Consider the following 52,570-nt stretch of genomic DNA (forward strand, 5'->3'; position numbering starts at 1 on the left):
GTGGCGTCGTCGGGCTTGGCCTGCAGCCGGCGCGCGAGCTGGTCCACCATGGCCTCGATCTGGCCGATCTGGGGCGCGTGCGTGTCGCCGGACAGGTCGTGCGCATCGGCCCGCTGCCAGACCGCCGACGGGTTGCCCAGGTGCAGGTAGATCGCCGCCGCGGCCGGCGGCAGGCACAGGCACAGCGCGGCCGACGTCCAGCGCGCGCCGGCGCGGCGGGGCGGTGGCGGTTCTGCCGGCCGGGGCGGGAGGATCTCGCCCGCCGCCAGCGCGGCCGTCGCCGTGGCCCGCCGGCGCCGCCACAGCATTGCCACGATGCCGGCCAGCAGCACGAACGGGCCGAGCCACAGCGCCCACGTGGCCGGCTTGAACGGCGGATCGTAGAGCACGAAGTCGCCGTAGCGCTGGACCAGGAAATCCTTGATCGCCATATCGCTGGCGCCCTGGGCCATCTGCGCGCGGATCTGCCCGCGCAGGTCCACGGCCAGCGGCGCGTTGGAATCGGCCAGCGTCTGGTTCTGGCAGACCATGCAGCGCAACTGCTGCGCCAGCGCGTGCACGCGCGCGTCCAGGGCGGGGTCGGGCGCGGCGGCGTGCGCCGGGCCCGCCAGCACCGCCAGCAGCACCAGCAACGTGCGCAACGTGTGCAACGTGTGCCAGCGGCGGCTAGGCATGGCCGTCTCCGCGCAACTGGTCGAGCAGCGGCTGGATGCGATGCTCCAGCACGTCGCGCGTGAGCGGGCCCACCTGGCGGTAGCGCACCACGCCCTGGGCGTCGATCACGTAGGTCTCGGGCACGCCATAGACGCCGAAGTCGATACCCGCGCGGCCATCGGCATCGACCAGCGACTGGCGGTAGGGGTCGCCCATCTCGCGCAGCCACGCCAGCGCGGCGGGCGGCGTGTCCTTGTAGTTCAGGCCGTAGACCGGCACCGGCGAGCGCGCCGCAAAGTCGACCAGCAGCGGATGTTCGGACCGGCACGCCGCGCACCACGACGCCCAGACGTTGAGAATCCACACCTTGCCGCGCAGGTCCGCGGTGGTCACCGTCCGGGGCCCGTCCCGCGCGGCCAGCACCGGCAACGCAAATGCCGGGGCGGGTTTGCCGACCAGCGCCGACGGCAGCTCGCGCGGATCGTGGCGCAGGCCGGCGCCCAGCGCCAGGACGATTGCCAGGAACAATGCCAGCGGCAGCAGGAAGCGGGTCATGGCGTGGCTCCCGGCACCGGTTGTCCCGCCTTGGCCTGAGAGAGCGGCGCCAGCCGGCCGTCATCGGCCCCGGCCACGTCCGCAACTTCGGCCACGCGCCGCCGCGCCCGGTAGCGGCGGTCGCCAGCGGCCACCAGTCCGCCCAGCGCCATCAGCCCGCAGCCGGCCCAGATCCATGTCACGAACGGCTTGACGTAGATGCGCACCGCCCAGGTCTTCTCGCCGGCGGCCTCGCCCACGGCCACGTAGAGGTCGCGCGTGAAGCCGGTATCGATGGCGGCCTCGGTGGTGGGCATGTCCTGGCTGCGGTAGATGCGCCGCTCGGTGCCCAGCGTCGTGACGGGCCGGCCGTCCCGCGTCACCGTCAGCACCGCGCGCAGCGCCTCGTAGTTCGGCCCGGCCACGGGCAGCACGCCGTCGAAGCGGAACGCGTAGCCGTTCACTGTCACGCTGTCGCCGGGCCGCATCGGCAGCTCGCGCAGGGTCTCCTGGCTGCCTACCAGCGTCACGCCGACGATGAACACGCCCACGCCCGCGTGGGCCAGCAGCATGCCGCAGTAGCCGGCCGGCAGCTGGCGCAGCGCCGCCAGCCAGCCGGGCCGGTGCCGCAGCCGGTCTGCCAGGCTGGCCAGCGCGCTGGCGATGCACCACAGCGCCAGCGTCAGCCCCAACCCGGTCAGCGCGGAGCGGTGGCGCAGCACCAGCAGCAGGCCCAGCGCGATGACCACGCTGGCCACGGCCGCCCAGCGCAGCCGCCTCGCCACGGGCGGCCAGTCGCCCCGGCGCCAGCGCGCCAGCGGCGCCGCGCCCATCAGCAGCACGGCGGGCGCCATCAGCGGCACGAACACCTGCTCGAAGTAGGCCGGGCCCACCGACACCTTGCCAAGGCCCATCACATCGAGCAGCAGCGGATAGAGCGTGCCGAGCAGCACCGCCGACGCCGCCACGGCCAGCAGCACGTTGTTGGCCAGCAGGAACGTCTCGCGCGACGCCAGGCTGAACGCGGTGCCGCGCCGCAGTTGCGGCGCGCGCCACGCAAAGATCGCCAGCGCCAGGCCCGTGACCAGCGCCAGCAGCGTCAGGATGAATACGCCGCGCCGTGGGTCCACCGCGAATGCGTGGACCGACGTGAGCACGCCCGAGCGCACCAGGAACGTGCCCAGCAGGCTCAGCGAGAACGTGAAGATGGCCAGCAGCGCGGTCCACGCGCGGAACGCGCCGCGTTTTTCGGTAACGGCCAGCGAGTGGATCAGCGCCGTGCCGGCCAGCCACGGCATGAACGACGCGTTCTCGACCGGGTCCCAGAACCACCAGCCGCCCCAGCCCAGCTCGTAGTAGGCCCACAGGCTGCCCAGCGCGATGCCGACGGTCAGGAACGCCCACGCCAGCGTGGTCCACGGCCGCGACCAGCGCACCCACGCCGCGTCCAGCCGGCCTTCCAGCAGCGCCGCCAGCGCGAACGCAAAGGCCACCGCAAAGCCCACGTAGCCCATGTAGAGGAACGGCGGATGGAACACCATGCCGGGGTCCTGCAGCAGCGGGTTGAGGTCGCGGCCTTCCATCGCGCGCGGCAGCAGCCGCACGAACGGGTTCGACGCGAACAGCAGGAACAGCAGCAGCCCGGTGGAGATCGCGCCCATCACGCCCAGCACGCGCGCCACGAACGCCAGCGGCAGGCGCCGGCTGCACAGCGCCACGGCCAGCGACCAGCCCGCGAGCATCAGCGTCCAGAGCAGCATCGACCCCTCGTGCCCGCCCCAGACGGCGGCCAGCCGGTACACCAGCGGCAGCGCGCTGTTCGAGTTGCCGGCCACGTAGCGCACGCTGAAATCGTTGTCGACGAACGCCCACGTGAGCGTCAGGTACGCGGCCAGCACCAGCACGCACTGGATGACCGCCGCCGGGCGCGCCAGCGCCAGCCACGGCACGAAGCCGCGCGGCGCGCCCGCCAGCGGCAGCACGCCCTGCACCAGCGCCGCGAGCAGCGCGCAGATCAGCGCGAAGTGGCCCAGTTCGACGATCATCGCTGCGCCTTCGCGCCGGGGGCGCTGTCGTTGGCGGCCCGCTTCAGGGCCTCGGCGGCCTCCGGCGGCATGTAGTTCTCGTCATGCTTGGCCAGCACCTCGCTGGCCACGAACGTGCCGCTGGCATCGAGCATGCCGCGCGCCACCACGCCCTTGCCTTCGCGGAACAGGTCCGGCAGCAGGCCGCGATAGACCACGGGCACCGTATGCCGCGTATCGGTGACGATGAAGCGGATGGTCAGGCTCTCGCCCTCGCGCCGGATGGAGCCGGGCGCCACCAGCCCGCCCAGCCGGAACGCCCGCGCGGTGGGCGCCTCCTGCGCGGCAATCTGGCTGGGGCTGAAGAAGAACACCAGGTTCGACCGGAACGCATTGAGCACAAGCGCCAGCGCCACGCTGCCGCAGACCAGCGCGGCAAGCAGCAGGCCCAGGCGCCGCTGGCGCGCGGTCATCATGGCGCGTCGCTCCGCCCGTCGGCCGTGCCGCGCCGGCGCCGCCGCGCCAGCCAGCCCAGTTCCAGCACGATGGCGGCCAATGCCACGCCGAACGCGCCGACGATGTACGCCGTATGACCGCTCATGCTCGCAGCCTCCCCACTTCGCCGCGCTCGCGCAGGATGCAGCGCACGCGCACCAGCGCGACGGCAATCGTGTACAGCCAGCAGGCCAGCGTCATCGCCAGCATGCCGGCCAGCATCGTCGCGGCCATGGTCGGCGCGGCCGTCAGGCTCACCGACGCGCCCTGGTGCAGCGTGTTCCACCATTGCACCGAGAAGTAGATGACCGGCAGGTTCACCACGCCCACCACGGCCAGCACCGCGCAGGCCCGCTCGGCGCGGCGCGGCTCGTCGATGGCCGATTCCAGCGCCAGGAAGCCGAGGTAGAGGAACAGCAGGATCAGCTCGGACGTCAGCCGCGCGTCCCAGACCCACCATGTGCCCCACGTCGGCTTGCCCCAGAGCGCGCCGGTCCAGAGCGCCAGGAACGTGAACATGGCGCCCGTGGGCGCCAGCGCCGACGCCATCATCGCGGACAGGCGCGTGCGCAGCACCAGCGACAGCGCGCCGTAGATGGCCATCACCAGGTAGATGAACATCGACATCCACGCAGCCGGCACGTGGATGAAGATGATGCGGTAGACCTCGCCCTGCTGGGCGTCGGTGGGGGCGACGACAAAGCCGAGCCAGAGCCCCACCGCGAGCCACACGGCCGCCAGCGCAAAGCACCAAGGGGCCAGCCGGCCGGCCAGCGGATAGAAGCGCACCGGCGCGGCCAGCGCGGTCCAGCGCAGGCGGGTGGGCGGCAGCGGGCAGGCGGCGGGCGATGGCGAGGCGTCGGGCAGCGAGGCGTGGCGGGTCATCGTGTCACTCCATGGCGATGCGCAGGCCGGCCGCCGCCGCCAGCGGACAGAGCAGCAGCGACAGCGCCAGGCAGGCGCCCAGCAGCGAGAAATGCGGCGCCACGCTGAGCCCCGCGTCGGCGGCCGCGCCGGCGCTGGCGCCAAACACCAGCACCGGGATCGACAGCGGCAGCACCAGGATGCACAGCAGCACCGCGCCGCCGCGCACGCCCAGCGTCAGCGCCGCGCCCACCGCGCCGATCAGGCTCAGCGCGGGCGTGCCGACCAGCAGCGACGCGGTCAGCAGCAACGTGGCCGCGCCGGGCAGGCTGTATTGCTGCGCCAGCAGCGGCGTCAGCACCAGCAGCGGCAGGCCGCTGGTCAGCCAGTGCGCGCAGATCTTGCCCAGCACCAGCAGCGCCAGCGGATGGGGCGAGAGCAGCAGCTGGTCCAGGCTGCCATCGGCGTATTCCTGCGCGAACAGGCGCGACAGCGACAGCATCGACGCCAGCAGCGCCGCTACCCAGAGGATGCCGGGCGCCAGCGCGCGCAGTTGCTGGGGGTCGGGGCCGATGGCCAGCGGAAACAGGCTGCAGACGATCACGAAGAACACCACGCTGGCCAGCAGGCTGGTGCGGCGCCGCCACGCCAGCGACAGGTCGTGCGCGACCACGGCGCCGAGCACCCCCGTGGTGGCGATCATGATGGCCGCCCCTCGGCGCCGCGCAGCGCCAGCACCGCGCCACCGGGTACGTCCAGCGGCTGGTGCGTGGCGACGACCGCCATGCCGCCGTCGGCTAGGTGCGCGCCAAGCATCGCGTGGAAGCGGTCGGCGGCGTCGCGGTCGAGCGACGTCAGCGGCTCGTCCAGCAGCCACAGCCGGCGCGGCGCCAGCGCCAGCCGGGCCAGGCTGACGCGCCGCCGCTGGCCCTGCGACAGCGCCCGCACGGGCGTTTCGGCCACGCGATCGAGCCCGAGCCGCGCCAGCGCCTGCCGCAGCGCGGCCGTATCGGGCCGCAGCCCGGCCATGCGCGCGGCGAAGCGCAGATTGTCGAGCGGGCCCAGGTCGGCGTCGATGCCGTTGGTGTGGCCGACGTAGGCCAGGCTGGCCAGGTAGTCGGCATCGCCCGCGCGCACCGGGCGCCCGAGCCATGCAAGCTGGCCCGCGGCCGGCTGCAGCAGGCTCGACAGCACGCGCAGCAGCGTGGTCTTGCCCGCACCGTTGGGGCCGACGACCTGCAGCAGCCCGCCCGGCGCCAGCGCCACGCCGACGTCGCGGAAGATCGTCCGGCCCATGCGCCGGACGGTCAGCTCGCTGGCCTCCAGCGCGGCGGCCATGGCGCTACGGCTCCTGGGCCTTGGCCACGTCGGGCAGCCGGTGCGCAATGCCCTTGTGGCAGTCGATGCACGTCTTCTCCTTGTTGGCCAGGTAGGTGGAATGCATGGCCTGCGCGCGCGGGCTCTGGCGCGTGAAGTCCATCGACTGGTAGTCGTGGCAGTTGCGGCATTCGAGCGAATCGTTGGCCTTGAAGCGCGCCCATTCGTGCTGCGCCAGCGTCAGGCGGTGGGCCTGGAACTTCTCGCGCGTGTCGACGGTGCCGAAGATCTTGGCCCAGACTTCCTTGGACGCCTGCATCTTGCGCGCCATCTTGCTGGTCCAGTTGTGCGGCACGTGGCAGTCCGAGCATTTGGCGCGCACGCCGCTGCGGTTGGTGAAGTGGATCGTCCCCTGCAGCTCCTGGTACACGTTGTCGCGCATCTCGTGGCAGCCGGTGCAGAACTGCTCGGTGTTGGTCAGCTCCAGCGCCGTGTTGAACGCGCCCCAGAACAGCACGCCGGCGATGAAGCCGCCCACGGTCAGGAAGCCCAGGCTGAAGTACGCGCTGGGCCGGTTGATGGTGCGCCAGTACCGCTTGATGAGATCCCAGAATCTGCCCGTCATCGCTTGCCCCGGTCGGTGCGGCCGTGTGGTTACTTGGTGCTCGTGGTGCCCGCCCGGGCGTTGCCGCCCTTGGCCCCTTTCTCGCCGCCGGCACGCCTCAGCATGGTCTCCACGTCGACGAACGAGTTGCCGACCAGCGGCTTGGCGTCGGCCTGCGGCACGTGGCACTGGGTGCAGAAATAGCGCCGTGGCGACACCTCGGCCAGCACGTTGTTGTCGCGGTCCATGTAGTGCGTGATGCTGACCGGGATGGCACCGGTTTCCTCGGTCTTGGTGCGCGCGTGGCAGAACATGCAGCGGTTGAAGTCCTTGTCGAGCTGGTAGCCGTCGATCTTGTGCGGGATCGTGGGCGGCTGCATGGTGTAGTTGCGCGTGCGGCGGATGTCCTTGTTCTCGGTGGGGTACAGCAGCGGCGCCTTGGCTTCGTCGCCGACCGGGGTGGGGCCGCGCATCGCGTCGACCAGCCCCTGCGCGCCGGCCGGCGGCACCAGCAGCGTGACCAGCGCGACCAGCAGCCAGGCGGCGAACACCAGCCACGTGGCGCGGTGCCGGCTGGCTTTCAGGGCGTCTGCTTCCATGGCGTCTCCTTGGTGGCCGTCGGTCAGACCTTGACGATCTTGACCGCGCACTTCTTGAAGTCGGTCTGCAGCGAGATCGGGCAGGTGGCGTCCAGCGTGACCTTGTTGATGAGCTGGCTGGCATCGAACCACGGCACGAACACCAGGCCGCGCGGCGGCGCGTCGCGGCCCCGGGTCTCGATGCGGGTGCGCATGCGGCCGCGCCGCGACACCACCTCCACCTCCACGCCGCGCCGCAGGCCCATCGCGCGCGCATCTTCCGGATGCATGAAGCACACCGCGTTCGGGAACGCGCGGTACAGCTCCGGCACGCGGCGCGTCATCGAGCCCGAGTGCCAGTGTTCGAGCACGCGGCCCGTGGCCAGCCAGAACGGGTACTCCTTGTCCGGCGCCTCGGCCGGCGGCTCGTAGGGCAGGGCGAAGATCACGGCCTTGCCGTCGGGATTGCCGTAGAACTGATAGCCGGTGCCGGCCTTGACGTACGGGTCGCTGCCCTCGCGGTAGCGCCAGCGCGTTTCCTTGCCGTTGACCACGGGCCAGCGCAGCCCGCGCGCCTCGTGGTAGGCATCGAACGGGGCCAGGTCGTGGCCGTGGCCGCGCCCGAACGCCGCGTATTCCTCGAACAGTCCCTTCTGCACGTAGAAGCCGAAGACCTTGGCCTCGGCGTTGTTGTAGCCGCTGTTGGTCTCCTTGAGCGGGTACTTGTCGACGTTGCCGTTGCGGAACAGGACGTCGAACAGCGTCTTGCCGCGCACGTCGGGCTGCTTGGCGATCAGGTCGGCGGGCCAGACGTCCTCGATCTTGAAGCGCTTGGAAAACTCCATGAGCTGCCACAGGTCGGACTTCGCCTCGCCCGGGGCGTCCACAAGCTGGTGCCAGAACTGCGTGCGGCGCTCGGCGTTGCCGTAGGCGCCTTCCTTTTCCACCCACATGGCGCTGGGCAGGATCAGGTCGGCCGACAGGGCCGTGACCGTGGGGTAGACGTCGGACACGACGATGAAGTTGTCCGGGTTGCGGTAGCCAGGCAGCCCCTCCTGCATCATGTTGGCGGCGGCCTGCATGTTGTTGTTGACCTGCACCCAGTAGGCGTTGAGCTTGCCGTCCTTGAGCATGCGGTTCTGCAGCACGGCGTGGTAGCCCACCTTGTCGGGGATGGTGCCGGCGGGCAGTTTCCAGATGCGCTCGGCTTCCGCGCGGTGCTTGGGGTTGGTCACGACCATGTCGGCCGGCAGCCGGTGGGCGAACGTGCCCACCTCGCGCGCGGTGCCGCACGCCGACGGCTGCCCGGTCAGCGAGAACGGGCTGTTGCCCGGCGTGGCGATCTTGCCGGTCAGCAGGTGGACGTTGTAGACCATGTTGTTGACCCACGTGCCACGCGTGTGCTGGTTGAAGCCCATGGTCCACAGCGACATGACCTTGACGTTCGGGTCCGCGTAGAGCTCGGCCAGTTGTTCGAGCTTGTCCTTGGGCACGCCGGAAAGCTTGCTGACGTAGTTGGCGTCGTACTTCGAGACGAACTTCGCAAATTCGTCAAAGGTGATCGGTTTGGCGTCGGTCGGGTTGCCGGCATTCCTGGCGGCCTTCTGCAGCGGGTTGTCCGGCCGCAGGCCGTAGCCGATGTCGGTCACGCCCTCCTTGAACACCGTGTGCTTGTTGACGAAGTCCTTGTTGACGCGGTTGGTCTGGATGATGTGGTGGGCGATGTAGTTCAGCATCGCCAGGTCCGTCTGCGGCGTGAAGATGATCGGCAGGTCGGCCAGGTCGAACGACCGGTGCGTGAACGTGGACAGCACCGCCACGCGGGTCTTCGGGTGGCTCAGGCGCCGGTCGGTGATGCGGGTCCAGAGGATCGGGTGCATCTCGGCCATGTTCGAGCCCCACAGCACGAAGGCGTCGGCGGCCTCGAAGTCGTCGTAGCAGCCCATCGGCTCGTCCATGCCGAAGGTACGCATGAAGCCGGTCACGGCCGACGCCATGCAGTGGCGCGCGTTCGGGTCGATGTTGTTCGAGCGGAAGCCGGCCTTCATCAGCTTGGACGCGGCGTAGCCCTCCCAGATCGTCCACTGGCCCGATCCGAACATGCCGACCGCCGTCGGGCCCTTGTCCTTGAGCACGCGCTTGAACTGGCGCTCCATCTCGTCGAACGCCTGGTCCCAGCTCACGGGCGCGAATTCGCCGTTCTTGTCGTACTTGCCATTCTTCATGCGCAGCAGCGGGCGGGTCAGCCGGTCCTGGCCGTACATGATCTTCGACAGGAAGTAGCCCTTGACGCAGTTCAGCCCCTTGTTGACCTCGCACTGCGGGTCGCCCTGTGTGGCCACCACCTTGTTGTCGCGCACGGCCACGGTCACGCCGCAGCCGGTGCCGCAGAAGCGGCAGGGCGCCTTCGACCATTTCAGCTTGGTGACTTCGCTGTCGGTGACGAAATTGGCGGCCTCGCCAGGCACCGGGATACCCGCCACGGAGGCGGTTGCCGCGATGGCCGTCTGCTTGATGAAATCACGGCGCGTGACTGACATCGGCAATCTCCTCGTGCATGGCTGCGGCGTCTTCGTTGTGCTGGTAGACCAGCGTGGCGGATATCACGCCTTCCAGTTGGTGCAGGCAGGTGAGCTGGGCGACGATGGCCTGCGAGGTGGGGGCCTCGGCGGTCACCACGAGCTTGCCGGCGTCGCTGACGGCGTGGACTTCGACCCCGGTCATGGCGTCGATGGCATGGCGCACGCGGTCAAGCTGGCCCGGCTGGGCAAAGACCATGATGCCGGCGATATGCCACTCGTCGTCCGGGGCGGCCGGCTGGATAGGGATGGAACGTCTTTCAGGCATGCGTCGACTCCTGACAAGACTGCTTTTGCAGGTTTTCTTCTCGATGGCAATTGGACTTTGGGCCAATTCTGCCGAGGCTGTGCTTTCTGGCGGTCCTGCTAATGCGTGGGCGGGCCGCTGATGAGCTGGCTCATCCAGACGATGAAGCCGTAGCCGGCCACGATGATCACGGACAGCACCGGCACCATCACGGCCGTCAGAAACAGAAAGCTGCGCACCTCTTCCTTCTTGCGCTGGGGATCGTCAACGCTGCGCGGGTCCATGATCTCCTCGGCCTGTGCTCGGGAATGCGTACTCATTAAAGGAATGGCTACGCCGAGTGTCAAGACATGCACCCGGGCCGCAGATGCGGACAAGTTCGGCTCTGACTGGGGTCACGCGCCGCCAGCCTGAATCGCGGCGCGCACCGGTATGGCGCTGCGATGCTGTCACGCCGTGATCTGAATTTCTTCTGGGTCGTCCTGAAAGAAATCGAAGCGCGGGTGGCGTGTGCCGCCCGGTCGACACCGTCGCGCCGCCGCTATTCCTTGGCCAGCCGCTGCGCCACCGCGATAAAGCGCTGGACATGGCGGTCGTCGGCATCCTGCTGCGTGGCTAGCGCGATGCCGATGCGGGCCGCCGGCCGGGGGCTGGACAGTCGCAGAAAGCGCACCCGCCGCGTGGTGTACCGCGCCGTGACGCCCGGCACCAGCGCCACGCCCAGCCCGCTTTCCACCAGGCTGACGATGGTCTGCACCTGCACGGCCTCCTGGGCGATGCGCGGCACGAAGCCGGCCTGCTGGCACAGCAGCATCGCCACGGCCCGCAGGTTCGGCACATCGGCATGGGGATGCATGATGAACGGCTCGGCGGCCAGCGCCTTCAGCGCGATGCTGTCGTGCGCGGCGTACGGGCTGTCGGCCGGCACGGCGGCCATGAAGGTGTCCGATTCCAGCGGCAGTAGTTGAAACGGGCCGCTGTCGAGGATCGGGAACCGCACCAGCCCGGCGTCGAGCTGGCCGCGCCCGATCCGCTCCAGGATCGACGCCGAGGTCGATTCGTGCAGGATCAGCTCGATGCCGGGATGGGCCTCGCGGAAGGCCGGGATCAGCCGCGGCAGCAGCGCGTAGGTGGCCGAGCCGACAAAGCCGATGCGCAGCGCGCCGCGCTCGCCGTGCGCGGCGGACTGCGCGGCGGCCCGCACCTGCGCGGCGTGGAACAGCGCGCGCCGGGCGTCGTCCAGCGCGGCCTCGCCGGCCTGGGTCAGCCGCACGCCGCGCGTGGTCCGCAGGAACAGCGGCGTGCCCAGCGACGCCTCCAGCTTGCGGATCGAGATCGACAGCGGCGGCTGCGCCATGTGGAGCTGCTCGGCCGCCCGGTGGAAGTTGCCGGTCTCGGCGAGCACGACGAATTGCTGGAGCTGGCGCAGGTCCATGGCGATACTGTCTGGATATCGGTTCCTAAAAAAGGAATATTAGACGCAAGCGCCGCGCGGGGCTACGCTGGGGCCCATTCGATTCCAGAAACAAGGAGACCCCCGCGATGCTGCCCCTGACCGGTATCCGCGTCATCGACCTGTCCACGGTCGTGATGGGCCCCTATGCCAGCCAGTGGCTGGCCGACCTTGGCGCCGAGGTGATCAAGGTGGAAACCCCCGAAGGCGATTCCACACGCCGCACCGGCCCGGCCACCGAGGAAGGCATGTCCGCGATCTTCCTGGGCGTCAACCGCAGCAAGAAAAGCGTGGTGCTGAACCTGAAGCAGCCGGCCGCGCAGGCCGCGCTGCACCGGCTGCTGGATACGGCCGACGTGTTCCTGCACAGCATGCGCCCGCAGAAGCTTGGCAAGCTGGACCTGGACCCGGCCAGCGTCATGGCGCGCCATCCGCAACTGGTCTACGTCAGCCTGCTTGGCTTTGCCGAGGACGGCCCGTACGGCGGCCGGCCCGCCTACGACGACATCATCCAGGGCCTGTGCGGCAATGCCGCGCTGATGGCCGCGCAGACCGGCACCGTACGCTACTTCCCGACGATCGCGGCCGACAAGACCAGCGGCCTGGTGGCCGCGCTGTCGATCTCGGCAGCGCTGGCCGGCCGCGCGCGCAATGGCGGGCAGGGCGGCATGGTGGAGGTGCCGATGTTCGAGTCGATGGTGGCGTTCAACCTGGTCGAGCACCTGTACGGCCAGCATTTCGACCCGCCGCGCGCGCAGGCCGGCTATCCGCGCGTGCTGGCGCCGCTGCGCCGGCCGTACCAGACCGCCGACGGCTACGTCTGCATGATGCCGTACACCGACGCGCACTGGCGCGACTTCTTCCGCGCGGCCGGCCGCGACGACCTGGCCGCCGACCCGCGCTTTGCCGACATCGCCGCGCGTACGCGCCATATCGAGACGCTCTACGAGATCACCGGCGAGCTGGTGCGGGCGCGCGACACCGCCGACTGGATCGAACTCTGCGAAGGACTGCAAATCCCGGTGGCCCGCGTCAACGGCCTGGACGAGCTGGTCGACGATCCGCACCTGCGCGCCACCGGCTTTTTTGATGCGGTGCAGGACCCGGCCATGGGCACGCTGCGCTTTCCGGGGGCGCCGGTGCGCTTTGACGGCCAGCGCGCCCATGCCGGCGTGCCGCCCCGGCTGGGCGAGCACACGCGCGAGGTGCTGGGCAGCATCGGACTCAGCGACGGCGAGATCGCGGCGCTGGGCTGAGCCCTTGGCCGACTCACAACAGGAGACACGCATGACACAGCCGCAACCGCAACGCCTGGGACAGGGCTACTACTGGCAGGACATCGAGACCGGGCAGGTCTTCGAGACGTTCCGCCGCACCGTGACCGAGACCGACCTCGTCAACTTCATCTCGGTGACGGGCATGCTGGAGGCCATCTTCATCGAATCGGGCTACGCGGGCGGCGCGATCAAGGGCCGGCCCGTGCCGGCGGCGCTGACGTACGCGCTGATCGAGGGCTTCATCCTGCAGACGATGATCCAGGGCACCGGGCTGGCGATGCTGGAACTGACGCAGCAGATCCACGCGCCGGTGCTGGTTGGCGACACCATCCGCGCCCGCGTGACCGTGACCGGCATCCGCCCCACGTCGAAAAGCGGCCGCGCCGTGGTCGATTCGTCGATCGAGGTCTTCAACCAGCGCGACGAACGGGTCATGACGTACACCGCGCGCCGGCTGCTGGCGGGGCGCGAAGCCTAGGCGCCCGGCGCGCACGGACGCCAGCGGCGGGGACACGCCGTCGGCGCCAACGGTATTCACCGGAGGAGACAACCATGCCAATACCACGCATTACCGCCCGCCGCCTGCCGCTGTCGGCGCTGGCCCGCAAGGGGCTGGCCGCCGTGGCCGCCTGCAGCCTGGCACTGGGCGCCATGCCCGCGCAAGCCGCCTATCCCGACAAGCCGATCCGGCTCGTGGTGCCGTTCCCGCCGGGCGGCCCCACGGACCTCGTGTCGCGCGTGATCGCCCGGAAGATGTCGGACGAACTGGGCCAGCAGGTGCTGGTGGACAACCGGCCCGGCGCCAACGGCAACATCGGCAACGAGATCGTCGCCAAGGCACCGGCCGACGGCTACACGGTGCTGTACAACACGTCGTCCATCGCGCTGAGCCCGGCGCTGTACAAGAAGCTGCCCTACGACGTGCGGCGCGACCTGCTGCCCGTGGCGATGACCGCCAACGTGCCGCTGGTGCTGGAAGTGAACGCGCAGGTGCCGGCCAGCACCGTGCCGGAGTTCGTGGCGTGGCTCAAGGCGCATCCGGGCAAGATGACGTACGGATCGGCCGGCAACGGCAACGTCACGCACCTGGCCGTGTTCCTGTTCCTGCAGGCCAACGGGCTCGACGCGGTGCACGCGCCGTACAAGGGCAGCGCGCCAGCGCTGACGGACCTGGCCAGCGGGCAGGTGCAGTTCATGACCGATACGATCAACTCCTCGCTGCCATTCATCCGCGACAAGCGCATGAAGGCGCTGGCCGTGACCAGCGCCACGCGCAGCGCGCAGTTGCCCGACGTACCGACGCTGGCCGAATCGGGCATGCAGGGGTTCGAGGTGGGCGCGTGGCAGGGCATGATGGTGCCCGCCAGAACGCCGCCCGAGATCGTCCAGCGGCTCAACGCGGCCGTGACCAAGGCGCTGGCATCGGCCGACGTGCGCGCCAGCCTGGCCGCCCAGGGCGCCGAGCCGCGCGGGTCCACGCCCGAGGCGTACGGCCGCTACGTCGCGCAGGAAATCGACCGCTGGGGCAAGGTGGTCAAGGACTCGGGCGTGACGCTCGACTGACCGCCGCCCATCGCCGCCCATTGCTTCATCGCTGCTCATCGCCACGCTTAGCTGCCAGGAGTCCACATTGCATCCGCTGTTTGGCACGTTCGCGCTGACCGCGCTGCCGGGCCCCGCCGCCGCGTTGCGGCAGGAGGTCAAGGCGTTCCTTCGGGAGCATCTGCCCCCCACGCCGCCCGACGTGCGGGCGCGTTCGTGGATGGGCTTCGACGCCGGCTTCAGCCGTGCGCTGGCCCGGCGCGGCTGGGTCGGCATCACGCTGCCGGCGCAGTACGGCGGCGCGGGGCTCGACGCGTTCTCGCGCTTCGTGCTCGTGGAGGAAATGCTCGCGTGCGGCGCGCCGGTGTCCGCGCACTGGATCGCCGACCGCCAGAGCGGCCCGCTGATCCTGCGCTACGGCTCCGACGCGCAGCGCGCGCACTACCTGCCGCGCATCTGCCGTGGCGAGGCGTTCTTCTGCATCGGCATGAGCGAGCCAAACGCGGGATCGGACCTGGCCAGCGTGACCACGCGCGCCGTGCCGCTGCCCGATGGCGGCTGGCGGCTCAACGGGCGCAAGATCTGGACGACCAATGCCGACCGCTGCCACTACATGCTGGCGCTGGTGCGCACGTCGGGCGATGCGGGCGACCGGCAGCGCGGGCTGTCGCAGGTGATCGTCGACTTGTCGCTGCCCGGCGTGACGGTGCGGCCGATCCGCGACCTGGCCGGCGACGCGCATTTCTCGGAAGTTGCGTTCGATGACGTCCACCTGCCGGCTGACGCGCTGGTCGGCCAGGAAGGCGCCGGCTGGGAACAGGTGAACGCGGAACTGGCGTTCGAGCGCAGCGGCCCGGAGCGGCTGTATTCGAGCGTGGTGCTGCTGGACGCCTGGCTGGTGGCGCTGCGCGACCTGCCGCCCGCTCGGCGCGACACGGTGGCCGTCGGCCAGATCCTGGCGAGGCTGGCGGCGTTGCGCGCGATGTCGTTGGCCGTGACGGCGCGGCTGGCTGCGGGGAAGAGCCCGCTCGTCGAGGCGGCGCTGGTCAAGGACCTGGGCACCGAGCTGGAACAGTCGATCGGCGCGCTGGCCGAGGCCGCGCTGGGCGACGACCCGGCGCTGGCCGGCAATGCGGACCTCTATCGCACGGCCGCCTACGTGAGCCAGATATCGCCGACCTATTCGCTGCGCGGTGGCACGCGCGAGATCCTGCGCGGCATGATCGCGCGCGGGCTGGGGCTGCGCTGACATGGAGAGCGGAATGGACAACCTCTACGCCGACGCGCTCGAAGCCGTGCTGCGCGACCACTGCGGGCCGGCCATGGTGCGGGCCATCGAGGCCGGTGGCGACGCCGCGCCGCTCTGGGCGCGGCTCGACGCCAGCGGCTTTGCCGACAGCCTGCGGCCCGACGCGGCCCTGTCCTTGTCGGATGTGCTGCCGATGCTGTCGCTGGCCGGCCAGTACGTGGTGCCGCTGCCGCTGGCGCAGACGATGTTCGCGCGCGCGCTGCTGGACGAGGCCAGGCGCGAGGTGCCGGACGGCCCCATCGCACTGGCCTGCCTGGACGGCCAGCCCCGCGCGCAGGTTGCCGACGGCGCGGCGGCGCGCTGGTTTCTGGCGCAGGATGCGGACCGGGCGTGGCTGGTGCCGCGCGACGCCGCCGACGTGGCGCCGACCGGTGTGCATGGCGACCTGACGGTCAGCGTGGCCTGCCCGGCCGCCGCGACGTTCGCGCTGGCGCCCGGCACGCTGCGCACGGTGGGCGCGGCGCTGCACGCGGCACAGATGGCCGGCGCCATCGCGCGCGTCTTCGACATGACGCTCCAGTACGCCAACGACCGCGAGCAGTTTGGCCGGGCCATCGGCAAGTTCCAGGCCATCCAGCACCAGATCAGTGTGATGGCCGAGCAGGTGGCGATGGTGCGGATGGCCGTGCAACTGGCGTTCGGCGGCCCCGGCACGCGCCCGTCGCGCATGGACGCGGCCATCGCCAAGTGCAACGCCAGCGACGCGGTGGGGCCGGTCACGTCGATGGCCCACGCCGTGCACGGCGCCATCGGCATCACCGAGGAATACGACCTGCAATTGCTGACGCGACGGCTCCACGCCTGGCGCGTGGCCGATGGCTCGGAACGCTACTGGGCGCGGGAAATCGGCCAGGCCGCGTGCGATGCCGGGGGCGGCACCGTCGACCTGCTGCGGCGCTGGAGCGGCGAGGCGGCCTGACGGCCTAAAGGGGGGCGGCTCAGTGGGCCGCCATCTCCACGCGGCACTGCATGTCGGGCTTGCCGGGCAGGGTCAGCAGCGCGTCGGGGCCCTTGTCCCAGAACAGCGCTTCACCATCCTTGAGCGTCGCGGCGTAGCGCGCGCCGGATGCCGCCGGCGTCTGCCGCAGCACCACCTGCTGGTCCAGCCAGCGCAGATAGGCATAGCCGGGATCGGTCTGCACGAAGGTGCCGGCGATGACCGCGTCCACGCCCCCGCACCGGATATTGAACGGTCCCCGGCTGATGCCGCGATCATCCTGCGTGCGGGCGCCCGCGTAGCCATGGCGCAGGTCATAGATCCGGCGCAGGTAGGTGGTGGCGATGCAGTTGGGCGCGTCGTCGGCCTGCGCGCAGTCGTTGCGGCCCTTGACCCAGCCCCGTTGCTCGGCCAGCAGCGTTTTCTTCTGCGCTGTGGGCAGTGAGCGGGCATCGAGCGCCAGGCCATAGAGCCGCGTGGTCTCGCGGTCGAGCCGGGCCAGCGTGGTGTCCTTGCAGACCAGCTGCTCGACCTGTCCTTCCGCCTTCTTGCAGTCGAAACTCGGCGTCACGGCCACGGGCCGGGCCGGCCGGGGCGCGGAGGCGGCAGGCGGCGCGGCTTCCTGTGCCGGCGGTGCCGACGGATTGCCTTGCGCGAACGCGGCGGGGCCGGACGCGGCAAGCGCTGCGAAGGTCGTCAGGGTGGCGAGGGCGCGGGACGCGGCAAGCGGGACGGCGGCACAGCTTGGCATGGCAGGGGCTCCTGCGGGCCGGCTCAGCCCGCGTTGCGGTCGATCACGACGAAATGCTTGCGGACGGTTTCGATGACCTCGAACACGCCTTCGAAGCCCGCGGGAATCACGCAGGCATCGCCCGGCCCGAACTCGCGGGCGTCTCCAGTATGGCTGGTGATCCGCAGCCGGCCACTGATCACGTGGAAAAACTCTTCCTTGCCGGCCGGAAAGGCAATGCGCCACGCGCCCGGTTCGCACCCCCAGATCCCGCAGTCGAAATCTCCCTGGGCCGCGCTGTAGTGCGTCCATGTGGTGCGGTCGGGGTTGCCGGTCACCAGCCGGTCCGGGCGCGGATTGTCGTGGGTGGGCGCGGGATCGGCGCGGAAGTCGATCAGGGAGACAGGTGATGTCGGCTGCATAAATCGAGAAATCTGGATGCCCGGCCAGTCCGGGAGGCCGCCAGTGTAATCGGCCGAACTGGGCCACACCCACGCATCGGTCATTGGCCTGACGGGCGTCTATCACAACCTGCTGCGGCGCTGGGCGGACGCGTAGGGCAGGTTTGCCGCCCCAAAAAGAAATACCCCGACGCGCGGGATCGCCGGGGTAGTAAGAGTTGCCAAGTCGTTTAGGGTCGTGTCGAATGACCCTCCGGCTAGTGTGAGGGCCGGCGGCGGATGCGCCAATAACTCATGTGAGTTATTGGCGTTTCAGGAACAGTCGCCAGCATTTGCCGCAGTGCATTGTCGAATTCTGAACAAAGGAACGCGATTCCGAATGTCGACGTCGGCGCGGGGTTTCCCCGCCCGTTCCACCGCCCGCTCACCCCGCCGGCGCCGGCTGGCCCGCCCGGCTGTGGCGGGCCGGATCGGCCGGGTACAGCGCCAGCAGCGCGCTGACCACGCCGTTGGTCCAGCCAAAGCCGTCCTGCAGCGGATACTCGCCGCCCCCGCCGCCTTCGGCGCTGCCGGAGCGGCGCCGCTGCAGCCGGTATTTCTCCACGAGCTTGTATTCCGATGCATAGAGGCTGCCGACCGTGCGCAGCCAGCGTTGGGCGATGTCGTCGGCCAGCGCGTCGAAGCCGTACTTCCGCAGCCCGATGATGCCTACCCACTGCAGCGGCGCCCAGCCGTTGGGTCGGTCCCATTGCTGGCCGGAGTCGATTTCGGTCGTGGCCAGCCCGCCTTCCTCCAGCAGCCGGGCGGATACCGCGTCGGCCACGCGCGCCGCCTGTGCCGGCGTGGCCAGGCCTAGGAACAGCGGCATCAGCGTGGCGGCGCTCAGGTGCGGGCGCGCCGTGCCGCGGTGCCAGTCGAAGTCCGTGAACGCGCCGGCGCCGTCGTCCCACATGATGGCGGCGATGGCCTGCTGCCTGCGTTCGGCGGCCTCGCGGTAGCGCGCGGCGGCGTCAGCGTCGCCGGACCGCTCGCTCAGTTCCGCCAGGCGGCATTCGGTGTACCAGAGCAGCGCGTTCAGGTCCGCGGGCAGGATGGCCGTGGTGCGGATGGTCGCCAGGTCGCAGGCGGCCTGCCCGGCCACCGGGTCGGGCTCGCACCAGCGCGAGCTGAAATCCCAGCCCGATTCCGCCGCCGCGCGCAGGTCCCGGAACACCAGGTGGGCGGGCCGGCTGGCGCGGCGCGCCGTGTCGACATCTTCCAGGTAGGCTTCCTCGCGCGGATGGGCGCGGTCGTCCCAGTAGCGGTTCAGGTACGCGCCGTCGGGCAGCCGCACCAGCCTGCGATGCGCCTGGCACGGCTGCAGGTGCCCCACGCCGTCCATCCAGAACGCATACTCGCCCGCCAGTTGGGGCAGGTAGCGCACGGCCGCGTCCACGCCCTGGTCCTCGAACAGGCCCGTCATCAGGGCGAACACCGGCGGCTGCGACCGGCTCAGGTAGTACGTGCGCGTGCCGTTCGGCACCAGTCCGTAGGTGTCCAGCAGGTAGGCGAAGTTGTCGGCCATCGCGCGCAGCAGGTCGTGCCGGCCGCTGGCAGAGAGGCCCAGCATCGTGAAGTACGAATCCCAGTAGTACAGCTCGCGGAAGCGGCCGCCCGGCACCACGTACGGCCGGGGCAGCGGCAGCAGCGAGCACAGCGGCGGATGCTCGGCGGGCTCGCGCGTCAGCACGGGCCAGAGGCCGTCGATATGCTCGCGCAGCGAGTTGTCCGGGTTCGATTCGTAGTGGTCGTCCGGCACCGTCTCGCGCGCGAAATAGGTGCGCACGAACGCTTCGAGCGAGAACCCGTCCGCGTCGCGCTGCTCGCGGTAGCAGGCCAGGATGGTCTCGGGCGGCGCCAGCGGGATGCAGTCCGGAAACGTCTTGCTGTCGGCGAACATGCCACTGGACTGCACGTCGACGAACAGCTCGGCGTAGCGCTCGGCCGGCGACACCGTATCCGCGTCATGGCAGCCCGGCAGCGTGCATGGCGCGGGCGTGGGCAGGTGGGTGATGGACGGCGCGTGCGCGTGGCAGTGCGTCAGCCGGGGGGCCGTGCCGGCGTCGGTGGCGGCGGGGCGCGGCGTGGCGTCAGCCTGGGCCGGCGCGGTGCGCGCGGCAACGTGCGGCACGCGGCCGGCGGGTGGGGCGTCATTGTTCCGCATAGTTCCAGAGGAGTCCGCCATCGATGACGAGCGTGGCACCCGTGATGTAGTCCGCGTCGGCGCTGGCCAGGTAGGCCACCAGCCCGGCCACTTCCTCGGGCTGGCCCAGCCGGCCCAGCGGGATATTGGTCAGCAGAGACTGCAACTGGTCGGGGCTGGCCATCAGCTTGCGGTTGATCGGCGTCTGGATCGCGCCGGGCGCGATGTTGTTGACGGTGATGCCAGCCGGCGCCAGTTCGATGGCAAGGTTGCGCATCATCATCCGCAGGCCGCCCTTGCTGGCGCAGTAGCTTGTAAAGTGCGGGAACGGCAGGTCCTCGTGCACCGAACTGATGTTGATGACCTTGCCGCCCAGCTTGCGGTCCAGCCGGTGCCTGACGAAGCGCTGGGTCAGGAAGAACGGGCCCTTGAGGTTGGTGTCGAGCACGCGGTCGTAGTCGGCCTCGGTCACGTCGGCAAACGGCGCGCGCACCTCCACGCCGGCGTTGTTGACGAGGATGTCGAGGCTGCCCGACGGGGCCACCGCCTGCACGGCCGCGTCGACCAGCGCAAACGCCTGCGCCACGTTGCCGATGTCGCCGGCCACCACGTTGGCGCGGCGCCCGGCGGCGCGCACGCCGTCGGCGGTCTCGTCGGCATCGGCGTCATGCCGGTGCACCGCCACCACCACGTCCGCCCCCTCGCGGGCCAGCCGCAGCGCAATGGCCCTGCCGATACCGCCCGCGCCGCCCGTGACCAGCGCTGTCTTGCCTTGCAGTTGCATGGTGAGTCTCCGTGCCGTATTCCCCGTCAGAGCCGCGTGGCCGGCGCGAAGTTCAAACCGTGCGCCGTGCTGCGCAGCGCCCGTGGCGCCGCTGTCGGCGTGCGCCGAAAACGCTGTCGGCCGATGGCTCAATCGTGCGGCGCGGGGTCGGTGGCAGGGTGGGTGGCGGCGTCGGGCGACAGCTCGGCATCGAACGGGATGGCGGCGGCCAGCCCAAGCTGGGCCAGCACGCTGGCCGCGGCCTGCGCCACGGTGCCGGCGTGGGCCGGCATGATCAGGTGGGCGATTTCACGATAGAGCGGGTCGCGCTCGCAGAACAGCGCCTCCAGCCGCGCGCGCGGGTTTTCCACCTGCAGCAGCGGACGGTTGCGGTTGCGCCGCACGCGCCGCCACAGCTCGGGCAGCGCGGCGTCCAGGTAGATGACGTGGCCGCGCGTGCGCAGCATCTCGCGGTTCTCGGGGCGCGTCACGATGCCGCCGCCGGTGGCCAGCACGATGCCGCTGCGCCGCGACAGGTCGTCGAGCACGCGCGTTTCGCGGCGGCGGAATCCTTCCTCGCCTTCCAGCTCGAAGATCGTCGTGATGCGCACCCCGCAGCGCGACTCGATCTCGTGGTCGGTGTCGAAGAATGGCCGGCCCAGGTGGCGCGCGACGGTGCGGCCGATTGTCGTCTTGCCGGCGCCCATGAAGCCGATGAAGAAGAGGTTGCCCGAGTCGGAAGGGGAGTCCACGTGTGTGCGCCGCAGCGTGCCGTGCCGATGCGTCACGGTAGCACGTAATGACGGACTACGCCGCCCCCGTCATGGCTGGCGCCCGGCGACGATGCGGCGGATGGTCTCGGCCAGCGCCTCGGCCAGCGGGCCCGGCGCGCGGTCGGCCCGGCGCAGCAGGCCGATCGGTTCCTCGGTGCCGTGCGTGTCGATGGGCAGCCGCGCCAGTTCGCCGGCGGCCACCGCGCGCCGCGTGGCGGACAGCGGCGCGGCCCAGACGCTGTCGCCCTGCTGCACGAGCAGGCGGCCCAGGTAGGCGTCGGCGGTCTCCAGGCAGCCCGGCGGCAGCGTGAAACCGTGCCGCGCCAGCAGGCTTTCGGTGCTGTGCCGCGGGATCGATCCCACGGCAGGCACCACCAGCGGCCACGCCAGCACGTCGGCCATCGTCGGGCGGGGCTGGCTGGCCAGCGGATGGCCCGCGCGCACGGCCAGCACCAGCGGCTCGGCGGCCAGCGACTCGAACCACAGGCCCTCCATCGCGGCGGGGTCGTCCATGCGGCCGATCACCACGTCCAGCACGTCGGCCTTGAGCAGGTCGATCAGCGTGCGGTTCATGCCGCTCTGCACGGCCAGGCCCACCTCGGGATGGCTGGCGCGAAACGCCGCCACGGCGTCCACCAGCAGCGCCGGCACGATGCTGGGCAGGGCGCCCATGCGGATGCGTTCGTGCCGCGGGGCGTCGCGGCCGGCCACGCTGTCTGCGGCGGCGTCCAGGTCCTCGATCACGCGGAGCGCGTGGCGCAGGAAGCGCATGCCGGCCGCGGTCAGTTCCGTGCCGGCGCGCTGCCGCACCAGCAGCCGCGTGCCGACCAGATCCTCCAGTTCGGTCAGCGTCTTGGAAACGGCGGGCTGCGTCAGGCCAAGCTGATCGCCCGCGCGGCCAAGGTGCTGCGTGCGCGCGACGGCCACGAAGCAGTGCAGGTGGCGCAGGCGGACGCGGCTGCGGAAGGCATCGGCGGATGGGATAGAGGGGGCGGGGGCAGGGGGCGGGGGCGGCCGTTGCATAACGGAAATTCATCGTTGTCACGCAAGAACTCAATTTACATGAATTCTGGTGCGCCATACAGTCGTGCCCATCGACCCCACCCATACCGGAGACAGCGCGATGCCCCCACGCCCTGGCCGCCCCGCCCAGTACCGCCGTCCGTACTGGAACACCCAGCCCGACTACCGCTTCGACCCCTACGCCTCCACGCAGCTTCGCGCGCCGGCCCAGCCGCTGATCGCGCTGCCGCAGTCGCTGTCCGAGGTCACCGGCCCGACCTTCGGCCCCGAATTCGTCCGTGAAGGCGACAACGACCTGACCGTCGGCCACGGCGGCGAGCCCATCGGCGAGCGCATCCTGGTAACCGGCCGCGTGCTCGACGAGAACGGCCGCCCGGTGCCCCACGCGCTGATCGAAATCTGGCAGGCCAATGCCGCCGGCCGCTACACGCATCCGCGCGACCAGCACGACGCGCCGCTCGACCCGTATTTCTCGGGCGAAGGCCGCACCATCACCGACGCCAGCGGCCACTACCAGTTCAAGACGATCAAGCCCGGCGCCTATCCCTGGCGCAACCACCACAACGCCTGGCGGCCCCAGCACATCCACTTCTCGCTGTTCGGCAATGCCTATGCCACGCGGCTGGTGACGCAGATGTACTTCCCCGGCGACCCGCTGCTGGACTACGATCCGATCTTCCAGTGCGTGCCCGACGACAAGGCGCGCAACCGGCTGGTGGCCGCGTTCGACTGGGAGACCACGGCGCCCGAGTACGCGCTGGGGTACCGCTTCGATATCGTGCTGCGCGGCCGCGATGCCACGCCGATGGAGTAACGCCATGCTCTACGCCACCGCTTCGCAGACCGTCGGCCCGTACCTGCATATCGGCCTGACCGCGCTGAACTGCGCCGACCTGACCGCCGACGCCCCCGACCTGGCCGCCCAGCGCATCGTGATCGCTGGCCGCGTGCTCGATGGCCTGGTCCAGCCCGTGCCCGACGGCATGGTCGAAATCTGGCAGGCCAACCCGGCCGGCCGCTACCGCCATCCCGACGATGCGCGCGAACTGCCGCTGACCGCCGGTTTTACCGGCTTCGGCCGCGTGCCGACCGGGCCCGACGGCGCGTTCCGTTTCACCACGGTCAAGCCGGGCGCCGTGCCCGATGGCGACGGGCGCCCGCAGGCGCCGCATATCGTCGTGTCGGTCTTCACGCGCGGGCTGGTGCGGCATGTGTCCACGCGGCTCTACTTCCCCGAAGACGCCGCCGCGCACCGCGCCGATGCCGTGCTGGCGCGCGTGCCGGCCGACCGGCGCGCAACGCTGGTGGCCCAGGCCGATGGAGCGGAGCAATATCGCTGGGACGTCGTGCTGCAGGGCCCGGGCGAAACCGTGTTCTTCGACATCTGACGCACGCCGGGCGCCGGGAAACACCGGCGCCGGGATTTGCAGCAAAATCGCATTCGACGAGCGGTTCGCCCCCAAACCGACCATGCCTACCTTTTCACGCCTGACCGACCCGATGTCCGGCAGTCCTGCCGTGCTGGCAATCTTTTCCCATGCCGGCACGGTACGCCGCATGCTCGACGTGGAAGCCGCGCTGGCCCGGGCCGAGGCGCAGGCCCGCGTCATCCCCACCGCCGCCGCCGACGTCATCGCGCAGGTGTGCGCCGACGCGGGCGTCATCGACCTCGACGCGCTGGCCCACGATGCCGATGCCGCCGGCAATCTCGCCATCCCGTTTGTCAAGCAGCTCACGGCCGCCGTGACCCGGCGCGATGCCGAGGCCGGCCGCTACGTCCACTGGGGCGCCACGAGCCAGGACATCATCGACACCGCGCTGGTGCTGCAACTGGCCGATGCGCTGCACGAGATCGACGCCGGCCTGCTGCGGCTGGGCGATGCCTGCGCGGCGCTGGCCACCGCGCATCGCGACACGCCGATGGTGGCCCGCACCTGGCTGCAGCACGCGCTGCCCGCCACGTTCGGCCTGAAGGCAGCGGGCTGGCTCGATGCGCTGCGCCGCCACCTGGCACGGCTGGATGCGGCACGCGCCCAGGCCCGCACGCTCCAGTTCGGCGGCGCGGCCGGCACGCTGGCCAGCCTGGGCGACGATGCCCCGGCCGTGGCCGGCGCGCTGGCGCAGGCGCTGACGCTCGATCTGCCGGCGCTGCCGTGGCACACGCACCGCGACCGCCTGGCCGAGGTGGCGACCACGCTGGGCCTGCTGGTCGGCACGCTGGGCAAGATCGCGCGCGACATCTCGCTGCTGATGCAGACCGAGGTGGCCGAAGTGGCCGAGCCATCGGCCCCCGGGCGCGGTGGATCGAGCACGATGCCGCACAAGCGCAACCCGGTCGGCTGTGCCGCCGTGCTGACGGCCGCCGTGCGCGTGCCGCCGCTGGTGGCGACGATGTTGGCCGGCATGACGCAGGAGCACGAACGCGCGCTAGGCGGCTGGCAGGCGGAATGGGACACGCTGCCGCAGATCGTGACGCTGGCCGCTGGCGCGTTGCGGCAGATGGGCGACGTGGTGGCCGGCCTGCAGGTGGACGCCGCGCGCATGCGGGCCAATCTCGATCTCACGCGGGGGCTGATCCTGGGCGAGGCGGCGATGCTCGAACTTGGCCGGCGCATCGGCCGGCTGCCGGCCCATCACGTGGTCGAGCAGGCATCGCGCAGCGCGGTGGCCGACGGCACCACGCTGCGCGACGCGCTGGCGCGCACGCTCGACGAAGATCCCGCGCACCGCGGCTTGCTGGACGCCGCCACGCTCGACCGCCTGAGCGACCCGGCCGCGTACGCGGGCCAATCGGTGCCGTTTGCCGATGCCGCCGTAGCCGCGTGGCGGCAGGCGCGCGCATCACGACAACAAGACTGACTGGAGACAACCTTGCCCTACCTCGACCACGCCGGCGCCCGGCTGTTCTACACCGTCGACGGCCCCGATACCGCGCCCGTCATCGTCTTCTCGAACTCGATGGGCACCGACCACACGATGTGGCAACCGCAGGTGGACGCGCTGGCCGGCCGCTTCCGCGTGGTGCGGCACGACATGCGCGGCCACGGCCGCTCGGTGACCGATGCCACGCAGACCACCGTGGACGTGCTGGGCGGCGACGTGCTGGCCATCCTCGACGCGCTGGGCGTGGAGCGGGCCGTGTTCTGCGGGCTGTCGATCGGCGGGCTGATCGGCCAGTGGCTGGCGGCGCGGGCGCCCGAGCGCTTCTCGCACGTGATCGTGGCGAACACGGCGCCCCGGATCGGCACGGCCGAGTCGTGGGCCGCGCGCATCGACGGCGTGCTGCGCGACGGCATGGGGCCGCTGGTGGACGCGTCTCTCGGGCGCTGGTTTACCGAGGATTTCCGGCGCACGGCCGGCCCGGCCATCGCCGACCTGCGCGCCGTGCTGGCGGGGCTGGACCCGCGCGGCTACGCGCTGGGCTGCACGGCGCTGCGCGATGCGGACCTGCGCGAGGCGGTCAAGACCATCGGCGTGCCGGTGCTGGTGATTGCCGGCCGCGACGATCCGTCGACCACGGCTGCCGAGGGCCGGGCGCTGGCCGAGGCGATTCCCGACGCGCGCTACGTGGAGCTGCCCGCCGCGCACCTGTCGAACCGCGAACAGCCGGGCCGCTTCACGGCGGCGGTGCTCGATTTCGTGCTGGGGCGGCTGCCGGTGACCGACGACCACGCGCGCTACGACGCCGGGCTGTCGGTGCGGCGCGCGGTGCTGGGCAGCGCCCATGTCGATCGGTCGCTGCAGAAGCTGACGCCGCTGAACGAGGAATTCCAGCACCTGATCACGCGCTATGCCTGGGGCGAGATCTGGACGCGCGAGGGCCTGCCGCGCCATACGCGCAGCCTGGTCACGATTGCGATGATGGTGGCGCTGAACCGGTCCGAGGAGCTGAAGCTCCACCTGCGCGCGGCCGCCAACAACGGCGTGACGCGCGACGAAATCAAGGAGGTGTTGCTGCAGACCGCCATCTACTGCGGCGTGCCGGCGGCCAATTCGGCGTTCCACATGGCCGGGGAAGTCTTCGCCGAGATCGATGCCGGGCGCGGCTGAGCGGTCCATCCCAGGAGACGCCATGGCCGTCAACGGCTCCACTTCCACACGGGTCGCCATCGTCGGCGCCGGCCCGGCCGGGCTGCTGCTCGGCCAGTTGCTGACCGTGGCGGGCATCGACAACATCGTCATCGAGCGGCGCAGCCCGGAACACGTGCTGGCGCGCATCCGTGCCGGCATCCTCGAATGCGGCACCGTGGACGCGCTGGCACGCGCGGGCGTGGATGCGCGGCTGCGCCGCGAAGGGCTGGTGCACCACGGTATCGAGCTGTCGTTCGGCGGTGCGCGGCACCGTATCGACTTTCACGCGCTGATCGGACGCGACGTCACCGTGTATGGCCAGACCGAGGTCACGCGCGACCTGATGGCCGCGCGGCAGGCCAGCGGCATGCCGACCATCTACGACGCCGAAGAGGTGTCGCTGCACGACTTCGACGGCCAGCGGCCGCGCGTGCGCTATCGCAAGGCCGGCGCCACGCACGAGGTAGCGTGCGATTTCATCGCCGGCTGCGACGGCTTTCATGGTGTCAGCCGCGCCAGCGTGCCGGCCACCGCCACACAGGTGTTCGAGCGGGTGTATCCGTTCGGCTGGCTTGGCGTGCTGTCCGACACGCCGCCGGTGGCCGACGAACTGGTCTACGCCAGCCATCCGCGCGGGTTTGCGCTGTGCAGCATGCGTTCGAAGACGCGCAGCCGCTACTACGTGCAGGTGCCGTCCACCGTGCAACCCGAGGCGTGGTCCGACGCGCGGTTCTGGGACGAACTGCGCCGCCGGCTCGACGCGCCCGCCGCCGAGGCGCTGGTCACGGGGCCCAGCATCGAGAAGAGCATCGCGCCGCTGCGCAGCTTTGTGTGCGAGCCGATGCGGTTCGGCCGGCTGTTCCTGGCGGGCGATGCCGCGCATATCGTGCCGCCCACGGGCGCCAAGGGGCTGAACCTGGCCGCCAGCGACGTGGTGTACCTGGCCGACGGCCTGGTGGCCCACTATCGCGACGGCGACCCGCGCGGGCTCGACCAGTATTCCGAGACCTGCCTGCGGCGGGTATGGAAGGCCGAGCGCTTCTCGTGGTGGATGACGTCGCTGCTGCACCGGTTTCCCGACGCCGACGCGTTCGCGCACCGCATCCAGCAGGCCGAACTGGACTACCTGGTGGGTTCGGAGGCCGCGTGCCGGTCCCTGGCGGAGAACTACGTCGGGCTGCCACGCTAGCCGCGGCGGCCGGCGGCCAGTCGCAGATCCATATGTCGTCCATATGGATACGTGATCCGGCATATATTTTACGTGGCCCCTCCCCGGTGATACCGTCTCGCTCCAGCATGCCGGCACAAGTACCGGCTGCACTGGAGGAGACAACTGATGACATCCCGAATCCATGGCCGCCGCACGTGGCGGCTGGCTGCCGCATGCGCGACGGCGTTGCTGCTGGCGGCCTGCGGCGGTGGCGACGATGCGCCGGCCGCATCGAATGGCGGCAGCGGCAGCGGCAGCGGCGGCAGCGGCGGGCAGGGCGGCGACCCGGCCAACCCCGGCAACCCGGCCACGCCGGTACTGAGCGCAGTGGAAGCCTGCAACGCGCTGAACGGCGTCAGCCTGCCCGCATCGAGCCTGGCCCTGCCCACCAGCGGCGCCAGCGTCACCAAGGCGACGCTGATCGCGGCCGATACCACCGGCAACACGCTGGGCGAGTACTGCCAGGTGCGCGGCGCGATTGCGCCGGTCGACGGCTCGTCGCCCAGCATCAACTTCGCGGTGAATCTGCCGACCCAATGGAACGGCAAGGGCATCCAGTTCGGCGGCGGCGGCTTCGACGGCACGCTGATCGACGGCACCGAGACCGTGCGCTTTGCGCTGCCCGACGATCCCGCGCCGCTGTCGCGCGGCTATGCCACCTGGGGCGACGATTCGGGCCACCAGAGCACCAGCATCACCGATGGCCGCTTTGCCACCAACGACGAGGCGCTGACCAACTACGGCGGCGATACGCTCAAGAAGACCCATGACGTGGCGCTGGCGCTGATCCAGCAGCGCTACGGCAAGGCGCCCACGCGCGCCTACTTCCTGGGCACGTCGACGGGCGGGCGCGACGCGCTGAGCTACATCCAGCGCTGGCCGGCCGACTACGACGGCGTGATCGCCAACGAACCGGCGCTCAACTACACGGGCACGCGGCTGTCGAACGTGGCCGTGGGCCGCGCGCTGTACCTGAACGGTGGCGCGGGCTGGCTCAACATCAACAAGACGCTGCTGGTGCAGAAGGCCGCGATGGATGCCTGCGACACGCTGGACGGCGTGGCCGACAAGGTCGTCAGCAACGTGGAAGGCTGCCGCGTCGGCGCGATGCAGGTGCTGGCCAGCCTGCGCTGCGTGGGCGGGGCCGACACTGGCGACACCTGCCTGTCCGACGCACAGATCGCGACGGTCAAGACCATCGAGCAGCCGCTGCAGCTCAACTATCCGCTGGCCAACGGCGTGACCGTGGCCGGCGGCTACAACCTGCTGGAAGGCGCGCTGGTGGCGGGACCGTTCACCACGCGCGACCTGGGCACGCGGGCGGTGCCCGGCAACCCGGCCACCACGGCCGACGCGAACATGTACGTGACAGGCGACCAGTGGGTCAAGTTCTTCGTCACGCGCAACGCCACGTTCGACGCGCTGACATTCGACCCGGCCAGCCCGGGTAGCTGGACGTCGCGCGTGCAGGCGGTGTCGGCGCTGACTGACGCGACCAACCCGGACCTGTCGGCGTTCCTGGGCAAGGGCGGCCGGCTGATCATGCTGCACGGCCTGGCCGACGAGGTCATCAGCCCGAACTCGACCATCGCCTGGTACAAGGCCGTGATGGCGCGGGTTGGCCAGCCGGCCGTGGACCAGGGCATCCGGTTCTACACGGTGCCCGGCATGGGCCACGGCACGGGCAGCTTCCTGCCGGCGTGGAATTCGCTGACCGCGCTCGAAAACTGGGTCGAGATGGGCGTGGCGCCGGGCACGCGCGAGGTGATGGACACCAATGCCGGCACGTACGGGCGCACGCGGCCGCTGTGCCAGTACCCGTCGTGGCCCAAGTACAAGGGCACCGGCAGCGCTGACGCCGCCGTGAACTACACGTGCGAAGGCGCCTCGGGCATCGTCCAGTCGTGCCTGAACCTGCCGTCGGTGGCTACCACGTGGAAGGGCGGCAACACCCACGGCGAGGAACTGTCGGTGCGGATCGATCCGGCCACGCTCAAGTACACGGTGACCATCGACGCCAGCGCCCAGCGCGCGGCGGCCACGGCGTGGACCGGCCAGCTGGTCTCGCAGGGCGGCTGCACCTACGCCAGCGACGAGAACGGCGCGCAGTTCACGCTCACCGGCGGCGGCGTGCTGGCGGGCGGCGTGCGGCCCGTGTCGGGCGGCAGCTTCCTGCCGATGGTGGCGTTCCAGAACGTGTCGGCCGACTACAAGCAGGTGGCGGACATCTACAACGTGAACGGCGTGCAGACCGCCGTGGCCGATGGCGCGGTCACGGTGCGCACGGGGTCGGCGCGGCTGCGGTCGTCGGCGGCCACGTGGCAGACGTGCGCGGCGGGCGCGGGCGGCGGCTTCATCGTCTACGACGCGGCCTGCACCAACACCACCAAGGGCTATATCGTCTGGAATGCCGCGCGCAACGCGTTCGACTACTTCGTGGGCGGCACCATCGCCGCCGGTGACGGCGTGCTGAGCGGGTCGCTGATCAGCGGCATGGTCAACGGCACGCCGGTGCCGGTGATCCTCACGCGCTCGGCCACGGCGTATGGCATGAACATCTACGTCCAGCAATCGGCGTCCGGGCTGCCGGCGGGCGCGGCCGACGGCGCCTACCGCATCGTCGCCACCGACGGCGCGCAGGTCGACGCCAGCCTGAACGGCACGGCCATCGTGCGCAACGGGGCATCGGGCACGCTGACGTACAACACGCCGGTGCCGGGCGTGCTTGGCGCCACGGGCGGCGTGGTGGCATCGTACCTGTACAACGGCGGCCTGCTCATCGGCACCGCCACGGGCCGCTTCGAGGTTGGCCTGCTGCACTGACGCCGCCGCTTGCCGCATGGGGTCGCCCCGGTGGTTGCGGGGAAGGGGCGATCCCGCGCGCGGCTAGGCGTCGTCCTGCCCCTTCTTGCGATGGCGCGCCGCGATGCGATGCGTCAGCGCCACCAGCGCCGCCAGCGCGGCGTCGTCCTGGCCCTCGCGGTAGCCGAGCGTCAGCGGCGCGCGCAGGCGATCGGCCTCGACCATCCGGCAGTAGGCCACGCCATGGCGGTTCAGCCCGGCCATCGACGCCGGCACCACGCTCACGCCCGCGCCGGCTGCCACGAGGTTCAGGTTGGTCAGCATGCGTTCCACCTCGGCGCCGATGCGCGGCGTGAAGCCCAGCGCCTCGCATTCGCGCAGCAGGTCGCCATACATGCCGGGCGCGCCGGGCCGGCGCACGAGGATGAACGGGTCGGACGCCAGTTCCTTCAACGATACCGGCGCGGTGGCCGCCTGGCCCCGCAGGGCGCGGCGGCGCAGCAGCGCGTGGTCCAGCGGCAGCGCGATCACCATCTCCTCTTCCAGCAGCAGGTCGAACCGCACGCCTTCCGGGTGCTGCACGGGCGCGCGCAGCAGCGCCGCGTTCAGCGTGCCGTCGGCCAGCCGCTCGATGGCCTCTGCCGCGTTGCATTCGGTCAGCGACAGCGCCACGCGCGGAAACTGGCGCCGGCAGGCGCGCAGCACCTCGGGCGTGAGCTTGTGCGCGGCGGCCGAACTGGTGAAGCCGATGGCCAGCGACCCCTCGTCGCCGCGCGCCATCCGCGCCATGCGTGCGCGCATCTGGTCGATCCGCGCGAACAGGTCGACGGCATCGGCATGCAGCGCGGCGCCGGCCGGCGTCAGCGTCACGCCGCGCGGCTGGCGCTCGAACAGCGTCACGCCCAGCTCGGCCTCCAGCGCCTTGAGCTGCTGCGACAGCGGCGGCTGCTGGATGCCGAGCTGTTCGGCGGCGCGCGTGACCGATCCGGTCTCGGCCACGGCCAGGAAGTAGCGCAGGTGTCTGAGCTCCATCGATATATCCGTCGTATATGGGAATGCGGGAAAGCATATATTTTACGTGCCGCCCCCGGCGCCGTAGTATTGGCGTTTCGCCCGATGCGCCGGCAGGCGGCCGGGCGGCCTTGCCGACCCATACCCACCCATACCGACAACGACAGGAGACGCCCATGCTTCGCCAACCCCGCATCCGACCGATTCCGGCCGTGGCGCTCGCCGCCGTGGTGGCCGTCACCGCGCTGGCCGGCTGCGCGAACCGGTCCGCCAGCCCCTCGGCAGGCGCGTCCGCAAGCCCGTCCGCTGCGGCCAGGCCGCAATGGCAGCGCGTGCACCTGGGCACGGGCGCCGGCTACGACTTCCCGGTCTATGCCAACCACGCGCTCGGCGGCGACCTGCGCGGCATCCGCGAGGTGGTGTTCGTCCAGCACGGGCTGCAGCGCAATGGTGACGACTACTACGAAGCCGGCGCGGCGCTGCTCAAGGCCAGCGGCCGGAATCCGGACGAGGTGCTGCTGATCGCGCCGAACTTCCCCGGCACGCCGGACGCGGCCAAGCGCTTCGACAACATGCCGGTGTGGACGGTGCAGGGCTGGATCGGCGGCGAGGACGCGGTGTCGGGGCCCGGCGCCGGTGTGAGCTCGCTGCAGGTGCTGGACGATCTGCTGGCCTACGTCACCGACCGCCAGCGGCTGCCGATGGTCCGCAAGGTCACCGTGGCCGGCCATTCGGGCGGCGCGCAGATCGTGCACCGCTACGCGGTGCTCAACAACGTGGACGAGAAGGTGCGCGCGTCGGGCATCGACCTGCGCTACGTGGTGGCCAATCCGTCGTCGTACCTGTACTTCACGCCGGACCGGCCCGTGGCGCCCGACTACCGGCGCTTTGCGCCGTACAGCACCGCCACCTGCGCCGATTACGACAAGTACCGCTACGGCATGCGCGACATGGTGGCGTACGCCCGGGGCGCGGACGGCATGACGCTCTATCGGCGCTACATGCAGCGGCAGGTGACGTACCTGGTGGGCAGCGAGGACAACGACCCGAACCATCGCGTGCTGGACAAGGCGTGCGGCGCCGAGGCCGAAGGCCCCACGCGGCTGCAGCGCGCGCGGGCGTACTGGCGCTACGAGCAGGTGCTGGCGGGGCCGGGGCAGGCCAGCGCGCACCGGTCGATGGAGGTGGTGGGCGTGGGCCACGACCAGGCGCGCATGTTCGGATCGCAATGCGGCGCGCAGGCCGTCTTCGGCATGGACCCGGCCGCCAACGCCAGCGGCGCCGCCTGCCGCGCGCCGCAGCCCTGAGCGGCTGTCCCGAGTACCCGGCGCCGGGTGCCATCGCGGCCCGGGCCGGGTGGGTTTGTCCGGGCGGCGGGCGCGGACGGGCGGTGCTACGATGCGCGCAGCCTTTCGTCCAGTCTTGCCGCCTTCATGTCTGTTCCCGTCCGCCGGCGCCTCACGGCCGCATTGCTGATGCTGCCGCTGGCGCGCCCCTGGCCATCCGCCCACGCCGCCGCGCCGCTGCACCTGCTGGTGGGCTATGGCGCGGGCGGCGGCGCGGACCACGTGGCGCGCATCGTGGCCGACAGCCTGTCCGCCGATGGCGAGCCGGTGATCGTCGACAACCGCCCCGGTGCGGCCGGGCAGATCGCCATGCACGAGGCGGCGCGCGCGGGCAATGAACGGCCCACGCTGCTGCTGGGCACGGTGGGCTCGGTCAGCATCGGTCCACTGCTGGCTGGCACGCCCGAAGCGCCGGCGCGTCCGCTGCATCCGCTGGCCATCGTCGCCAGTACCCCCCATGTCCTGCTGATCGCCGGCGACGGCACGCGCGCCCGTGCCGACGATGCCCGCGCGCGGCTGCTTGGCCTGATTGCCGAGGCGCGCCGCCGGCCGGGCGAGATCGCATACGCGTCGCTGGGGGTCCATTCCAGCGCCCACCTGGTGGGCGAACTGATGTGCCGGCAGGCGGGCGTCTCGATGGCGCACGTGCCGTACCCAGGCAGCGCACGGGCGCTGGTGGACCTGCAAGGCGGCCATGTGGCGGTGCTGGTCAGCACGCTGCAGGCCGCGCTGCCGCTGATGCGGCAGGGCCGGGTGCGCGCGCTGGCGGTTACCGGCAAGTCGCGCAGCCCGCTGGCACCGGCCGTGCCGACCTTCGCCGAATCGGGCATCGACGGCATGGGGCAGGACGCGTGGTACGGCGTGCTGGCATCGTCCGGCATCCCCGAACCGCGCCGCGCCGCGCTGTCCGACAGGCTGACCCGCGTGCTGCGCGACCCGTCATTGCGCCAGCGCCTGGCCCAGGACGGCGCCGAACCGCTGAGCCTGACCGGCCCGCAGGCCGTGGACTACCTGGACCGGCAACGCGAGGTATGGCGCCAGGCGATCGCGGCGGTGTCGGGGCGGTTGGGGTGAGCCATCACGCAAGAAGCCGGAACACCCTTGCGGATGTTCCGGCCGGTGGGCCCGCTCCTGTGAGGCACGCCTTGACTTCAGGCGTGATGTGACAACCGTGGAGATGTCACTGCGGGGCCCGGAAAGCCGTGCGTGTGGGCACGCGGGTTACTGGCGGTCCTTCTGTTGTTGCTGCTGCTGGGAACCTTGCTGGCCCTGCTGCGAACCACCTTGCTGACCACCCATGCCGCTTTCCTGCTGGGGCTGGCCGGACCCTTTGTCCTGGTTGCCCATCTGGCCGCCGCCTTGCTGACGCTGTTGGTCCTGGCCGCCTTGCTGCTGGTTTCCGCGCTGGCCGGACTGCTGCTCTTGCTGCTTCTGTCCCGGTTGGGATTGGCTACCTTGTTGGCCACCTTGGCCTTGCTGCTGTCCCATTGCTGTCTCCAAGTCGCGCGGCGGGGGGTGCCGCATGGAGGATTGAGCAATGCGCGTGCCACGGCCGGCAGGCGTCGGCAATGTGGGGCGTATGGCATCTGCGGGCTGCAAACGTAGCGGATGCGCGACTTGCAGTGGCTGGGGCGGGCCTTCCCGATTTACAACGGATGCATGCTTTTCATACGCCGGCGCGGCGGCCGGCATGCCCAAAACCTTGCCGGGCCGCGCCAGCAAAGGCTTTGCCGCTTTGGAACACTCCTTGCAAGTGATGAATACCGGTGTCCGTGCGGACACCACGCGAAAAGCTTGATTCATCGCGATTCAAACGCTAACAAGGAGAAAAGGGCCATGACCCACGCTGTAAAGACGCTTCGCATTGCCACGATGATTGCCGCGCTTGCCACGGCGGGCGGCGCCTATGCGCTGGACAACGGCGGCTTCATGAAGGTTGCCGATGCCACGGGCAGCACCGTGACGCAGGCGAATCCGACCAATACGCCGTCGGGCATGCCGGGCCGTTCGGACGGCGACAAGGAAAAGCTGCCGGCGGCCACGTCGGGCGCGAAGGTTGACGCGAACGTCGACAATGCCAAGCAGGCGGTGACCGACAGCGCGCTGACCACCAAGGTCAAGACGAAGCTGCTGGCGACGAAGGACCTGAAGTCCACCGGCATCCACGTCAAGACCAAGGATCGCGTGGTGAACCTGACGGGATCGGTGCCGAGCGCCGAACAGCGGCAGATGGCCGTGGAAACGGTGCGGTCGGTGGAGGGCGTGAGCTCGGTCGACGACCACCTGAAGGTGTCGGCGCGCTAAGCAGGCGCCATGCCGCATGACCGGCCACGCCCGATGGCGCGGCCGACCTCGAAGATGAATGGAGGTACAGGTTTTCTGGCCAGCGGATTGACAGACTGACTGACCCAACCGGTTGATGATGCGCGGCGACCCTGGTCGCCCCTGCGCTGAGCCGCGACTCTCCCACGTGTCGCGGCTCTTTTTCTTTGGGAGGGCGGGCGAGGCTAGGCGGCCTTGCGGCGCTGGGCGGCCGTGGCCGGGGTCTTCTTGCTGGCGCGCTTGGTCGCTGGCTTGGTTGTCGGCTTGGTTGCCGACTTGCTTGACTGCTTGCCGGCCGGCTTTGTGGCGCCGGCCTTGGCCGAAGCCTTTGAGGTCTTTGCCGACGTCTTCGCGGAAGTCTTGGCCGAAGCCTTGCCCGCCGATGTCTTCGACGTCCTGGCCGACGCTTTCGCCGACGTTTTCGCCGATGTCTTCGCCGAAGCCTTGCCCGACGCCTTCGCCGCCGCCCGCCGCGACCCCTTGCGCGGCGCCGCGTCGCTGTCGTTGGCGATCCCGTCCACCCTGTCGCCGCCACGCTTCCCGCGTGCGCCCAGGCTCTGCTTGAGCAGCGCCATCATGTCGATGACCTTGGCGCCCTTGCCGGTGCCGGCGGCCGGCTCGTCCGACGCCGGCGTCAGCAGGTGGGTCTTGCCGGCCTTGACCTTGTCGTGGATGCGCGCGAGCAGGTCTTCGCGGTAGGTGTCGTGGTACTGCTCGGGCTTGAAGTCCTCGCTCATGTCTTCCACGAGCTTGGTCGCCATCTGCACCTCGCGCGGGCTGGCCGTGTTCTTCTTGCCGCCGGGCAGGCTCAGTTCGGCCACGGGCACCACCTCGTCGGCAAAGCGCATCGTGTTCAGCACCAGCGCCTTGCCGGCCACCATCAGCGCGGCCAGGTGCTGGCGGTTGCGCAGCACCACCAGCGCCAGCGCGGCGCGGCCGGTCTTGCGCATGGTCTCGTGCAGCAGCGCGTAGCCGCGCTCGCCGCGCTTGTCCGGCTCCAGGTAGTACGGCGTGTCGAAGAAATAGGGCGGAATGGCGGCCGCGTCGACAAAGCTGACGATGTCCACCGTTTGCGTGGCCTCGACGTTGGCCTGCCGGAAATCCTCGTCGCTCAGCACCACGTACTCGTCCTTCTCGTACTCGTAGCCCTTGACGATGTCGTCGCGCTCCACGGGCTTGCCCGTGTGCTTGTTGATGCGCTGGTAGCCCACCGGGGCCATGTCGCGCTTGTCGAGCAGGTCCAGGTCCAGCGAATGCGTGCGCGACGCGGGCTTGACGGCGATGGGGATGTTCACCAGCCCGAAGCTGATGGCGCCCTTCCAGATGGCACGGGACATGGCGACGCCCGGCTAGGCCGCGCGCTGCGGCGGGGGCGGCGGCATGTCGCCCGGGGGCGGGTCGTTCACCGGCTCCGGCGTGTTGTCGGGCGGCTCGGGCGGCGGCATCTCCGGCTTCGGGGGCGTGATGTCGGGTTCGGGGGTGATGTGCATGGTGTTCCTCGTCCAGGCGCTCGGCGGTCAGGCGTCCAGCTCGTCCAGCAGCCGCGTGAGCGCGTTGAGATCCGCCGGCTTGACCAGGTGCAGGTCAAAGCCGGCGGCACGGGTGCGGCGCCGGTCGTCGGGCTGGCCGAAACCGGTCAGCGCCACCAGCCGCGCGTTGCGCAGCTCGGGAATCTCGCGCAGCCGGCGGGCGGTCTCGAAGCCGTCCATCGTCGGCATGCCCAGGTCCAGCAGCACCACGTCCGGCCGCACGCTGGCGGCGCGGTCGATGGCGCTCTGGCCGTCGGCCGCGGTCACCACGGTGTGGCCCAGCGTTTCCAGCGTCATCGTCATCGCTTCCAGCGCGTCGACGTTGTCGTCGACCAGCATGATCGTGTGCGTGGCCGACGACTGCGCGCGCGTCTTGCCGCTGGTCGGGTGCCAGTTCTGCCACGGCTCCACGGGCAGTTCCACCGTGAACGTGCTGCCCAGGTTGCGGCCCGGGCTTTCGGCGCTGACACGGCCGCCGTGCAGCGTCACCAGCTTCTGCACCAGCGTCAGGCCGATGCCGGGGCCCTCGCGTGCCGCAAAGTTGTCGGGGTCGGTAAAGGCGTCCTGCGGCACCGGCGGCCGGTCGTCGTGCTCGCCGCCCGCGGCGCCATCGGCCGCGCCCACCTCGGGCGCCAGCGGATCGAACAGCTGGCGCTGCAGCGCTGGCGACAGGCCGTTGCCGTTGTCGCGCACGCGCACGAACACCTTGCCGTCCGATACGGTGGCCTCCACCGTGATCTGGCCGCCTTCGGGCGTGTACTTGGCCGCGTTGTGCAGCAGGTTGGCAAAGATCTGGGTCAGCCGGACCATGTCGCCGCGCACCGGCAGCGGCTGCTCCGGCAGCGACAGCCGCAGCGTGTGCTGGCGCGATTCCAGCAGCGGCCGCACCGTTTCGACGGCCGTGTTCAGCGCGCCGCGCAGTTCCACCAGGTCGCGCCGCAGCGTGATCTTGCCCTGGTTGAAGCGCGACACGTCCAGCAGTTCGTCGACCAGCCGGGTCAGGTGATGAAGCTGGCGGCCGATGATGTCGCGGGCGCGGAACATGTCCTCGCGCGACGGCGAGAACTGCTGCAGCAGGTCCACCGCGCTGCGCATCGGCGCCAGCGGGTTGCGCAGCTCATGCGCCAGCATCGCCAGGAATTCGTCCTTGCGGCGTTCCTCGTTGTACAGCGTGCGTTCGGCGCGGTTGTGGCGCGTCACGTCCTGGCAGATGCCGGCCACGCGCAGGCAGCGGCCGTCGGCGCCCCGTACCGGGAACGCCCGCATGTGGACTTCGCGGATTTCGCCGTTGGGGCGTTCGAGCTGAAAGCCGGCGTCAAGCCGGCCGTCGCGCAGCATGCTCTGCCATTCGGCTTCCATGCGCGGGCGATCCTCGGGCGAGACCCATTGCAGCCACTGCGTCGGGTCCTGCTTGACGATGTCGGCCGGCCGGCCCCACAGCGCCTCGAAGGCCGGGCTGACGAACAGGAAGCGCTGGGCGGCCGGATCGAGGATCCAGACCACGTCGGCCAGTGCCTCGGCCAGCTGGCGGAACAGGTCTTCGTTCTCGTGCAGCGCCTCGGATGTGCGGCGGTAGGCATCCTCGGCGCCGCGCATGCGCAGCAGCGCGTTGATGTTCGAGATCAGCTCCTCGGGCTCCACCGGCTCCACCAGCAGGCTGTCGGCGCCGCTATCCAGCGCCTGCACCCGGCGGTGCGAATCGGTCACCCCGGGGGAGGTCAGCAGCACCATGGTCCGGGCGGTCTGCGGATCGCTCTTGATCAGACGGCAGACGTCGAGCCCGTCGATGTCGGAAAGCTGGCCCGACAGCAGCACGAGGTCTGGCGCGTGCTGGCGCACCAGCGACAGCGCTGCCTGGCCGTCGGAGGCTTCCAGGACGGAAAACTCGGCACGGTTCAGGATGCGGCTCTTGACGTAGCGCGGCCCCTCGCGGCCCTCGACGTTGAGGACCAGCGGGCGGCGCGTCGGATGGGGCACGGTCGAAGCGTTCATGGCTGGCAGGCGGCAAGCGGCGCCGCTTTGGTAATGGCGGAATCTGAAGCGATCAGGGCACGAAGCGGCACGGCGCCATCCCCTGCAAACCGGGCAAGTGGCGCCAAACGATCCTGAATTGTAGTTTTTACCTGCATTCCACCCATGGCATTTGTATTTTCGACGTAACGTCCCGAAGGCCCGACGGGCCCGTTCATCCACTTCATGGCGCCACCGCGCCATGCGGCGCGCGCAGCCAGGCGGCACCGGCATCGGCCGGCGAAGCCAGCATCCAAGCCAGTGCCAGCATCAACACGCCGATGACGGCGCGCTGCCAGAATTCGCTCGAATACCAGGGATCGGGGTCTTGTCTCATCGGTTCCATCAGCTCTCGGCGGCCCTTTTCGGCCGTGTTCTGGGAGCATCGTGGCAAGAACCGTGCCGCTTATGGCCAAGCGGCTGACAGACGGACGCCTACAGCGCGCCGCGCGCGCCATGGCGTGGGGGATACACGGGCGGCGGGGGCTGGTTTCAGCCGTCGCCGAGCAGCTTGCGGGCGCGCGTCAGTGTCTGGCGAACCTTGTCGTGGCCGGCCCAGGGGTCGTGACGGGCCAGTTCGGCCAGCCGGTCTTCGACGTTGGCGATGGTCCAGTGGGCGGCGCCGGTCAGGTCGTCCAGCTCATCCCAGCTCACCGGGATCGAGACGCCCAGGCCGGGCCGGGCGCGCGCCGAAAACGCGGCCGCCGTGGTAGCGCCGACACCGTTGCGCAGGTAATCGATGAAAATCTTGCCAACGCGGTTGCGGGGGCCGCTCTTTGCTACAAAGCGGTCCGGAATCGTCCTGGCCATGTGATTCACCACGTCCTGCGAGAAATCGCGCACCTCGTCCCAGCCGGCCCGCGCGGCCAGCGGCACCACCACGTGCAGGCCCTTGCCGCCGCTGGTCTTCAGAAAGCCCTGCAGGCCCAGTTCGTCGAGCATGGCCTTGACCAGCGTGGCGGCTTCCTGGATCTCGCGCCAGGTCACGCCCTCGCCGGGGTCGATGTCGAACACGATCTGGTCCGGCTTGCCGATATTGCGCGCCAGCGCGTTCCAGGTGTGGAATTCCACGACGTTTAGCTGCGCGGCCTCGACGATGGCGTCGGCGCCGGTGATCTCCAGCAGCGGCGGGTGGCCGGGCCAGAGCGCCGGGTCCAGCGCCCGCACGCCTTTCAGCTTCAGCGTGTCGCCGTGGCGCTGGAAGAACTGCTCGCCGTCGATGCCGGCCGGCGCCCGCACCAGCGCCAGCGGCCGGCCCTTCAGGTGCGGCAGCATCAGTGCAGCGGCGCGGGCGTAATAGGTGACCAGGTCGCCCTTGGTCAGCCCGGTGGATTTGTCGATCACGCGGTCCGCATGGCTGACGGCCACGTTGCCGATGGCGGTCTTGCCGGACGTCTTGCGGCCGGTTGCCGTCTTTGCGGCTGCCTTGGCCGCCGTCTTTGTCCCCGCGTTGGCCGCCGCCTGCGGCGCCTTGTCGGCGGGCTTGGCCGGCTTCTCCAGCGTCACGGCGGATGCCGGCTTGTCCGTGCGCAGTGCATGGAAGACCGAGTGGCGGATGCGGCCCTCGCGGGTCCAGGCGCCAAACGTGACCTCGGCCACCAGCTTGGGCTTGACCCAGTGGCCCTTGATGCCGCGCGGCAGCGGGTCGAACGGGGTCTTGTCGGCGGCCAGCCCGTCCAGCTGCTTGCGCAGCGCGTCCAGCATGGCCGTGTCGAAGCCGGTGCCCACGTTGCCCACGTAGCGCAGCTTGCCGTCCGGATCGTGCAGGCCCAGCAGCAGCGACCCCAGCCCGTTGCGGCTGCCCTTGGGATCGGTGTAGCCGCCGATCACGAATTCCTGGCGGTTCTGGCACTTGAGCTTGATCCACGTGCCGGCGCGCGTGCTGACGTACGGCGCATCGGCGCGCTTGCCGATGATGCCTTCGAGCTTCATGCGGCAGGCCGCGTCCAGCATGTCTTTCGGGTCGCCCTCGAAGTTGTCGCTGAAGCGCACCCGGCCGGACTTGTGGTCGGCCAGCAGCCGGTACAGCAGCGCGCGGCGCTCGGCCAGCGGCACGGCGCGCAGATCGTGGCCGGCGTAGTAGGGCAGGTCGAACGCGTAGAACTGGATGGCCTCGGCGTGGGCGGTCTCGAAGGCGTTCTGCAGTGCCTGGAAATCGGTGATGCCCTGGGCGTCCACGACCACGATCTCGCCGTCGAGCCAGCCGTCGGGCCAGCCGAGCCCGGCAATCTCGGCCGCCAGCGGACGCAGTTTCGACGTCCAGTCGTGCCCGTTGCGCGTGAACAGCCGCACGTCGTCGCCGTCGATGCGGGCCACGATGCGGTAGCCATCGAACTTGATCTCGTACTGCCACGCGGTGGGGTCGGCCGGCGGGGCTTCGACCAGGGTGGCCAGTTGCGGCGTCAGCGCCAGCGGCAGCGCGGCCGGCTTCGCCTTTTCGGGCAGTTCGATGGCGGCGGTGCGCTTGCCGCGCGCGGGCTTGGCCTTGGCGTCGGCCTTGGCGGCGCCGGCTTTCTTCTTGCCCGGCCTGGCCGTGCCGGCCAGCACGCTGTCGGGCATGGCCTCGACCACGTCGAATTCGGACGCTGGCCGCGCAAAGGCGTCGCGCTCCTTGATCAGCAGCCAGGCGTTGTCGTCGCGCGCCTTGCGGCCGCCCATGCGCACCAGCGTCCAGTGGCCCTGCAGCTTTTCGCCGCGCAGTTCGAACTTGAGCTTGCCGGCGCGGTAGCCGGCCTCCGGGTCTTCGTCCGGAATCCAGACGCCCCGGTCCCAGACGATGACGGTGCCCGCGCCGTAATGGCCGGCCGGAATCACGCCCTCGAAATCGGCGTAGTCGAGCGGGTGGTCTTCCACATGCACGGCCATGCGCTTGTCGGCGGGGTCGAAGCTCGGGCCCTTGGGCACGGCCCAGCTCTTGAGCGTGCCGTCGAGCTCCAGCCGGAAGTCGTAGTGCAGCCGCCGGGCCGCGTGCTTCTGGATGACGAACGCGTGGGCGCCGTTGGCCGCCGCGCGGCGCCCGCGCGCGGTCTTGCCGCTGGGCTCGGGCGTGGCGCCGAAGTCGCGCATGTCCTGGTACTTGCCCAGGGCGGCGTCGGCCGGCTTGCGGGAGGCGGGGCGGGTGGCGGAGGCGGTCTTGGCCATGGCAGCGGGTGGTGGCGTATTGCGCGAAGCGCGCAAAGCGGGGTCCGTTCCAGCTTATGCAGCCCACGTCGCGTGCGAAAGCAGTAGCCGTCCTACATGGATGGCGGACTTTTTACCGCGTTTGTAAATCCTGGCCGGGATTGCTGCGGCGCACATCGGCGTCTCCCGCCGGCTGGCCGGGCACGGGATGTGCGACGTCACCCTGGCTTCGATCCCGATCCAACTCAGCCAAGAGAGGCAAGATGAAGACGCACAAGAAGGTGGGCTCGCAGGTCATCGTGCTGACCGGGGCCACGAGCGGCGTGGGGCTGGTGACGGCCCGCAAGGCGGCTGCCAGGGGGGCCAGGCTGGTACTGGTGGCGCGCGGCGAGGATGCGCTGCACAAGCTGGCCGAGGAACTGCGCGAGCATGGCACCGAGGTCATCACCGTGACCGCCGACGTGGGCCGGCACGAGGACGTGGCGCATGTCGCGCAGACGGCCATCGAGCGCTTTGGCGGCTTCGATACGTGGGTCAACAACGCCGGCGTGACGATCTTCGGCCGCCACGACGACGTGCCGCTGGAGGACCATCGCCGGCTGTTCGAGACGAACTACTGGGGCGTGGTGCATGGATCGCTGGCCGCCGTGGCGCACCTGCGGCAGGAGGGCGGGGCGATCATCAACATGGGCAGCGAGTCGTGCGACTGCCCGCTGCCGCTGCAGAGCGCCTACGCGGCGTCACAGCACGCGATCAAGGGGTTCACCGACACGCTGCGGCTGGAACTGGAGCAGGAAAAGGCGCCGGTCTCGGTCACGCTGATCAAGGCGGCGGCGCTCGATACGCCGATCGTCACCCACGCCAAGAACTTCCTGCACGTGGAGCCCCGGCAGGCGCCGCCGCTCTACGATCCGGCCATGGCGGCCGACGCGATCCTGTTTGCCGCCGAGCATCCGCGCCGCGACATGTTCGTGGGTGCCGCGGCCAAGGCGTTCTCGGCCGCGGCCTACCACGCGCCGCACACGTTCGACCGCTTCATGCGGCGCTTCATGGGCCGCGCGCAGCAGACCGACACGCCGGCCGGCCCGCGCGATGACAACGCGCTGCACGCGGCCGGCAACAGCCTGGTCGAGCGCGCCGGGGATCGCCGGGCGCTGAAGTCGTGCCCGTACACGGCATCCACGCGCCACCCGATCCTGGCGACGGCGCTGGTGCTGGGCGCCTCGGCGGCCATGGCGGCCATGATGCGCCACCGGCGCAGCTAGCCGATGGCGGCTCCCCCGCGCCGTCAGATGATCGTATCGACCACGCCGCCGTCGACGCGCAACGCCGCGCCGGTGGTGGCCGACGCCTGCCTGGAGCACGCGTAGACGATCATGCTGGCCACCTCGTCGACGCTGGCGGCGCGCTGGATCAGCGACGAACTGCGGTGGGCCTTGACGAAGTCGGCGGCCACGGCCTCGGCCGACTTGCCGGTGCGCGCGATCTCGTCCTTGAGCATCGCCTCCACGCCCTCGGACAGCGTGGGGCCGGGCAGCACCGCGTTCACGGTCACGCCGGTGCCGGCCAGCCGCTTGGCCAGCCCGCGCGACACGGCCAGCTGGGCGGTCTTGGTGAAGCCGTAGTGGATCATCTCCACCGGGATGTTGATGCCCGATTCGGACGCCACGAACACGATGCGGCCCCACTGGCGCCGGACCATGCCCGGCGCATAGGCGCGCGACAGCCGCACGCCGGACAGCACGTTGACCTCGAAGAAGCGCGACCATTCGCTGTCCGGGATGTCGAAGAAGTCCTGCGGCTGGAAGATGCCCAGGTTGTTGACGAGGATGTCGACGTCGGGATGCGCCTTGACCAGCGCGTCGGCCACGGTGGCGTCCACGAGGTCGCCGGCAAAGCCGATGGCGTCGGCCTGGGGCAGGGCGGACTGCAGCGTGTCGATGGCCTTGTCGACGCTGGCCTGGCTGCGGCCGTTGACGATCACGCGCGCGCCCGATTCGGCCAGGCCACGCGCGGTGGCAAAGCCGATGCCGGCCGTGGAACCAGTCACCAGGGCGGTCTTGCCCGACAGATCGATCTTCATGTGTGCTCCGGAGGGGTAGGGTGGAGGGTACGGCCCGTCCAGTGTAGGAAGCGGGGCGCATGGCGCCAAGGCGCGTCGCCGGAATGCTGCGTTCCGGCGGCGCAGGCAAAAAAAAGGCCGCGAACGTGTCGCGGCCTTTCTGCGTGCGGGTGGGCGCTTACTGGAACAGCTTGAGCGCCTGGGTGATCGTGTTGGACACGCCCCACACCAGCGGGATCAGCACGTAGAGCCAGAAGACGGCCAGCAGGCCCTTGTTGGTCGGATGTGCGTTCAGGTTCTGGTTTTGCATTCGAAGGACTCCTTGTCGCGGGGGCGGCCGGTCAGTGGGCCGCGCCGGCGCTGGCGCCAAGGCGGGCCACGTCGGCATCGCTCATGTGGTGCTTGGCATTCACGCGCGACACCAGCAGGTTGCAGAGGAAGCCGACCACCAGCAGCGCGGCCATGATGTGCAGCGTCATCGCATAGGCTTGCGCGCCGGTCACGCCGTGCGCCACCTGGTATTCGCGGATGTAGTTCACGAGCACCGGGCCGGCAATGCCGGCGGCGGCCCAGGCGGTCAGCAGGCGGCCGTGGATGCCGCCCACGAAGGCCGTGCCGAACATGTCGGCCAGGTAGGCCGGGATGGTGGCAAAGCCGCCGCCGTACATCGACATGATCACGCAGTAGCCCAGCACGAACAGCGCGATGTTGCCGCTGGCGCCCAGTTGCGGCACCAGCCAGTACAGCACGGCGCCCAGCGCGAAGAACACGAAGTAGGTGTTCTTGCGGCCGATCCAGTCCGACGACGACGCCCAGAAGAAGCGGCCGCCCATGTTGAACAGCGACAGCAGGCCCACGAAGCCGGCCGCGGCGGCCGGGGTAACGCTGCCCTTGAAGCTTTCCTGGATCAGCAGCGACGCCTGGCCGAGCACGCCGATGCCGGCGGTCACGTTCAGGAACAGCACCAGCCACAGCAGGTAGAACTGCGGGGTCTTCAGCGCTTCGTCGATGTGCACGTGGTTGCGCGTGATCATCTTGTTTTCGACCACGGGCGGGGTCCAGCCTTCCGGCTTCCAGCCGGGCGGCGGGACGCGGATGGCCAGCGAGCCGATGGCCATCGAGATGAAGTAGCCCACGCCCATGACCAGGAAGGTCTGGGTCACGCCCACCGAGGTGGCGCTCTTGAAGTAGTTCATCAGCGCCACGGACAGCGGCGCGGCGATCATCGCGCCGCCGCCAAAGCCCATGATGGCCATGCCGGTGGCCATGCCGCGGCGGTCCGGGAACCAGCGGATCAGCGTGGACACGGGCGACACGTAGCCCAGGCCCAGCCCGATGCCGCCGAGCACGCCGTAGCCCAGGTACAGCAGCACGATCTGGTGCGTGTAGACGCCCAGCGCCGAGATCAGGAAGCCGCCGCCAAAGCAGCAGGCCGCCGTGAACATCGTCCTGCGCGGGCCAACGCGCTCCAGCCATTTACCGGCGAACGCGGCCGAAATGCCCAGGAAGAAAATCGCCAGCGAGAAGATCCAGCCCAGCGTGGTCAGCTTCCAGTCGTCCGGCGCCGATTCGGTAATGCCGATGACCTTGGACAGCGGTGCATTGAACACCGAGAAGGCATAGGCCTGGCCGATACAGAGGTGAACCGCCAGCGCGGCGGGCGGGACCATCCAGCGGGAAAATCCCGGCTTGGCGTAGGTCGCTTCCTTGGAAAAGAACGGCGCCGGCCCGCGGGACGGGTTGCCGCCATCATTGATGACACTGCTCATTGGACTTTCTCCAGTCGTGGATCCTCGGTAATCCGCCCATGCAGTCTGGCGCGTCCGCCGGTCTGGTCGGCCGTCGGTGACCCCGTCACACCCCGGGTCGGATTACCTCCAGAGGTTGTGCGCCGGACCGGGCTTTGGGAGGCGTTATTGCCCGGTCGTGGCGACGGTTGCTACGAGGTTGCTACAAAACGGACAGGCGGAATCGGGCGCGCGGACGCGCGCCGGCGGGACCCGGCAAGGCGGGGCATGAGGGCGGCTGGAGACGCGGTGCGTCCCGGAATGGATCGGTTCATTGTTTTTCCGGCTGGGGCGAACAATATATGCTCGGATTTGCATATATTGCCGTGGAAAATATTATGCGCAGAACCATAGCCGTCCAGATTGACGACTTCAATAGGCTAAAGATGACATATTCCCGGCCGGCCTGAATTTCTGGTGCTGATGAGAAAAAATCCGCAGTGGTTTGGTTTTCTCCGTTTGATTTTCACCACACTCGGGCAGCCCGGAGGGCGGACATCGTCGCGCGTTGCTGGCTGACTCCATGTCCGGACAGGCTGTCATGAAACCGACATGGCCGGTCTCTACGATCGGTTTCCGTGGCGGTTCCTCTGCCATGAAAGGCCAAGCCGGTAGAACCAGTAATGGGGTGCAACGCGCGACATAGTGGGTGTCGCACGGACCGGCGCATTGATGCGCTGCGGCCAGCACCTGGCTGCGGCGTTTTTTTCCCTCCTCCGCGATTCTCGTGGCCCGACCTGCAGCCATGCAAGTGCCTGCGGGATGTGTGCCATTCACGCCGTCTTCAACCTGTTGTCATAAACGACACCTAGCATTCGTTCCCGCGTGCTTTGTGCCGCCAACCTCACAGGGGCCTGAACCGTCCGCGCCAGTCCGGCGCCGGTCGCGTTCGATAACTATCAGACGGGAAACTTTCCAGATGTACGAGAAACCTGATGCTTCGCGCCGCAAGGCACTGAAATTCCTGGCCGGCGCTCCGATGCTGCCGCTGGGCCTGGCTTCCACCTCGCTGCTGGCCGGCTGCGGCGGCGACGACGATACCCCGCCGCCCGCCACGACCACGCCGGGCGGTGGCACGACCACCCCGCCGACCGTGACGCCGACGTTTGCCTCGGCCGAGTTCACGAGCATGCCGGCCCCGGCGCTGAGCAACCCGGCCTCGATGGCCACCACGACGGTGGGCTCCAGCCTGACCGTGAAGCTCAGCGACGGCACCAGCCAGACGTACAAGCTGGCCTACCAGCCGTTCTTCATCACCGGCGACATGGTCCCGGACGGCAAGGGCGGCCAGATCCTGGCCGGCGGCTACTACAACATCAACAACAGCCCGATCATCGATCCGTCGGTGTCGAAGCAGTTCTTCTCGGATTCGCCGGACGGCACGTCGTTGCTGAAGGTGGAAGGCGCCAAGGTCGACGGCGTCAAGGGCAACCCGGTCTTTGCCGTGGTCCAGTTCGAGTACACCACGTGGGACGCGGTCAAGGTCAAGGACATGTACGGCCGCCTGCCGTCGCCGATCGCCGTGCTGACGCTGGACCAGGACCCGAACACCGGCAAGCTGACGCTGGTGAAGTACCACAACGTCGATACCTCGGGCGCCAACGGCCTGTGGATTACCTGCGGCGCCAGCCTGTCGCCGTGGAACACGCACCTGTCGAGCGAGGAGTACGAGCCGGACGCCCGTACCGCCGCCACGAACCAGCAGTGCATCGACTTTGCCGCCAACCTGTACGGCACGGCGTCGGTCCCGTTCAACCCGTACCTGTACGGCCACCTGCCGGAAGTCACGGTCAAGCCGGACGGTACCGCTTCGATCAAGAAGCACTACTGCCTGGGCCGCATCTCGCACGAGCTGGTGCAGGTGATGCCGGACAACCGCACGGTGCTGATGGGCGACGACGCCACCAACAGCGGCCTGTTCATGTTCGTGGCCGACGTGGAGAAGGACCTGTCGGCCGGCACGCTGTACGTGGCCAAGGTTGGCACGGGCTTCTCGGTGGACCCGGCTGCCGCCGGCGCCGACCTCACCTGGATCAAGCTGGGCCACGCCACGAGCGCGCAGGTCGAAGCCTGGGCCAAGTCGCACACGTTTGCCGACATCATGGACTTCTCGGCCACCGACCCGGCCGACACGACGTACACGAAGATCATGTACAGCGGCGCGGCCCAGTGGGTGCGCGTCAAGGCCGGCAAGGAACTGGTTGCCGCGTTCCTGGAAACCCACCGCTACGCGGCCCTGAAGGGCGGCAGCATGGGCTTCACCAAGATGGAAGGCACGACGGTCAACATCAAGGACAAGATCGCCTACTCGGCGCTGCAGAACATCGTCGACTCGATGGTCGTCAACAACACGGCCAAGGGCTGGTATGCCGAGAGCAACATCGGCGTGCCGGCGGCCGTGAACTCGGGCGGCGTGATGCAGCACAAGCTGGCCGGCGGCCAGGCCGACACGACCGGCGCGGCCATCAACAGCGAATGGGTGCCGGTGCATACCAAGGCGCTGCTGGTGGGCAAGGACATCACGGCCGACGCGCTGGGCAACACGTCCGACCCGGAAACCATCGGCAACCCGGACAACCTCAAGTTCTCCGAGAAGCTGCGCACGCTGTTCATCGGTGAAGACAGCAGCCGCCACACCAACAACTTCCTGTGGGCGTACAACGTCGACACGAAGAAGCTGTCGCGCCTGCTGTCGGTGCCGGCTGGCGGCGAATCCACGGGCCTGCATGCCGTGGACGAGCTCAACGGCTGGACGTACATCATGAGCAACTTCCAGCACGCCGGCGACGGCATCAAGACGCAGGTCAAGACCGCCGTCGAGCCGCTGGTGTTCGCCAACTACAAGAACGGCCTGGGCGCCGCGGTGGGCTACCTGACCGCCGACCCGACGAGCATGAAGCTGGGCAAGTAATCCCCGGCCCTCCGGGGCTGGCAGGGCGCCGCGGGCCGAAGGGTCCGCGGCGCCTTTTTTCGTTGGGCGGCGTCAGAACGCCTCGTTGATCTGGAAGTAGGCGCCCTTGGTGTTGCTGCCCACGCCCACGTCGAAGCGCACGTTCACGCGCGGCTTGAACTCGAACCGGTAGCCCACGCCGACGTTCGGCAGCCAGTGCGCCGACGCCAGCGCGCCCGGGTTTCCGGCGATGGCGCCGGTGCCGGCCCAGAACACCATCCCCTGCCGCCCGGCGATATGCCAGCGGTATTCCACCTGCGCCGTCAGCAGCGCCTTGTCGCGGTACTGGCCCATGAAGTAGCCGCGCATGCGCCGGCTGTCGCCAAGCTTGGACATCATGCTCCATGGCACATCGCCCCAGTTGAACTTGCCGTAGACGTCGAAGGCCAGCACGTCACGGTCGCGCATGCGGAAGTATCGGTCGTAGGTAATCTCCAGCGTCTCGAAGTCGTTGTCGCTGCCAATGGCGCGCCGGTAGACCGTGCCGTTGAGCAGCAGCGCCTGGCCCCGGTACGGGTTGGGCAGGAAGTCGCGCGTGTCGTACGAGAAATGGGCCGTCAGGCCGCTGCTCAGCACGCGCGTGCCGTGCGGGTCGGTGGCCAGCGCGCTGTCGGCGCCGCGCTGCAACTGGGCGGCGTTGTCGTACTCGAAGTCGTAGCCGCCGCCGATGTAGACGTTGGGCCGCACCCGCACCATCATGCGCGGCTGGATCACCACGCCGCGCCGCGTGTAGTCCTCCTTGTTGGCCGGGTTGGCCGCCTTGTCGTAGCCGATGCCCCAGTACGCGGTGGGCATGTTGATCAGGCCGCCGCTGAAGACGAAGCGGTAGCTGTCGTCGGCAAAGAAGGTGTTGTTGTCCACGCCAATGCCCACGGCGCCGGTGGTGGTCAGGAAACCGGTCAGCGTGAGCGTGGAAAGCTGCGTGTCTTTCTCGGCGTTCTTCGGCTTGTACAGGCCGATGGCGGCCGCGCCCACGCCAAATCCCATCTCAGGGTTGTAGAACGGCCCCGGCAGCACGCCCCAGTCGATGCCGTGGCTAAGGTCCACCTCTTTCGACGCGCCCAGCTTGTTCAGCATGCGGTCGATCCAGCCCGGCTGCGCGGCCCCGGCTGGCGGCCCGGCAGGATCGGTGGCTGCGGTGGCTGCGGTGGGTGCTGCGGGTTGGTCAGCATCTGCGCCACGAGCCGGCGGCGTGGCCAGCACGGCGCAGGCGGCCGCCAGCAAGGCGAGGGGCAGGGGAGAGGGCAGGGCGGCGCGCATATCGTCGGGACGGAAGCCGCCGCGCGGGACGGCCGGGCCTTCGAATGTTCGTCCATCGGCGGCCCGGCCCGAAGTGAATGTTTTCGTTGGCTGCGTTTAGGCGAAGGCGCACGCCGCCCCGGCGCCGCCGCCTGTGGCGCACCGGTTACTTCGCGGCGCGGCGCTGGCGCACGGCCTGGCTCAGCGTCTCCAGCACGGCCACCGAGTCGTCCCAGCCGATGCAGGCATCGGTGATGCTCTGCCCGTAGGTCAGGTTGCAGGGGTCGTGCGTGCCCGGGGTGAACTTCTGCGCGCCGGGCAGCAGGTGGCTTTCCACCATCACGCCGAAGATCGACGCGCTGCCGCCGCCCACCTGCTTCGCCACGTCCGCCGCCACGTCGATCTGGCGCTGGTGCTGCTTGCTGCTGTTGGCGTGGCTGCAGTCGACCATCAGCGCGTGCCCCAGCCCGGCCGTCTCCAGCTCCCGGCACGCGGTGGCCACCGAATCGGCATCGTAGTTCGGCGCCTTGCCGCCGCGCAGGATCACGTGGCAGTCGGGGTTGCCCTTGGTATGGACGGTGGCCACCTGGCCGTTCTTGTGCACGCCCAGGAAATGGTGCGGGCGCGACGCGGCCTGGATGGCGTCGATGGCGATGCGGATATTGCCATCGGTGCCGTTCTTGAAGCCGATTGGCGCCGAGATGCCCGAGGCCAGCTCGCGGTGCACCTGGCTCTCGGTGGTGCGCGCGCCGATGGCGCCCCAGCAGATCAGGTCGCCGATGTACTGCGGCGAGATCACGTCCAGAAACTCGCCGGCGGCCGGCAGGCCCAGCCGGTTGATGTCCAGCAGCAGGCTGCGCGCGATGCGCAGGCCCTCGTCGATACGGTAGCTTTCGTCCAGGTACGGGTCGTTGATCAGCCCCTTCCAGCCCACCGTGGTGCGCGGCTTCTCGAAATAGACGCGCATCACCACCTCCAGCGTGTCGGCATAGTGCGCGCGCTGGGCCAGCAGCCGCCGCGCGTATTCCAGCGCGGCCTGCGGGTCGTGGATGGAGCAGGGGCCCATGATCACCAGCAGGCGGTCGTCGTGGCCGTGCAGGATGCGCGAGATGCGCTGGCGCGTCTGCGTGACCAGCGCCTCTACCGGCGTGCCGCGGATCGGGAAGAAGCGGATCAGGTGCTCGGGCGGCGGCAGCGGGATGATGTCCTCGACATGGGCGTCGTCGGTCACGCTGGTGCGGTCGGGCGGCGCCTGCCAGCCCTCGGCGATGGTCGGCGGCGACTTCTGTGGATCGGTCATGGCAGGCTCCTGGGGGATCGGGTAAGGCGGCAGTGGGCTGCCGGCGGATGGCCGAGATTCTAATGGACCCCGGCCCCGGCCGCCGCCGGACGGCCCCCGGTTGGGAACCTTTTCCGGCGGCGGGGCGTCGCTATAGGCATCTTTCGAATAATGCGCACAGATCGAGGGTTTTGCACATGGACATGGCAATCGTGGTAAGGCATCCCTGGTTCGGCACGGCGATGGGCGCCGTGGCGGCCATCCTGCTCGGGCTGCTGGCACACCGGCTGGGCGGGCTGCTGCTGTTGCGGATGACGCGGCATACGCCGGTGCTGCACATGATGGTGCTCAAGGCGCGCGCGCCGGCCAAGGCCGTGGTGCCGCTGGTGCTGCTGCAGACCACGTGGCAGGCCGCGCCGGACCAGCTGCCGTGGATCGACAGCTTCCGGCACCTGAACGGGCTGCTGCTGATCGTGGCCGTGACGTGGCTCGTGGTGCGGATCATCGCCGGCTTTGCGCAGGGCATCCTGGACCAGCACCCGGTCAACGTCGCGGACAACATCGCCGCGCGCCGCATCCACACGCAGACCCGCGTGATTTCGCGGATCGCGATGACGCTGGTGATCGTGATTGGCGTGTCCATGCTGCTGATGACGTTTCCGGGCGCGCGGCAGGTGGGCGCCAGCCTGCTGGCATCAGCCGGCGTGGTCGGCCTGATCGCCGGTTTCGCGGCCAAGCCCGTGTTCAGCAACATGATCGCTGGGCTGCAACTGGCGCTGACGCAGCCGCTACGGCTGGACGATGTGCTGATCGTCGAGGGCGAATGGGGCCGCGTGGAGGAAATCACCAGCACCTACGTGGTGCTGCAGATCTGGGACGAGCGGCGGCTGATCATCCCGCTGCAGTACTTCATCGAGAAGCCGTTCCAGAACTGGACGCGCAACAGCGCCCAGATCATGGGATCGGTGTTCTTCCACGTCGACTACAGCATGCCGCTGGCGCCGTTGCGCGAGGCGCTGGAGCGCATCGTCAAGTCGCGGCCCGAGTGGGACGGCCGCTTCTTCAACCTGGTGGTCAGCGATACCACCCAGACGACCATGCAGCTCCGCGTGCTGTGCACGGCCGCGTCGTCCGGCCTGGCCTGGGACCTGCGCTGCGCCGTGCGCGAGGGTCTGATCGACTTCATGCAGCGCGAATACCCGCAGGGCCTGCCGAAGCTGCGGATCGAAGGGGATGCCGCGCCCGCCACCCCGGCCGGCCCACTGGCCGCCACGCCCTGATGCGCGCCGGCATGGTGCACCGCAAAAAATCAGACGATGACTGACACGGGCGTGGGGCCGGGGGCGCTACAGTCGTCGGCAGGTTGTAGCGACCCTTCCGGCCCGAACCATCTCCAGTGGCGGGCTATTTTTTTTGTTTTCCGGCAGAAGCGGTGGGTGTCTGACGGCCGGTCAGACGGCCGACGTCCCCCTGCCCAATGATTGAAGTCAAGCGGCGTTTATTCTGGCCCACGAAGCGATTCAAAACCGCGTAACGTCCCGCTCCG

Annotated in this window: 51 protein-coding genes (1 of these 51 running past the window's edge); 19 read left to right on the forward strand and 32 right to left on the reverse strand. The window is 69.8% G+C overall.

Features of this window, described 5'->3' with window-relative positions; genetic code table 11:
• The 14 genes from QTN24_RS24955 to QTN24_RS21185 form a co-directional block, all read right to left on the reverse strand.
• Nucleotides 1-674 carry the 5' portion of a cytochrome c-type biogenesis protein CcmH gene (locus tag QTN24_RS24955; protein ID WP_409559067.1) on the reverse strand. Its footprint begins 394 nt before the window's first position, so 674 of the gene's 1,068 nt are visible here — the first part of the coding sequence; its start codon is at nt 672-674; its stop codon lies off the left edge, out of view.
• On the reverse strand, nt 667-1,209 hold the full coding sequence (locus tag QTN24_RS21125) for a DsbE family thiol:disulfide interchange protein (RefSeq protein ID WP_313839554.1): 543 nt from the start codon (nt 1,207-1,209) through the stop codon (nt 667-669). Before QTN24_RS21125 ends, QTN24_RS24955 begins: the two co-directional genes overlap by 8 nt.
• Complete coding sequence (locus QTN24_RS21130; protein WP_313839555.1) at nt 1,206-3,233, reverse strand: heme lyase CcmF/NrfE family subunit; 2,028 nt, start codon at nt 3,231-3,233, stop codon at nt 1,206-1,208. Before QTN24_RS21130 ends, QTN24_RS21125 begins: the two co-directional genes overlap by 4 nt.
• A complete protein-coding gene (ccmE, locus tag QTN24_RS21135) occupies nt 3,230-3,685 on the reverse strand; it encodes a cytochrome c maturation protein CcmE (RefSeq protein ID WP_124686681.1) in 456 nt (151 codons plus the stop codon). Before ccmE ends, QTN24_RS21130 begins: the two co-directional genes overlap by 4 nt.
• Entirely contained in the window at nt 3,685-3,813 is a 129-nt protein-coding gene (gene ccmD / locus QTN24_RS21140; protein WP_124685423.1) for a heme exporter protein CcmD, read from the reverse strand. Before ccmD ends, ccmE begins: the two co-directional genes overlap by 1 nt.
• A complete protein-coding gene (locus QTN24_RS21145; RefSeq protein ID WP_313839556.1) occupies nt 3,810-4,592 on the reverse strand; it encodes a heme ABC transporter permease in 783 nt (260 codons plus the stop codon). The genes ccmD and QTN24_RS21145 overlap by 4 nt, the downstream gene beginning before the upstream one ends.
• 4 nt (nt 4,593-4,596) lie before the next feature.
• Complete coding sequence (gene ccmB, locus QTN24_RS21150) at nt 4,597-5,274, reverse strand: heme exporter protein CcmB (RefSeq protein ID WP_124685421.1); 678 nt, start codon at nt 5,272-5,274, stop codon at nt 4,597-4,599.
• Entirely contained in the window at nt 5,271-5,909 is a 639-nt protein-coding gene (ccmA, locus tag QTN24_RS21155) for a cytochrome c biogenesis heme-transporting ATPase CcmA (RefSeq protein ID WP_124685420.1), read from the reverse strand. Before ccmA ends, ccmB begins: the two co-directional genes overlap by 4 nt.
• 4 nt (nt 5,910-5,913) lie before the next feature.
• On the reverse strand, nt 5,914-6,513 hold the full coding sequence (locus QTN24_RS21160; protein ID WP_124685419.1) for a NapC/NirT family cytochrome c: 600 nt from the start codon (nt 6,511-6,513) through the stop codon (nt 5,914-5,916).
• Nucleotides 6,514-6,542: 29 nt separating this feature from the next.
• Nucleotides 6,543-7,091 (reverse strand): nitrate reductase cytochrome c-type subunit, encoded by a 549-nt coding sequence (locus tag QTN24_RS21165; protein WP_253700263.1) that lies wholly within the window; start codon nt 7,089-7,091, stop codon nt 6,543-6,545.
• Between the two features lie 23 nt (nt 7,092-7,114).
• Nucleotides 7,115-9,610, reverse strand: coding sequence for a periplasmic nitrate reductase subunit alpha (gene napA, locus QTN24_RS21170; protein ID WP_313839562.1), 2,496 nt, complete (start codon nt 9,608-9,610; stop codon nt 7,115-7,117).
• Entirely contained in the window at nt 9,591-9,917 is a 327-nt protein-coding gene (locus QTN24_RS21175; RefSeq protein WP_313839564.1) for a chaperone NapD, read from the reverse strand. The genes napA and QTN24_RS21175 overlap by 20 nt, the downstream gene beginning before the upstream one ends.
• Before the next feature lie 98 nt (nt 9,918-10,015).
• Nucleotides 10,016-10,180, reverse strand: coding sequence for a periplasmic nitrate reductase, NapE protein (gene napE, locus QTN24_RS21180; RefSeq protein WP_124686679.1), 165 nt, complete (start codon nt 10,178-10,180; stop codon nt 10,016-10,018).
• Between the two features lie 257 nt (nt 10,181-10,437).
• Nucleotides 10,438-11,331 carry a LysR family transcriptional regulator gene (locus tag QTN24_RS21185; protein WP_124685416.1) on the reverse strand — a complete coding sequence of 298 codons (894 nt, stop codon included), beginning with the start codon at nt 11,329-11,331 and terminating at the stop codon, nt 10,438-10,440.
• A 107-nt stretch (nt 11,332-11,438) separates the two neighbouring features.
• On the opposite strand from QTN24_RS21185, the gene QTN24_RS21190 reads away from it, so the two are divergent.
• The 5 genes from QTN24_RS21190 to QTN24_RS21210 all read left to right on the forward strand — a co-directional run bounded on the left by QTN24_RS21190 (nt 11,439) and on the right by QTN24_RS21210 (nt 16,396).
• On the forward strand, nt 11,439-12,605 hold the full coding sequence (locus tag QTN24_RS21190; protein ID WP_313839566.1) for a CoA transferase: 1,167 nt from the start codon (nt 11,439-11,441) through the stop codon (nt 12,603-12,605).
• 31 nt (nt 12,606-12,636) lie between these two features.
• Entirely contained in the window at nt 12,637-13,104 is a 468-nt protein-coding gene (locus tag QTN24_RS21195; RefSeq protein WP_124685414.1) for a MaoC family dehydratase, read from the forward strand.
• A 74-nt stretch (nt 13,105-13,178) separates the two neighbouring features.
• Nucleotides 13,179-14,189: a tripartite tricarboxylate transporter substrate binding protein gene (locus QTN24_RS21200; protein WP_313839567.1), complete on the forward strand. Its 1,011-nt coding sequence runs from the start codon at nt 13,179-13,181 to the stop codon at nt 14,187-14,189.
• A gap of 67 nt (nt 14,190-14,256) precedes the next feature.
• Nucleotides 14,257-15,417 carry an acyl-CoA dehydrogenase family protein gene (locus QTN24_RS21205; RefSeq protein ID WP_313839569.1) on the forward strand — a complete coding sequence of 387 codons (1,161 nt, stop codon included), beginning with the start codon at nt 14,257-14,259 and terminating at the stop codon, nt 15,415-15,417.
• A gap of 13 nt (nt 15,418-15,430) precedes the next feature.
• Nucleotides 15,431-16,396, forward strand: coding sequence for an acyl-CoA dehydrogenase family protein (locus tag QTN24_RS21210; protein WP_313839571.1), 966 nt, complete (start codon nt 15,431-15,433; stop codon nt 16,394-16,396).
• A gap of 19 nt (nt 16,397-16,415) precedes the next feature.
• Here QTN24_RS21210 and QTN24_RS21215 read toward each other — a convergent pair whose 3' ends face one another.
• A complete protein-coding gene (locus QTN24_RS21215; RefSeq protein WP_313839573.1) occupies nt 16,416-17,165 on the reverse strand; it encodes an MliC family protein in 750 nt (249 codons plus the stop codon).
• 23 nt (nt 17,166-17,188) lie between these two features.
• A complete protein-coding gene (locus QTN24_RS21220) occupies nt 17,189-17,566 on the reverse strand; it encodes a cupin domain-containing protein (RefSeq protein ID WP_313839622.1) in 378 nt (125 codons plus the stop codon).
• 82 nt (nt 17,567-17,648) lie between these two features.
• Between QTN24_RS21220 and QTN24_RS21225 the strand changes: the two genes are divergently transcribed.
• On the forward strand, nt 17,649-17,702 hold the full coding sequence (locus QTN24_RS21225) for a hypothetical protein (RefSeq protein WP_313839624.1): 54 nt from the start codon (nt 17,649-17,651) through the stop codon (nt 17,700-17,702).
• A 267-nt stretch (nt 17,703-17,969) separates the two neighbouring features.
• On the opposite strand, the gene treF is transcribed toward QTN24_RS21225, so the two are convergent.
• The 4 genes from treF to QTN24_RS21245 all read right to left on the reverse strand — a co-directional run bounded on the left by treF (nt 17,970) and on the right by QTN24_RS21245 (nt 22,286).
• The gene (treF, locus tag QTN24_RS21230) at nt 17,970-19,748 is read right to left on the reverse strand and encodes an alpha,alpha-trehalase TreF (protein ID WP_313839575.1); all 1,779 of its coding nucleotides are present in this window, start codon (nt 19,746-19,748) and stop codon (nt 17,970-17,972) included.
• Nucleotides 19,735-20,511, reverse strand: coding sequence for a glucose 1-dehydrogenase (locus QTN24_RS21235; protein WP_313839577.1), 777 nt, complete (start codon nt 20,509-20,511; stop codon nt 19,735-19,737). The genes treF and QTN24_RS21235 overlap by 14 nt, the downstream gene beginning before the upstream one ends.
• A 128-nt stretch (nt 20,512-20,639) precedes the next feature.
• Nucleotides 20,640-21,197, reverse strand: coding sequence for a shikimate kinase (locus QTN24_RS21240; RefSeq protein WP_313839626.1), 558 nt, complete (start codon nt 21,195-21,197; stop codon nt 20,640-20,642).
• Nucleotides 21,198-21,311: 114 nt separating this feature from the next.
• Entirely contained in the window at nt 21,312-22,286 is a 975-nt protein-coding gene (locus QTN24_RS21245) for a LysR substrate-binding domain-containing protein (RefSeq protein WP_313839579.1), read from the reverse strand.
• Between the two features lie 100 nt (nt 22,287-22,386).
• Here QTN24_RS21245 and pcaH point away from each other — a divergent pair, with 100 nt between their 5' ends.
• The 6 genes from pcaH to QTN24_RS21275 all read left to right on the forward strand — a co-directional run bounded on the left by pcaH (nt 22,387) and on the right by QTN24_RS21275 (nt 30,390).
• Nucleotides 22,387-23,100, forward strand: coding sequence for a protocatechuate 3,4-dioxygenase subunit beta (pcaH, locus tag QTN24_RS21250; protein ID WP_124685407.1), 714 nt, complete (start codon nt 22,387-22,389; stop codon nt 23,098-23,100).
• A 4-nt stretch (nt 23,101-23,104) separates the two neighbouring features.
• Nucleotides 23,105-23,674 (forward strand): protocatechuate 3,4-dioxygenase subunit alpha, encoded by a 570-nt coding sequence (gene pcaG, locus QTN24_RS21255; RefSeq protein WP_313839582.1) that lies wholly within the window; start codon nt 23,105-23,107, stop codon nt 23,672-23,674.
• Between the two features lie 82 nt (nt 23,675-23,756).
• Complete coding sequence (locus QTN24_RS21260) at nt 23,757-25,145, forward strand: 3-carboxy-cis,cis-muconate cycloisomerase (RefSeq protein WP_313839584.1); 1,389 nt, start codon at nt 23,757-23,759, stop codon at nt 25,143-25,145.
• Between the two features lie 12 nt (nt 25,146-25,157).
• Nucleotides 25,158-26,336, forward strand: a complete 1,179-nt coding sequence (pcaD, locus tag QTN24_RS21265) for a 3-oxoadipate enol-lactonase (RefSeq protein ID WP_124685404.1) — start codon at nt 25,158-25,160, stop codon at nt 26,334-26,336.
• Nucleotides 26,337-26,358: 22 nt separating this feature from the next.
• On the forward strand, nt 26,359-27,546 hold the full coding sequence (gene pobA / locus QTN24_RS21270) for a 4-hydroxybenzoate 3-monooxygenase (RefSeq protein ID WP_313839586.1): 1,188 nt from the start codon (nt 26,359-26,361) through the stop codon (nt 27,544-27,546).
• A gap of 147 nt (nt 27,547-27,693) precedes the next feature.
• A complete protein-coding gene (locus QTN24_RS21275; RefSeq protein WP_313839588.1) occupies nt 27,694-30,390 on the forward strand; it encodes a tannase/feruloyl esterase family alpha/beta hydrolase in 2,697 nt (898 codons plus the stop codon).
• Between the two features lie 63 nt (nt 30,391-30,453).
• On the opposite strand, the gene QTN24_RS21280 is transcribed toward QTN24_RS21275, so the two are convergent.
• Entirely contained in the window at nt 30,454-31,401 is a 948-nt protein-coding gene (locus tag QTN24_RS21280; RefSeq protein WP_124685401.1) for a LysR family transcriptional regulator, read from the reverse strand.
• A 155-nt stretch (nt 31,402-31,556) separates the two neighbouring features.
• On the opposite strand from QTN24_RS21280, the gene QTN24_RS21285 reads away from it, so the two are divergent.
• From QTN24_RS21285 to QTN24_RS21300, 4 genes are all read left to right on the forward strand, one after another.
• A complete protein-coding gene (locus tag QTN24_RS21285) occupies nt 31,557-32,687 on the forward strand; it encodes an alpha/beta fold hydrolase (protein WP_313839590.1) in 1,131 nt (376 codons plus the stop codon).
• Between the two features lie 126 nt (nt 32,688-32,813).
• Nucleotides 32,814-33,800, forward strand: coding sequence for a Bug family tripartite tricarboxylate transporter substrate binding protein (locus QTN24_RS21290; RefSeq protein WP_124685399.1), 987 nt, complete (start codon nt 32,814-32,816; stop codon nt 33,798-33,800).
• Between the two features lie 165 nt (nt 33,801-33,965).
• Nucleotides 33,966-34,331, forward strand: a complete 366-nt coding sequence (locus QTN24_RS21295) for a hypothetical protein (RefSeq protein ID WP_313839592.1) — start codon at nt 33,966-33,968, stop codon at nt 34,329-34,331.
• A 231-nt stretch (nt 34,332-34,562) separates the two neighbouring features.
• Complete coding sequence (locus QTN24_RS21300) at nt 34,563-35,030, forward strand: BON domain-containing protein (protein ID WP_313839594.1); 468 nt, start codon at nt 34,563-34,565, stop codon at nt 35,028-35,030.
• 203 nt (nt 35,031-35,233) lie between these two features.
• On the opposite strand, the gene QTN24_RS21305 is transcribed toward QTN24_RS21300, so the two are convergent.
• From QTN24_RS21305 to ligD, 6 genes are all read right to left on the reverse strand, one after another.
• Complete coding sequence (locus tag QTN24_RS21305) at nt 35,234-36,385, reverse strand: Ku protein (protein WP_313839596.1); 1,152 nt, start codon at nt 36,383-36,385, stop codon at nt 35,234-35,236.
• Nucleotides 36,386-36,397: 12 nt separating this feature from the next.
• The gene (locus tag QTN24_RS21310; protein WP_172966134.1) at nt 36,398-36,538 is read right to left on the reverse strand and encodes a hypothetical protein; all 141 of its coding nucleotides are present in this window, start codon (nt 36,536-36,538) and stop codon (nt 36,398-36,400) included.
• A gap of 27 nt (nt 36,539-36,565) precedes the next feature.
• On the reverse strand, nt 36,566-38,569 hold the full coding sequence (locus tag QTN24_RS21315) for a response regulator (RefSeq protein WP_124685396.1): 2,004 nt from the start codon (nt 38,567-38,569) through the stop codon (nt 36,566-36,568).
• Nucleotides 38,566-38,775, reverse strand: coding sequence for a hypothetical protein (locus tag QTN24_RS21320; RefSeq protein WP_313839601.1), 210 nt, complete (start codon nt 38,773-38,775; stop codon nt 38,566-38,568). The genes QTN24_RS21315 and QTN24_RS21320 overlap by 4 nt, the downstream gene beginning before the upstream one ends.
• A complete protein-coding gene (locus QTN24_RS21325; protein WP_313839602.1) occupies nt 38,772-38,933 on the reverse strand; it encodes a hypothetical protein in 162 nt (53 codons plus the stop codon). The genes QTN24_RS21320 and QTN24_RS21325 overlap by 4 nt, the downstream gene beginning before the upstream one ends.
• Before the next feature lie 146 nt (nt 38,934-39,079).
• The gene (ligD, locus tag QTN24_RS21330; RefSeq protein WP_313839603.1) at nt 39,080-41,728 is read right to left on the reverse strand and encodes a DNA ligase D; all 2,649 of its coding nucleotides are present in this window, start codon (nt 41,726-41,728) and stop codon (nt 39,080-39,082) included.
• 242 nt (nt 41,729-41,970) lie between these two features.
• Between ligD and QTN24_RS21335 the strand changes: the two genes are divergently transcribed.
• Nucleotides 41,971-42,972, forward strand: a complete 1,002-nt coding sequence (locus QTN24_RS21335) for an SDR family oxidoreductase (RefSeq protein ID WP_313839605.1) — start codon at nt 41,971-41,973, stop codon at nt 42,970-42,972.
• A gap of 23 nt (nt 42,973-42,995) precedes the next feature.
• Here QTN24_RS21335 and QTN24_RS21340 read toward each other — a convergent pair whose 3' ends face one another.
• The 3 genes from QTN24_RS21340 to QTN24_RS21350 form a co-directional block, all read right to left on the reverse strand.
• Entirely contained in the window at nt 42,996-43,790 is a 795-nt protein-coding gene (locus tag QTN24_RS21340) for an SDR family oxidoreductase (RefSeq protein ID WP_313839606.1), read from the reverse strand.
• A gap of 157 nt (nt 43,791-43,947) precedes the next feature.
• The gene (locus QTN24_RS21345) at nt 43,948-44,079 is read right to left on the reverse strand and encodes an oxalate:formate antiporter (protein ID WP_124685392.1); all 132 of its coding nucleotides are present in this window, start codon (nt 44,077-44,079) and stop codon (nt 43,948-43,950) included.
• 31 nt (nt 44,080-44,110) lie between these two features.
• Nucleotides 44,111-45,538: an OFA family MFS transporter gene (locus QTN24_RS21350; RefSeq protein ID WP_124685391.1), complete on the reverse strand. Its 1,428-nt coding sequence runs from the start codon at nt 45,536-45,538 to the stop codon at nt 44,111-44,113.
• A 937-nt stretch (nt 45,539-46,475) separates the two neighbouring features.
• Here QTN24_RS21350 and QTN24_RS21355 point away from each other — a divergent pair.
• Nucleotides 46,476-48,467, forward strand: a complete 1,992-nt coding sequence (locus QTN24_RS21355; RefSeq protein ID WP_124685390.1) for a PhoX family protein — start codon at nt 46,476-46,478, stop codon at nt 48,465-48,467.
• A gap of 72 nt (nt 48,468-48,539) precedes the next feature.
• On the opposite strand, the gene QTN24_RS21360 is transcribed toward QTN24_RS21355, so the two are convergent.
• Complete coding sequence (locus QTN24_RS21360) at nt 48,540-49,583, reverse strand: BamA/TamA family outer membrane protein (protein WP_253700259.1); 1,044 nt, start codon at nt 49,581-49,583, stop codon at nt 48,540-48,542.
• A gap of 328 nt (nt 49,584-49,911) precedes the next feature.
• Nucleotides 49,912-51,045, reverse strand: a complete 1,134-nt coding sequence (locus QTN24_RS21365; protein ID WP_313839612.1) for a 3-deoxy-7-phosphoheptulonate synthase — start codon at nt 51,043-51,045, stop codon at nt 49,912-49,914.
• A gap of 176 nt (nt 51,046-51,221) precedes the next feature.
• Between QTN24_RS21365 and QTN24_RS21370 the strand changes: the two genes are divergently transcribed.
• The gene (locus QTN24_RS21370; RefSeq protein ID WP_124685387.1) at nt 51,222-52,304 is read left to right on the forward strand and encodes a mechanosensitive ion channel family protein; all 1,083 of its coding nucleotides are present in this window, start codon (nt 51,222-51,224) and stop codon (nt 52,302-52,304) included.
• Nucleotides 52,305-52,570: the final 266 nt, after the last annotated feature.

This window comes from Cupriavidus sp. SZY C1 (assembly GCF_032190535.1).
In the GTDB taxonomy this organism is placed as follows: Bacteria; Pseudomonadota; Gammaproteobacteria; order Burkholderiales; family Burkholderiaceae; genus Cupriavidus; species Cupriavidus pauculus_C.

Bases quoted from the DNA above. Each gene is read 5' to 3' on its own strand.
- QTN24_RS21355 (WP_124685390.1), top strand. From the start codon at position 46,476: ATGTACGAGAAACCTGATGCTTCGCGCCGCAAGGCACTGAAATTCCTG.
- QTN24_RS21175 (WP_313839564.1), bottom strand. From the start codon at position 9,917: ATGCCTGAAAGACGTTCCATCCCTATCCAGCCGGCCGCCCCGGACGAC.
- ccmB (WP_124685421.1), bottom strand. From the start codon at position 5,274: ATGATCGCCACCACGGGGGTGCTCGGCGCCGTGGTCGCGCACGACCTG.
- QTN24_RS21290 (WP_124685399.1), top strand. From the start codon at position 32,814: ATGTCTGTTCCCGTCCGCCGGCGCCTCACGGCCGCATTGCTGATGCTG.
- QTN24_RS21305 (WP_313839596.1), bottom strand. From the start codon at position 36,385: ATGTCCCGTGCCATCTGGAAGGGCGCCATCAGCTTCGGGCTGGTGAAC.
- QTN24_RS21285 (WP_313839590.1), top strand. From the start codon at position 31,557: ATGCTTCGCCAACCCCGCATCCGACCGATTCCGGCCGTGGCGCTCGCC.
- QTN24_RS21315 (WP_124685396.1), bottom strand. From the start codon at position 38,569: ATGAACGCTTCGACCGTGCCCCATCCGACGCGCCGCCCGCTGGTCCTC.
- pobA (WP_313839586.1), top strand. From the start codon at position 26,359: ATGGCCGTCAACGGCTCCACTTCCACACGGGTCGCCATCGTCGGCGCC.
- QTN24_RS21130 (WP_313839555.1), bottom strand. From the start codon at position 3,233: ATGATCGTCGAACTGGGCCACTTCGCGCTGATCTGCGCGCTGCTCGCG.
- QTN24_RS21195 (WP_124685414.1), top strand. From the start codon at position 12,637: ATGACACAGCCGCAACCGCAACGCCTGGGACAGGGCTACTACTGGCAG.
- QTN24_RS21275 (WP_313839588.1), top strand. From the start codon at position 27,694: ATGACATCCCGAATCCATGGCCGCCGCACGTGGCGGCTGGCTGCCGCA.
- QTN24_RS21165 (WP_253700263.1), bottom strand. From the start codon at position 7,091: ATGGAAGCAGACGCCCTGAAAGCCAGCCGGCACCGCGCCACGTGGCTG.
- QTN24_RS21325 (WP_313839602.1), bottom strand. From the start codon at position 38,933: ATGGAACCGATGAGACAAGACCCCGATCCCTGGTATTCGAGCGAATTC.
- ccmE (WP_124686681.1), bottom strand. From the start codon at position 3,685: ATGACCGCGCGCCAGCGGCGCCTGGGCCTGCTGCTTGCCGCGCTGGTC.
- QTN24_RS21365 (WP_313839612.1), bottom strand. From the start codon at position 51,045: ATGACCGATCCACAGAAGTCGCCGCCGACCATCGCCGAGGGCTGGCAG.
- QTN24_RS21280 (WP_124685401.1), bottom strand. From the start codon at position 31,401: ATGGAGCTCAGACACCTGCGCTACTTCCTGGCCGTGGCCGAGACCGGA.
- napE (WP_124686679.1), bottom strand. From the start codon at position 10,180: ATGGACCCGCGCAGCGTTGACGATCCCCAGCGCAAGAAGGAAGAGGTG.
- QTN24_RS21350 (WP_124685391.1), bottom strand. From the start codon at position 45,538: ATGAGCAGTGTCATCAATGATGGCGGCAACCCGTCCCGCGGGCCGGCG.
- QTN24_RS21335 (WP_313839605.1), top strand. From the start codon at position 41,971: ATGAAGACGCACAAGAAGGTGGGCTCGCAGGTCATCGTGCTGACCGGG.
- QTN24_RS21240 (WP_313839626.1), bottom strand. From the start codon at position 21,197: ATGGGCGCCGGCAAGACGACAATCGGCCGCACCGTCGCGCGCCACCTG.
- QTN24_RS21310 (WP_172966134.1), bottom strand. From the start codon at position 36,538: ATGCACATCACCCCCGAACCCGACATCACGCCCCCGAAGCCGGAGATG.
- QTN24_RS21340 (WP_313839606.1), bottom strand. From the start codon at position 43,790: ATGAAGATCGATCTGTCGGGCAAGACCGCCCTGGTGACTGGTTCCACG.
- QTN24_RS21235 (WP_313839577.1), bottom strand. From the start codon at position 20,511: ATGCAACTGCAAGGCAAGACAGCGCTGGTCACGGGCGGCGCGGGCGGT.
- QTN24_RS21370 (WP_124685387.1), top strand. From the start codon at position 51,222: ATGGACATGGCAATCGTGGTAAGGCATCCCTGGTTCGGCACGGCGATG.
- QTN24_RS21145 (WP_313839556.1), bottom strand. From the start codon at position 4,592: ATGACCCGCCACGCCTCGCTGCCCGACGCCTCGCCATCGCCCGCCGCC.
- QTN24_RS21125 (WP_313839554.1), bottom strand. From the start codon at position 1,209: ATGACCCGCTTCCTGCTGCCGCTGGCATTGTTCCTGGCAATCGTCCTG.
- pcaH (WP_124685407.1), top strand. From the start codon at position 22,387: ATGCCCCCACGCCCTGGCCGCCCCGCCCAGTACCGCCGTCCGTACTGG.
- pcaG (WP_313839582.1), top strand. From the start codon at position 23,105: ATGCTCTACGCCACCGCTTCGCAGACCGTCGGCCCGTACCTGCATATC.
- QTN24_RS21220 (WP_313839622.1), bottom strand. From the start codon at position 17,566: ATGCAGCCGACATCACCTGTCTCCCTGATCGACTTCCGCGCCGATCCC.
- ligD (WP_313839603.1), bottom strand. From the start codon at position 41,728: ATGGCCAAGACCGCCTCCGCCACCCGCCCCGCCTCCCGCAAGCCGGCC.
- ccmA (WP_124685420.1), bottom strand. From the start codon at position 5,909: ATGGCCGCCGCGCTGGAGGCCAGCGAGCTGACCGTCCGGCGCATGGGC.
- QTN24_RS21320 (WP_313839601.1), bottom strand. From the start codon at position 38,775: ATGAAGTGGATGAACGGGCCCGTCGGGCCTTCGGGACGTTACGTCGAA.
- QTN24_RS21345 (WP_124685392.1), bottom strand. From the start codon at position 44,079: ATGCAAAACCAGAACCTGAACGCACATCCGACCAACAAGGGCCTGCTG.
- QTN24_RS21200 (WP_313839567.1), top strand. From the start codon at position 13,179: ATGCCAATACCACGCATTACCGCCCGCCGCCTGCCGCTGTCGGCGCTG.
- QTN24_RS21300 (WP_313839594.1), top strand. From the start codon at position 34,563: ATGACCCACGCTGTAAAGACGCTTCGCATTGCCACGATGATTGCCGCG.
- napA (WP_313839562.1), bottom strand. From the start codon at position 9,610: ATGTCAGTCACGCGCCGTGATTTCATCAAGCAGACGGCCATCGCGGCA.
- QTN24_RS21210 (WP_313839571.1), top strand. From the start codon at position 15,431: ATGGACAACCTCTACGCCGACGCGCTCGAAGCCGTGCTGCGCGACCAC.
- QTN24_RS21160 (WP_124685419.1), bottom strand. From the start codon at position 6,513: ATGACGGGCAGATTCTGGGATCTCATCAAGCGGTACTGGCGCACCATC.
- QTN24_RS21360 (WP_253700259.1), bottom strand. From the start codon at position 49,583: ATGCTGAACAAGCTGGGCGCGTCGAAAGAGGTGGACCTTAGCCACGGC.
- QTN24_RS21260 (WP_313839584.1), top strand. From the start codon at position 23,757: ATGCCTACCTTTTCACGCCTGACCGACCCGATGTCCGGCAGTCCTGCC.
- treF (WP_313839575.1), bottom strand. From the start codon at position 19,748: ATGCGGAACAATGACGCCCCACCCGCCGGCCGCGTGCCGCACGTTGCC.
- QTN24_RS21215 (WP_313839573.1), bottom strand. From the start codon at position 17,165: ATGCCAAGCTGTGCCGCCGTCCCGCTTGCCGCGTCCCGCGCCCTCGCC.
- QTN24_RS21185 (WP_124685416.1), bottom strand. From the start codon at position 11,331: ATGGACCTGCGCCAGCTCCAGCAATTCGTCGTGCTCGCCGAGACCGGC.
- QTN24_RS21190 (WP_313839566.1), top strand. From the start codon at position 11,439: ATGCTGCCCCTGACCGGTATCCGCGTCATCGACCTGTCCACGGTCGTG.
- ccmD (WP_124685423.1), bottom strand. From the start codon at position 3,813: ATGAGCGGTCATACGGCGTACATCGTCGGCGCGTTCGGCGTGGCATTG.
- QTN24_RS21245 (WP_313839579.1), bottom strand. From the start codon at position 22,286: ATGCAACGGCCGCCCCCGCCCCCTGCCCCCGCCCCCTCTATCCCATCC.